The organism is Pseudomonas cremoris (genome assembly GCF_014230465.1).
Genome location: NZ_JAAXCY010000016.1, coordinates 1 through 57,542, shown reverse-complemented (window position 1 = coordinate 57,542; position 57,542 = coordinate 1). Strand labels below are relative to the sequence as shown.

At 61.1% G+C, this 57,542-nt stretch carries 50 protein-coding genes and 1 pseudogene; 26 read left to right on the top strand and 25 right to left on the bottom strand.

Annotation, left to right across the window (positions count from 1 at the left end):
- Positions 1-11 precede the first annotated feature (11 nt).
- The 4 genes from HF257_RS30290 (at position 12) to HF257_RS30275 (ending at position 4,817) form a co-directional block, all read left to right on the top strand.
- On the top strand, positions 12-1,250 hold the full coding sequence (locus HF257_RS30290) for an MFS transporter (protein WP_185709895.1): 1,239 nt from the start codon (positions 12-14) through the stop codon (positions 1,248-1,250).
- 43 nt (positions 1,251-1,293) lie between these two features.
- Entirely contained in the window at positions 1,294-1,620 is a 327-nt protein-coding gene (locus HF257_RS30285; protein ID WP_185709896.1) for a DUF2388 domain-containing protein, read from the top strand.
- 198 nt (positions 1,621-1,818) lie between these two features.
- The gene (locus HF257_RS30280; protein WP_010210624.1) at positions 1,819-3,405 is read left to right on the top strand and encodes an ABC-F family ATPase; all 1,587 of its coding nucleotides are present in this window, start codon (positions 1,819-1,821) and stop codon (positions 3,403-3,405) included.
- A 236-nt stretch (positions 3,406-3,641) separates the two neighbouring features.
- On the top strand, positions 3,642-4,817 hold the full coding sequence (locus HF257_RS30275; protein ID WP_185709897.1) for an MFS transporter: 1,176 nt from the start codon (positions 3,642-3,644) through the stop codon (positions 4,815-4,817).
- Here HF257_RS30275 and HF257_RS30270 read toward each other — a convergent pair.
- Positions 4,811-5,848: an alpha/beta hydrolase family protein gene (locus HF257_RS30270; RefSeq protein ID WP_185709898.1), complete on the bottom strand. Its 1,038-nt coding sequence runs from the start codon at positions 5,846-5,848 to the stop codon at positions 4,811-4,813. The two genes, HF257_RS30275 and HF257_RS30270, sit on opposite strands and share 7 nt — an antisense overlap.
- Before the next feature lie 241 nt (positions 5,849-6,089).
- Complete coding sequence (locus HF257_RS30265; protein ID WP_185709899.1) at positions 6,090-6,701, bottom strand: FMN-dependent NADH-azoreductase; 612 nt, start codon at positions 6,699-6,701, stop codon at positions 6,090-6,092.
- 123 nt (positions 6,702-6,824) lie between these two features.
- Here HF257_RS30265 and HF257_RS30260 point away from each other — a divergent pair, with 123 nt between their 5' ends.
- Positions 6,825-7,733, top strand: coding sequence for a LysR substrate-binding domain-containing protein (locus tag HF257_RS30260; protein ID WP_185709944.1), 909 nt, complete (start codon positions 6,825-6,827; stop codon positions 7,731-7,733).
- A complete protein-coding gene (locus tag HF257_RS30255; protein ID WP_185709900.1) occupies positions 7,730-8,086 on the top strand; it encodes an MmcQ/YjbR family DNA-binding protein in 357 nt (118 codons plus the stop codon). Before HF257_RS30260 ends, HF257_RS30255 begins: the two co-directional genes overlap by 4 nt.
- Here the strand turns inward: HF257_RS30255 and HF257_RS30250 are convergent.
- Both HF257_RS30250 and HF257_RS30245 read right to left on the bottom strand, forming a co-directional pair.
- Entirely contained in the window at positions 8,075-8,458 is a 384-nt protein-coding gene (locus tag HF257_RS30250; RefSeq protein WP_185709901.1) for a DUF1294 domain-containing protein, read from the bottom strand. The genes HF257_RS30255 and HF257_RS30250 overlap by 12 nt on opposite strands.
- Complete coding sequence (locus HF257_RS30245) at positions 8,455-9,285, bottom strand: undecaprenyl-diphosphate phosphatase (protein ID WP_185709902.1); 831 nt, start codon at positions 9,283-9,285, stop codon at positions 8,455-8,457. The genes HF257_RS30250 and HF257_RS30245 overlap by 4 nt, the downstream gene beginning before the upstream one ends.
- 219 nt (positions 9,286-9,504) lie before the next feature.
- Here HF257_RS30245 and HF257_RS30240 point away from each other — a divergent pair, with 219 nt between their 5' ends.
- From HF257_RS30240 to HF257_RS30230, 3 genes are all read left to right on the top strand, one after another.
- The gene (locus HF257_RS30240) at positions 9,505-11,139 is read left to right on the top strand and encodes a methyl-accepting chemotaxis protein (RefSeq protein WP_185709903.1); all 1,635 of its coding nucleotides are present in this window, start codon (positions 9,505-9,507) and stop codon (positions 11,137-11,139) included.
- Between the two features lie 88 nt (positions 11,140-11,227).
- The gene (gene pnuC, locus HF257_RS30235) at positions 11,228-11,791 is read left to right on the top strand and encodes a nicotinamide riboside transporter PnuC (RefSeq protein WP_185709904.1); all 564 of its coding nucleotides are present in this window, start codon (positions 11,228-11,230) and stop codon (positions 11,789-11,791) included.
- On the top strand, positions 11,788-12,336 hold the full coding sequence (locus HF257_RS30230; protein ID WP_185709945.1) for an AAA family ATPase: 549 nt from the start codon (positions 11,788-11,790) through the stop codon (positions 12,334-12,336). Before pnuC ends, HF257_RS30230 begins: the two co-directional genes overlap by 4 nt.
- On the opposite strand, the gene HF257_RS30225 is transcribed toward HF257_RS30230, so the two are convergent.
- Entirely contained in the window at positions 12,298-12,738 is a 441-nt protein-coding gene (locus HF257_RS30225) for a MarR family winged helix-turn-helix transcriptional regulator (RefSeq protein ID WP_185709905.1), read from the bottom strand. The genes HF257_RS30230 and HF257_RS30225 overlap by 39 nt on opposite strands.
- A gap of 73 nt (positions 12,739-12,811) precedes the next feature.
- Between HF257_RS30225 and HF257_RS30220 the strand changes: the two genes are divergently transcribed.
- Positions 12,812-13,942, top strand: a complete 1,131-nt coding sequence (locus HF257_RS30220) for an FAD-dependent oxidoreductase (RefSeq protein WP_185709906.1) — start codon at positions 12,812-12,814, stop codon at positions 13,940-13,942.
- On the opposite strand, the gene ggt is transcribed toward HF257_RS30220, so the two are convergent.
- On the bottom strand, positions 13,936-15,660 hold the full coding sequence (ggt, locus tag HF257_RS30215; RefSeq protein ID WP_185709907.1) for a gamma-glutamyltransferase: 1,725 nt from the start codon (positions 15,658-15,660) through the stop codon (positions 13,936-13,938). The two genes, HF257_RS30220 and ggt, sit on opposite strands and share 7 nt — an antisense overlap.
- Positions 15,661-15,994: 334 nt before the next feature.
- On the opposite strand from ggt, the gene HF257_RS30210 reads away from it, so the two are divergent.
- On the top strand, positions 15,995-19,759 hold the full coding sequence (locus tag HF257_RS30210) for a hypothetical protein (RefSeq protein WP_185709908.1): 3,765 nt from the start codon (positions 15,995-15,997) through the stop codon (positions 19,757-19,759).
- Between the two features lie 62 nt (positions 19,760-19,821).
- Here the strand turns inward: HF257_RS30210 and metC are convergent, their stop codons facing one another.
- The 6 genes from metC to HF257_RS30180 are packed head-to-tail and all read right to left on the bottom strand — an operon-like array spanning position 19,822 to position 26,217.
- The gene (gene metC, locus HF257_RS30205) at positions 19,822-22,521 is read right to left on the bottom strand and encodes a cystathionine beta-lyase (RefSeq protein ID WP_185709909.1); all 2,700 of its coding nucleotides are present in this window, start codon (positions 22,519-22,521) and stop codon (positions 19,822-19,824) included.
- 37 nt (positions 22,522-22,558) lie between these two features.
- A complete protein-coding gene (locus HF257_RS30200) occupies positions 22,559-23,155 on the bottom strand; it encodes a cysteine dioxygenase family protein (RefSeq protein ID WP_185709910.1) in 597 nt (198 codons plus the stop codon).
- A gap of 16 nt (positions 23,156-23,171) precedes the next feature.
- Positions 23,172-23,996, bottom strand: a complete 825-nt coding sequence (locus HF257_RS30195) for an amino acid ABC transporter ATP-binding protein (RefSeq protein ID WP_185709911.1) — start codon at positions 23,994-23,996, stop codon at positions 23,172-23,174.
- Complete coding sequence (locus HF257_RS30190) at positions 23,983-24,666, bottom strand: amino acid ABC transporter permease (protein ID WP_185709912.1); 684 nt, start codon at positions 24,664-24,666, stop codon at positions 23,983-23,985. Before HF257_RS30190 ends, HF257_RS30195 begins: the two co-directional genes overlap by 14 nt.
- A complete protein-coding gene (locus HF257_RS30185) occupies positions 24,656-25,390 on the bottom strand; it encodes an amino acid ABC transporter permease (protein WP_185709913.1) in 735 nt (244 codons plus the stop codon). The genes HF257_RS30190 and HF257_RS30185 overlap by 11 nt, the downstream gene beginning before the upstream one ends.
- A 5-nt stretch (positions 25,391-25,395) precedes the next feature.
- Positions 25,396-26,217: a transporter substrate-binding domain-containing protein gene (locus HF257_RS30180; RefSeq protein ID WP_185709914.1), complete on the bottom strand. Its 822-nt coding sequence runs from the start codon at positions 26,215-26,217 to the stop codon at positions 25,396-25,398.
- A 219-nt stretch (positions 26,218-26,436) separates the two neighbouring features.
- On the opposite strand from HF257_RS30180, the gene HF257_RS30175 reads away from it, so the two are divergent.
- Complete coding sequence (locus tag HF257_RS30175; RefSeq protein ID WP_185709946.1) at positions 26,437-27,288, top strand: LysR substrate-binding domain-containing protein; 852 nt, start codon at positions 26,437-26,439, stop codon at positions 27,286-27,288.
- A gap of 76 nt (positions 27,289-27,364) precedes the next feature.
- On the top strand, positions 27,365-28,510 hold the full coding sequence (locus tag HF257_RS30170) for a MalY/PatB family protein (protein WP_185709915.1): 1,146 nt from the start codon (positions 27,365-27,367) through the stop codon (positions 28,508-28,510).
- A 35-nt stretch (positions 28,511-28,545) separates the two neighbouring features.
- Here HF257_RS30170 and HF257_RS30165 read toward each other — a convergent pair whose 3' ends face one another.
- Positions 28,546-28,761 (bottom strand): TOBE domain-containing protein, encoded by a 216-nt coding sequence (locus tag HF257_RS30165; protein ID WP_003173733.1) that lies wholly within the window; start codon positions 28,759-28,761, stop codon positions 28,546-28,548.
- Between the two features lie 315 nt (positions 28,762-29,076).
- On the opposite strand from HF257_RS30165, the gene HF257_RS30160 reads away from it, so the two are divergent.
- The 3 genes from HF257_RS30160 to HF257_RS30150 are packed head-to-tail and all read left to right on the top strand — an operon-like array spanning position 29,077 to position 31,584.
- Complete coding sequence (locus HF257_RS30160; protein ID WP_185709916.1) at positions 29,077-30,033, top strand: aliphatic sulfonate ABC transporter substrate-binding protein; 957 nt, start codon at positions 29,077-29,079, stop codon at positions 30,031-30,033.
- A gap of 10 nt (positions 30,034-30,043) precedes the next feature.
- On the top strand, positions 30,044-30,871 hold the full coding sequence (locus HF257_RS30155; RefSeq protein WP_185709917.1) for an ABC transporter permease: 828 nt from the start codon (positions 30,044-30,046) through the stop codon (positions 30,869-30,871).
- Positions 30,868-31,584 (top strand): ABC transporter ATP-binding protein, encoded by a 717-nt coding sequence (locus HF257_RS30150; protein ID WP_185709918.1) that lies wholly within the window; start codon positions 30,868-30,870, stop codon positions 31,582-31,584. The genes HF257_RS30155 and HF257_RS30150 overlap by 4 nt, the downstream gene beginning before the upstream one ends.
- Positions 31,585-31,661: 77 nt before the next feature.
- Here HF257_RS30150 and HF257_RS30145 read toward each other — a convergent pair whose 3' ends face one another.
- From HF257_RS30145 to HF257_RS30115, 7 genes are all read right to left on the bottom strand, one after another.
- A complete protein-coding gene (locus HF257_RS30145; protein WP_185709919.1) occupies positions 31,662-32,564 on the bottom strand; it encodes a FecR domain-containing protein in 903 nt (300 codons plus the stop codon).
- A complete protein-coding gene (locus HF257_RS30140; RefSeq protein WP_185709920.1) occupies positions 32,561-33,079 on the bottom strand; it encodes a sigma-70 family RNA polymerase sigma factor in 519 nt (172 codons plus the stop codon). Before HF257_RS30140 ends, HF257_RS30145 begins: the two co-directional genes overlap by 4 nt.
- Before the next feature lie 105 nt (positions 33,080-33,184).
- On the bottom strand, positions 33,185-34,795 hold the full coding sequence (locus HF257_RS30135; RefSeq protein ID WP_185709921.1) for a GMC family oxidoreductase: 1,611 nt from the start codon (positions 34,793-34,795) through the stop codon (positions 33,185-33,187).
- 25 nt (positions 34,796-34,820) lie between these two features.
- Positions 34,821-36,038: a mandelate racemase/muconate lactonizing enzyme family protein gene (locus HF257_RS30130; RefSeq protein ID WP_185709922.1), complete on the bottom strand. Its 1,218-nt coding sequence runs from the start codon at positions 36,036-36,038 to the stop codon at positions 34,821-34,823.
- 1 nt (position 36,039) lies between these two features.
- Complete coding sequence (locus HF257_RS30125; RefSeq protein ID WP_185709923.1) at positions 36,040-37,350, bottom strand: MFS transporter; 1,311 nt, start codon at positions 37,348-37,350, stop codon at positions 36,040-36,042.
- A gap of 76 nt (positions 37,351-37,426) precedes the next feature.
- Entirely contained in the window at positions 37,427-38,851 is a 1,425-nt protein-coding gene (aldA, locus tag HF257_RS30120) for an aldehyde dehydrogenase (RefSeq protein WP_185709947.1), read from the bottom strand.
- 252 nt (positions 38,852-39,103) lie between these two features.
- The gene (locus HF257_RS30115) at positions 39,104-40,039 is read right to left on the bottom strand and encodes a LysR substrate-binding domain-containing protein (RefSeq protein ID WP_185709924.1); all 936 of its coding nucleotides are present in this window, start codon (positions 40,037-40,039) and stop codon (positions 39,104-39,106) included.
- Between the two features lie 286 nt (positions 40,040-40,325).
- On the opposite strand from HF257_RS30115, the gene HF257_RS30110 reads away from it, so the two are divergent.
- Positions 40,326-41,552: an MFS transporter gene (locus HF257_RS30110; protein WP_185709925.1), complete on the top strand. Its 1,227-nt coding sequence runs from the start codon at positions 40,326-40,328 to the stop codon at positions 41,550-41,552.
- Here HF257_RS30110 and HF257_RS30105 read toward each other — a convergent pair.
- Positions 41,490-42,404, bottom strand: a complete 915-nt coding sequence (locus HF257_RS30105) for a LysR family transcriptional regulator (protein ID WP_185709926.1) — start codon at positions 42,402-42,404, stop codon at positions 41,490-41,492. The genes HF257_RS30110 and HF257_RS30105 overlap by 63 nt on opposite strands.
- A 105-nt stretch (positions 42,405-42,509) precedes the next feature.
- Between HF257_RS30105 and HF257_RS30100 the strand changes: the two genes are divergently transcribed.
- The 8 genes from HF257_RS30100 to HF257_RS30065 all read left to right on the top strand — a co-directional run bounded on the left by HF257_RS30100 (position 42,510) and on the right by HF257_RS30065 (position 52,382).
- Positions 42,510-43,391 carry a HalD/BesD family halogenase gene (locus HF257_RS30100; RefSeq protein WP_185709927.1) on the top strand — a complete coding sequence of 294 codons (882 nt, stop codon included), beginning with the start codon at positions 42,510-42,512 and terminating at the stop codon, positions 43,389-43,391.
- A 57-nt stretch (positions 43,392-43,448) separates the two neighbouring features.
- Entirely contained in the window at positions 43,449-44,675 is a 1,227-nt protein-coding gene (locus tag HF257_RS30095; protein WP_185709928.1) for a M24 family metallopeptidase, read from the top strand.
- A 293-nt stretch (positions 44,676-44,968) separates the two neighbouring features.
- Entirely contained in the window at positions 44,969-46,603 is a 1,635-nt protein-coding gene (locus tag HF257_RS30090) for an ABC transporter substrate-binding protein (protein ID WP_185709929.1), read from the top strand.
- Between the two features lie 58 nt (positions 46,604-46,661).
- A complete protein-coding gene (locus HF257_RS30085; protein ID WP_185709930.1) occupies positions 46,662-47,615 on the top strand; it encodes an ABC transporter permease in 954 nt (317 codons plus the stop codon).
- Positions 47,612-48,448, top strand: coding sequence for an ABC transporter permease (locus HF257_RS30080; RefSeq protein WP_185709931.1), 837 nt, complete (start codon positions 47,612-47,614; stop codon positions 48,446-48,448). The genes HF257_RS30085 and HF257_RS30080 overlap by 4 nt, the downstream gene beginning before the upstream one ends.
- 2 nt (positions 48,449-48,450) lie before the next feature.
- Complete coding sequence (locus HF257_RS30075; protein WP_185712138.1) at positions 48,451-50,091, top strand: dipeptide ABC transporter ATP-binding protein; 1,641 nt, start codon at positions 48,451-48,453, stop codon at positions 50,089-50,091.
- An 85-nt stretch (positions 50,092-50,176) separates the two neighbouring features.
- Positions 50,177-51,346 (top strand): hypothetical protein, encoded by a 1,170-nt coding sequence (locus HF257_RS30070; protein ID WP_185709933.1) that lies wholly within the window; start codon positions 50,177-50,179, stop codon positions 51,344-51,346.
- Positions 51,347-51,506: 160 nt separating this feature from the next.
- Positions 51,507-52,382 carry a LysR substrate-binding domain-containing protein gene (locus tag HF257_RS30065; RefSeq protein WP_185709934.1) on the top strand — a complete coding sequence of 292 codons (876 nt, stop codon included), beginning with the start codon at positions 51,507-51,509 and terminating at the stop codon, positions 52,380-52,382.
- On the opposite strand, the gene HF257_RS30060 is transcribed toward HF257_RS30065, so the two are convergent.
- The 4 genes from HF257_RS30060 to fae all read right to left on the bottom strand — a co-directional run bounded on the left by HF257_RS30060 (position 52,329) and on the right by fae (position 56,872).
- Positions 52,329-53,705 carry an MFS transporter gene (locus tag HF257_RS30060; RefSeq protein ID WP_185709935.1) on the bottom strand — a complete coding sequence of 459 codons (1,377 nt, stop codon included), beginning with the start codon at positions 53,703-53,705 and terminating at the stop codon, positions 52,329-52,331. The two genes, HF257_RS30065 and HF257_RS30060, sit on opposite strands and share 54 nt — an antisense overlap.
- A 179-nt stretch (positions 53,706-53,884) precedes the next feature.
- Positions 53,885-55,318 carry an NAD-dependent succinate-semialdehyde dehydrogenase gene (locus HF257_RS30055; protein WP_185709936.1) on the bottom strand — a complete coding sequence of 478 codons (1,434 nt, stop codon included), beginning with the start codon at positions 55,316-55,318 and terminating at the stop codon, positions 53,885-53,887.
- Complete coding sequence (locus HF257_RS30050; protein ID WP_185709937.1) at positions 55,315-56,349, bottom strand: aldo/keto reductase; 1,035 nt, start codon at positions 56,347-56,349, stop codon at positions 55,315-55,317. Before HF257_RS30050 ends, HF257_RS30055 begins: the two co-directional genes overlap by 4 nt.
- A gap of 10 nt (positions 56,350-56,359) precedes the next feature.
- Positions 56,360-56,872, bottom strand: a complete 513-nt coding sequence (gene fae / locus HF257_RS30045) for a formaldehyde-activating enzyme (protein WP_016974617.1) — start codon at positions 56,870-56,872, stop codon at positions 56,360-56,362.
- 324 nt (positions 56,873-57,196) lie between these two features.
- On the opposite strand from fae, the pseudogene HF257_RS30040 reads away from it, so the two are divergent.
- Positions 57,197-57,542 (top strand): annotated as a pseudogene (locus tag HF257_RS30040) (ribonucleotide-diphosphate reductase subunit beta); the annotation flags it as partial.

The window sequence follows — 57,542 nt, the reverse complement described above, 5'->3', positions numbered from 1 at the left end:
TAGTCCTCGCTATGGCTAAACACACTGACCTGCGCAATACCCTGTCCCTGGACAGCTTGAATTTCTTCCTGGCGGATGTACGCGACGGTCTCGGCCCATACCTGGCGATCTACCTATTGGCCGTGCACAAATGGGACCCGGCCAGTATCGGCGTGGTCATGACCCTGGCGGGCATTGCTGCGCTGATCACCCAAGGCCCGGCGGGCGCCCTGATCGATCGCACCCGCAGCAAGCGCGCGGTCATCGCGATTGCCGCCCTCCTCGTGACCGGCAGCTGCCTGATGCTGCCCTTTGTCAGGTCCTTCACGCTGGTTGCATTGACCCAGGCAGCCAGTGCAGTGGCTGCCTCGGTGTTCGCCCCAGCGATTTCCGCGATCTCCCTGGGGATCACCGGCCCGCGTGCGTTCACCCGGCGTACCGGGCGCAACGAAACCTTCAATCACGCGGGCAATGCCGTGGCCGCCCTCCTAGCCGGCGGCCTGGCGTACCTGTTCGGCCCCGTCGTGGTGTTCTACCTCATGGCGTTCATGGCACTGGCCAGCGTGGTGGCGGTCGGTTGCGTGTCGGCACAAGCGATCGACCATGAAGTGGCCCGCGGCTTCGACCCTGCCCATGCCACCGATCATGCGCAGCCCTCGGGCATCAGTGTGCTGCTGGCAAACCGCCCGCTCCTGTTGTTCGCCATTTGCTGCGCGCTGTTCCACCTGGCCAATGCCGCGATGCTGCCGCTGGTCAGCCAGAAGCTGTCGCAGATCAACCTGCAGATGGCCACGCCACTGACCTCGGCGTGTATCGTCGCCGCGCAATTGGTGATGGTGCCGATGGCCTGGCTGGTCGGAATCAAGGCTGACCTCTGGGGGCGCAAGCCGTTGCTGCTCGCGGGATTCATGATCCTGCCGCTGCGGGGCGTGCTCTATACCTTGTCCGATGACCCTTACTGGCTGGTGGCCGTGCAGATGCTCGACGGCATCGGCGCGGGCATCTTCGGTGCGTTGTTCCCAGTGATCGTCAAGGACCTGACCCAAGGCACCGGCCGCTTCAATGTCAGCCTGGGCGCCCTGTCCACCGTGTTTGGCCTAGGCGCGGCGTTGAGCACAAGCCTCGCCGGTTTTGTGGTGCAACAGGCCGGTTACAACGCGGCGTTCCTGACCCTGGCGGCCGTCGCGGCTGCTGCGCTGGCGCTGTTGTGGCTGGCGATGCCGGAGACATTGGCCAAACCAACGCACGCACAGCATGCAGCCGTGGCTTGAAATAGACGACAATGCGCGCCACTCGAAAGCAAGGACGCATTAAATGAAGTCATGGAAGATACTGACGGCCGCCCTCATGGTGTCGTCTGGCAACCCGGCCGTCGCGGCAGAAAACAACAACCCCTTCCAGGCCGCGCTGATGATCACCTCGATCATCCCCACCGTGATCATTGGCGGCACAACGGCGGCAACGTCCTACATTCCAGAGCTGTTCAAATCCTCCAAGAGCGACGCGCTGGCATTTATCGGCTCGGAGGGCGAGATCCGTGGTGCGCAGTTCGAGCAAGCCGCACGGTATTACCGCGCGACCTACCGCCCGCCCCTGATGTCCGACCAACAGCTTGCCCAGGCGATAGTGACGGCTTTTTGAACCCAGGCGACGCTAAGCAGCGGCCTCGTCGGTTTCGCCATACAACTGTCGCCTGACATATGCGACAATGCGCGCCAAATTCCAACACACATCCCCAATTTTCTGCTCAGCGACCGGGTTTCGCGCCTTGATGTCGCTGTTGATGCATGCCTGAAGGCTCCTGCCGCCACGCTCGCAACCCATTGATAGGTAAAGTAATTGATCTCCACAGCTAACATCACCATGCAGTTCGGCGCCAAGCCGCTCTTCGAGAACGTCTCGGTCAAGTTCGGCGCTGGCAACCGTTATGGTTTGATCGGTGCCAACGGTTGCGGCAAGTCGACCTTCATGAAAATCCTCGGTGGCGACCTCGATCCGTCCGGCGGACAGGTCATGCTGGAGCCGAATGTGCGCCTGGGTAAACTGCGCCAGGACCAGTTCGCCTACGAAGAATTCACCGTGCTCGACACCGTGATCATGGGTCACGAAGAGCTGTGGAAGGTCAAGGCCGAGCGCGACCGCATCTACTCGCTGCCGGAAATGAGCGAAGAAGACGGCATGGCCGTGGCCGAGCTGGAAACCGAGTTCGCCGAAATGGACGGCTACACCGCCGAATCCCGTGCCGGTGAACTGCTGCTGGGCCTTGGTATTCCCCTGGAACAACACTTCGGCCCGATGAGCGAAGTGTCCCCCGGCTGGAAGCTGCGTGTATTGCTGGCGCAGGCATTGTTCTCCGATCCTGAAGTGCTGTTGCTCGACGAACCGACCAACCACTTGGACATCAACACCATCCGCTGGCTGGAAAACATCCTGACTCAGCGCTCCAGCCTGATGATCATCATCTCTCACGACCGTCACTTCCTGAACAGCGTGTGCACCCACATGGCTGACCTGGACTACGGCGAGCTGCGCCTGTTCCCGGGCAACTACGACGAGTACATGACCGTGGCGACCCAGTCCCGCGAGCAACTGCTGTCGGACAACGCCAAGAAGAAGGCGCAGATCTCCGAGCTGCAATCCTTCGTCAGCCGCTTCTCGGCCAACGCCTCGAAAGCCAAGCAGGCCACTTCCCGTGCCAAGGCGATCGACAAGATCCAGTTGGCCGAGGTCAAGCCTTCGAGCCGTGTGAGCCCGTTCATCCGTTTCGAGCAAAACAAGAAGCTGCACCGTCAGGCGGTCATCGTCGAGCGCATGGCCAAGGGCTTTGACGGCAAGCCGTTGTTCAAAGACTTCAGCTTCCAGGTTGAAGCCGGCGAGCGCGTAGCGATCATCGGCCCGAACGGTATCGGCAAAACCACCCTGCTGCGCACCCTGGTCAACGAACTGACCCCGGACGCCGGTAGCATCAAGTGGACCGACGCCGCCGAACTGGGCTACTACGCCCAGGACCACGCGCATGACTTCGAAGACGACGTCACGCTGTTCGACTGGATGGGCCAATGGACCCAAGGCGAGCAAATGATCCGTGGCACGCTGGGCCGCATGCTGTTCTCCAACGACGAGATCCAGAAATCGGTGAAGGTGATTTCCGGTGGTGAGCAAGGCCGCATGCTGTTCGGCAAGCTGATCCTGCAAAAGCCGAACGTGCTGATCATGGACGAACCGACCAACCACTTGGACATGGAATCCATCGAAGCGCTGAACCTGGCGCTGGAGAACTACCCGGGCACGCTGATCTTCGTCAGCCACGACCGTGAGTTCGTATCGTCCCTGGCCACCCGCATCATCGAGTTGAGCGCCACCGGCGTGATCGACTTCAGCGGCACCTATGACGATTACCTGCGTAGCCAAGGCGTGGTGTTTTAACCCTGCTTACCCTGCTGACAGGGCTTGTTGTAGTGAGCGGGCTTGCCCCGCGCTGGGCTGCGACGCAGCCCTAAAACCAAACACCGCGTTCTGCCAGGCAGACTGCGGTGTTTTTTTTGGGGCCGCTTCGCAGCCCAGCGCGGGACAAGCCCGCTCACTACAAGTCGTTAGCCAGCTTTCTTTTCCTCCAGACCCTTGCCATGATGCCGTCACCGCCCGCCCGCGAACGAGTGACCATGCCTGCCGCCGCCCCCAGTTCCCTGTCGATCACCCTTCAGATCGTCTCCATCGTCTTTTATACCTTCATCGCGTTCATCTGCATCGGGCTGCCGATCGCAGTGATCCCTGGCTATGTGCACGAGCAACTGGGGTTCAGCGCTGTCGTCGCCGGGATTACCATTGGCTCGCAGTACCTCGCCACCCTGCTTAGCCGGCCGATGGCCGGGAGGATGTCGGACAACGTCGGTACCAAGCGTGCGATTGTGCTGGGGTTGGCGGGGATTCTGGTAAGCGGTGTGCTGACGTTTTTCGCGACGCTGGTGGAGAGCATGCCCACACTCAGCCTGGGCATTCTGATCGCCGCTCGACTGTTGCTGGGTGTGGCGCAAGGCCTGATCGGCGTGGGCACCATTAGTTGGTGCATGGGCCAGGTGGGTGCCGAGCATACCGCGCGCTCGATTTCCTGGAACGGCATTGCCTCCTATGGGGCCATCGCCGTTGGCGCGCCGCTGGGCGTGGTGATGGTCGCGCAATACGGCTACACCAGCCTGGGCATCGCGCTCTCGGTGTTGTCGGCGCTGGGGTTGGTGTTGATCCGCAACAAACCGTCGGTGCCGGTGGTACGCGGTGAGCGCCTGCCGTTCTGGGCCGTGTTCGGGCGCATCGCGCCGTTTGGTGCCAGCTTGTGCCTGGCGTCGATTGGCTACGGCACCCTCACTACTTTTATTACCCTGTATTACCTCAACCGTGGCTGGGCCGGTGCGGCGTACTGCCTGACGGTGTTCGGCGTGTGTTTTATCGTGTCACGCCTGGTGTTCATCTCGGCCATCAGCCGCTTCGGTGGGTTCCGCGCCGCGATTGCCTGCATGATCATCGAAACCCTCGGCCTGACCCTGCTATGGATGGCACCCTCAACTGGCGTTGCATTGATTGGTGCTGGGCTGACCGGTTTCGGCTTGTCGTTGGTATACCCGGCGCTGGGTGTAGAGGCCATCAAGCAGGTGCCCAACAGCAGCCGTGGTGCCGGGCTGAGTGCGTACGCCGTGTTTTTTGACCTGGCCCTGGCAATTGCCGGGCCGTTGATGGGGGCCGTGGCGCTGAACCTCGGCTACGGCTGGATCTTCTTTTGCGCGGCGCTGCTGTCGGTCACCGCCCTGGCCGTGACCGTCGCGCTCATGCGCCGCGCTTATTGATCAGCGGTCTGCATACCGGCGCGGGTCGATTGTCCGAGGGTGTGGCTGAAAAAACGCCCCGCCTCGGAAATCAAGTCCCGGTGAATGCCTTCGCGGTCAACACCATCGGCATCGGTGCAAATCGCCGGCATGGCGGCCAATTGATCGCTGTCGCACGGAGCCATAAATACAAAGTGCCCTGCCCCGGCCAGTAGCTTGAAGTTCGGCGGTTCCGGCAGTTTGCGCGCCAGCGCGGCGGCGTTCTTGTCCACCGCCACCAACTTGTCGCCGTCGCCGCTGTAGAGCAGCACGGGCACGTGCACGTCGGCCAGGGTATGACGGCCAAACATCAGGCTCAGCGGCGCCATCAACATCAAGGCGTGAATACGGGGATCGGCTTGAGGCTGCAGGTCATCGCGGTCCACCACCAGTTCGCCCTTGGTGGTGCAGGCGTCGCGGTCTTCCGGGCGCTCTTGGCAGTAGCGGCGCAGGCGGTCGAAGTCGGGTTTGGCGCCGGCCAGAATCAATGCGGTTTCGCCGCCGGCGGAATAACCGATCACCCCCACTTGGTCGACGTTAACGAACGGCGACAACATCGAATCGCCCAACGTGGCGGTGATGGCTTCGGAAATCTGGATCGGCCGCCCATACAGGTTGCTCACCGTACCCAGGCGACTGTGGTCTTTGTAGTTGTCACCGGGGTGCAGCACCGCCACCACCACAAAGCCTTTGCGTGCAAGCGAGGTGGCCAGGTCATGCAACGCCAGCGGCGTGCCGGTGTTGCCGTGGGACAGCATCAGCATCGGGAAACGTCCGATGGCGATTTTGGAGTCTTCGGAGGCGGCGACATGATAAGCGCCCAACTGCGTGGTGTGCTCATCGTCGGTAGACGGGTAAAACGCAATGGCTTTCATCGGCTGCAGGTCCAGCGGATCGAGAAACGTCATGCGATGGAAGCCCACACTCCAATGCGGGTGCGGTGCCGGCGCGGCGTGCACTGAAACCAGGCCGCCCAAGAGGGAAAGAACCATAACTGCACAAAGACGCATCATGAGGATGTCCACCTTTGTAGCGTGCCCACGTTCAACATCTGCGGCATGTCTGGTTGAAAAGTCCATGGTTCAAGGTACTCGCACCGGGTGGTAAACCCATGCGTGCATAACCTGGGCCAAAGTAGTGACAGCGGGCAAACGAAAAAACTCCGTAGTCCGGTCGTTTTGAGGCGACCAGAATACAGAGTTTAGACGCCCTGTTTCAGAATGAAACGGGGACAAGCGCTGTTTTACATAAGCTTTACGCGGCCGCGAACAGTTGTTCGTTGATGAGTACGTTGGCGTCGCTCAGGGACTTGGTGCGGAACTCATCGCCGTATGCGAGGCCGTGGGCACGCACAAATTCGATATCGGTGATGCCAAGGAAGCCCAGCAGCACTTTCAAGTAGTCTTCATGGGCCACACCGGTGGCTTGGCCGGCGTGCAGGCCGCCCGACGTCGACACGATGATGACTTTCTTGTTGCCGCACAGGCCTTCCGGGCCAGCTTCGGTGTAGCGGAAGGTTTGGCCGGCAACCGCGATGCGGTCGATCCAGGCTTTCAATTGGGTTGGAATGGTGAAGTTGTACATCGGCGCAGCGATAACCACGGCGTCGGCAGCGAGGAATTCGGCCAGGGTCTTGGCACTCAGCTCGGCTTCTTGCTGCTGCGCAGCGCTGCGCTGTTCAGCCGGAGTCCCCAGGGCGCCCAGGGTCGCGCCGGAAAAGTGGTTGATGCCTTCGGCGGCCACGTCGCGGTAGATCACTTGCACACCCGGCTCAGCTGCTTGCCAAGCCTTCACTACGCCCGCGCTGAGCTGACGGGAAGCCGAGTTGTCGCCGAGGATGCTGGAATCGATATGCAACAGTTTCATTTGAGTTCTCCGAGTAGGATCGTCAGTGGCGATCAGATGAGCCAATCCTACGCATGAAACCAATAGCCGATAAGGCGGCTTAAATGCGATAGTTTGTCCCACTGACAGGACAATAGGTTGACCATGCAAGACCTCAACGACCTCTACTATTTCGCCAAAGTCGTCGAAGCCGGCGGCTTCGCGGCAGCCGGGCGACTGCTGGGGATTCCCAAATCGCGTCTCTCGCGGCGCATTGCCGAGTTGGAAGAACGCCTCGGCGCACGCTTGTTGCAACGCACCACCCGCCAACTCACCCTCACCGCCGTCGGCGAGCGTTACCTGCGCCATTGCCAGGCGATGTTGCTGGAAGCGGAAATGGCCGATGAGGCCGTAGCCAGCATGTCCAGCGAGCCCCGTGGGCGACTGCGGGTCAGCTGTCCGGTGGGCATGGCCCAGCACATCCTGCCGGAGTTGGTGGCGGGGTTTCTCGCCGCCCATCCCCAGGTGCAACTGGAGATGACCTTGGTCAACCGCCGTGTCGACCTGGTAGCCGAAGGCATTGACGTGGCCCTGCGCGTACGCGAGCTGGGGGATGAGGACCCGCTGCTGGTGACCAAGCGCCTGCGCCGTGCCCAAACGGTGCTGGTGGCCAGCCCCATCTTTATGCACGACAAGCAGATCGACACCCTCGATGACCTGCGGCAGTTACCGGTGCTCGGTGCATTGGAGGCCGACCGCATGGTGCACCAACGCATTCTCGACCCGCAGGGCAACCCCCATGAACTGGTGATGGAGGCCCGCCTGGGCATCGACGATTTCATCGTACGCAAGGCCAGCGCGATCATGGGCCTGGGCTTTACCGTACTGCCGATGATGTATTGCGAAGAAGAATTGGCCAGGGGCCAACTGGTGCAACTGCTGCCGGAATGGTCGCTGCCGGGCGGCTGGTTGCAAGCGGTGTACCCGCATCGGCGCGGCGTTCTGCCGGCCATTCGTGCCTGGATCGACTACCTGGAAGAAGGCTTCAAAGGCTGCGGAGACCGTTTGCTATGAAAATGACCGAAGACCAAGTCGCCCGTTTCTGCCTGAGCCTGCCCGGCGCACGCGAAGACTATAAGTGGGGCGGCGTACGTGTGTTCTCGATTGCCGGCAACAAGATGTTCGCCCTGCAGGGCCTGCGCGGCGATTCGCTGGCGTTCAAGGTCGACAAGGAGCTGTTCCTGGGCCACGTGGACCGCCCAGGCATCCACCCGGCGCCCTACTTGGCACGCGCACAGTGGATCATCATGGACACGCCCTACCCGCTGGGCGCCGAGGAGTTGCGTGGCCTACTGCAGCGCTCCCACCAGTTGGTGGTGAGCAAACTGCCCAAGCGCACGCAGATAGGTTTATTGCTAGAGGACTGACAACAGCGTGCCGCCGAGGAATAACTGGTCGAGCCAGAACACCTCATGCAACAGCACAATCACCCAGAACAGCACCTGGTAAGACACCTTGCGCGTCTTGTGCCGGAACACCTGCTGGGCAATCAACGCCCCCGGCCAACCGCCGGCCAACTCCACGGCGTGCAGGATGTTTTCCGGGGTGCGCCAGCGGTCAGTCTGCGCCTTGCGCTTGTCGCTCCAATACAGGAAGAACGCTATCAGGCTGACCACCCCATAGGCCGCCAACGGAATGATGGTCTCACCGCGCAGCCACACCAGTACCGACCCCGTCAGCGGCGCAGCGCACAGCAGCACAAAGATCGCCGCTTTCAAGCGTGGGTACTGGATGCTCATGGCTTGACCGCAGTCCAGTCGATCCAGCCAAACTGCCAGGTGGCGAGGATCACCAAGCCGAACGCGATCCGGTACCAGGCAAACGCCGCATAGCTGTGGCTGGCGATGAACTTGAGCAAGGCCTTGACTGCGATCATCGCGAAGATGAACGAGGTGACAAAACCGATGGCAAACACCGGCAGGTCATCCGGCTGGAACAGGTGGCGGTACTTGTAGCCCGAATACACCGCCGCACCGACCATGGTTGGCATGGCCAGGAAGAACGAGAACTCGGTGGCGGTCTTGCGCGACAGGCCAAACAGCAGGCCGCCGATGATCGTTGCGCCGGAACGCGAAGTGCCCGGAATCATCGCAAGGCACTGGGCAAAGCCGATCTTGATTGCATCTTTCCAGGTGATCTCGTCGACCGTTTCAGCGTGCGTCCGGTGCTGGCGACGCTCGGCCCACAGCATGATGATGCCGCCCACCACCAGCGCCGCAGCCACAGTGATCGGATTGAACAGGTAATGCTTGATCAGGTCGGCGAAAATCACCCCCAGCACCACTGCCGGCAACACCGCGATAATCAGGTTAACCGTGAAGCGCTGGGCATTGCGCTGGGTCGGCAAGCCGATGACCACGTCCAGGATCTTGCGACGAAACTCCCAGACCACCGCGAGAATCGCCCCCAGTTGGATAATGATGTTAAACGCCTCGAAGCGCTCGCCGCCGAACCCGATCAAGTCGGCAACGATGATCTGGTGGCCGGTGCTGGAGATCGGCAGGAACTCGGTGAGCCCCTCCACCACGCCAAGAATCAAAGCCTGTATGGCGGTCCAAAAATCCATGCTTCCCCCAAAGGTCATGCTCAATGGCATGCCTCGATAATCTTTTTTAGTGGTTCACTGACGACAAGACCCGGTGTTGGAACTCAACGCCGGTACGGAAAATTCCGTGAGAAATCAGACAGTACTCAGGTTTCCCGATTTCAGGCCGAAAGCCTATCAGACACGCGGAAAAAGTCGATGCAGCGCCCACAATTATAAAAAGCATGGAGTGACAGGACGATGAACAGTTTGCGCAGTATGTCGATCAGCCGCCGTCTCTGGCTGATCCTGATAGTCGCCGTTCTGATGCTGCTGGCCCTGGGTTTGCTGATGCTCAAGCAGATTCACGGCGACCTTTACCAGGCCAAGCGCCAACAGACCCAACACGTGGTGCAGACCGCCAGCGGGATCCTGACGTTTTATCACGGCCTCGAAACCAGCGGCGTCATGACCCGCGAGGCGGCGCAGAAACAAGCCCTGAGCGCGGTGCGTGGGTTGCGCTACGACCATGACGACTACTTCTGGATCAACGACCTCACCCCCGTGATGATCATGCATCCAGCCAACCCCAAGCTGGACGGCCAGAACCTTTCGGCCATCCGCGACCCGGATGGGTTTGCGGTGTTCAACGAATTCGTGCTGCTGGCCAAGGCCAAGGGCGCGGGCGTCGTCAATTACCGCTGGCCCAAGCCAGGCGCAGACGCCCCGGTAGCCAAGACCTCGTATATCCAATTGTTCGAACCCTGGGGCTGGATCATCGGTTCCGGCGTGTACGTGGATGACGTGCAGGCCGAGTTCAGGGGGCAAGTCTGGAATGCGTCCTTGATGGGCCTGGGTATCGCCGCAATCATGGCGTTGCTGGTGGCGCTGATCGCCCGCAGCATCGTGCGTCCGCTGCAGGCGGCGGTGAGCGCGATGGGCAACATCGCCAGTGGCGAAAGCGACCTGACCCGCAGCCTCGACACCCACGGCCGGGATGAAATCACCCAGCTCTCCCACCACTTCAACAGTTTCACCGCCAAGCTGCGCCAAGTGGTCAGCCAGTTGCAGGCGTGCGCCAACGCACTGGGCCAATCCTCCCTGGAGCTGGGCAACAACGCCACTCAGGCCCATGACCGTAGCCAGCAGCAGTCGCAACAGATGGAACTGGTGGCCACTGCCATCAACGAAGTCACCTACGGCGTGCAGGACGTGGCCAAGAACGCCGAACACGCGGCCAGCGAAATGCGTGATGCCCAGGCCCAGGCGCAACAAGGCCAGGTGAATATCGACGGCAGCTTGCAGCAGATCGACCAGCTCTCCACCACCATCAGCCAGGCCGTGGAGGTGATCCGCACCCTCTCCAGCGAAAGCACGCAGATTGGCGGCGTACTGGAAGTGATCCGCTCTATTGCCGACCAGACCAACCTGCTGGCGCTCAACGCAGCGATTGAAGCTGCCCGCGCCGGTGAGCAAGGCCGGGGGTTTGCGGTGGTGGCCGATGAAGTGCGGTTGCTGGCCCAACGCACGCAAAAATCCACTGCCGAGATCCAGGCGATGATCGAGCGGCTGCAAGGTCACTCGGAAGCGGCGGTCAAGGTGATCAGCGACAGCCACAGCGCCTCGCAACTGACCATCGAACAAGCGGGCCAGGCCGGGGCCAGCCTTACCGCTATCGGCCAGGCACTGCGCAACCTCAATGGCCTGAACGCGTCGATTGCCAGCGCCACGTTGCAACAGGCGCATGTGGTGGAAGACATCAACCAGAACGTCACCCAAGCCGCCGGTTTGTCCCACAGCACCGCGTTGGCGGCCGAGCAGTCCAGTGTGGCCAGCGCCCATCTGCGCGGTTTAAGTGAACAACTCGACGGCCTGCTGCGCCAGTTCAAGGTCTAGCACACTGATCATTCCCACGCGGGGCGTGGGAACGATCAACTTCTTTGGTTACAATCCCCGCCCTCTCCCACGCTCCCAAGGAACCGCCATGTCCGGGCTTGAACTGTTCGCCGCTGCCCTGGGGGTGATCGCTGTCTGGCTGACGGTCAAGCAAAACCCCTGGTGCTGGCCCATCGGCCTGGTGATGGTGTTGCTGTACACCTGGGTGTTTTATGACGTGAAGCTCTATTCGGACATGCTGTTGCAGGTGGTCTACGCCGCGTTGCAAGTGTATGGCTGGTGGCAATGGACCCGCGCGGGCGAGGTCAAACAAGGCCGCCAGGTCACGAGCCTGGGCTGGCCTGCGATCATGACCAGCCTGGCAGTGGGCGCCGTCGGCAGCTTGTTGCTCGGCGCGGCCATGGCGCACTGGACCGACGCAGCCCAACCGTGGCTCGACGCAGCCCTCACCGGCTTCAGCCTGGTGGCACAAATGTGGATGGCGCAAAAACGCGTGCAATGCTGGCCGCTGTGGATTGCCGTGGATGTGATCTTCGTCGGGCTGTTCGTCTACAAAGGCCTCTACCTCACCGCCGCGCTCTACGCGCTGTTCACCGTGATCGCCGTGCAAGGCTGGCGTGAATGGCGCGCCGACCCGGCGTTGCAGCCATGAAGGTGGTGGTGCTGGCAGGCCCTGAGTCCAGTGGCAAAAGCTGGTTGGCGGCTGAGTTGCATCAGCACTTTGGTGGGTTGATGGTGGGCGAATACGTGCGCTACTTCATCGACCACCATCAACGCGACACCTGCCTGGCCGACATCCCGGACATCGCCAGTGGCCAACTCGCCTGGGAAGACGCCGCTCGCGCCGAGCAGCCCAACCTGCTGATCCTCGACACCCACCTGCTGACCAACAAGCTGTGGAGCCAGACCCTGTTCGGCGACTACCCCGCGTGGCTGGACAGCGAACTGCTAGCACGTCACTACGACCTGCACCTGCTGTTGTCACCCGACGATGTGGAATGGACTGCCGATGGCCAGCGCTGCCAGCCAGAACTCACCGATCGCCAAGCGTTTTTCCAGGCCAGCCTGGACTGGATGCAACAGCATCAACAACCTGCCCTGGTCATTCGCGGCAATTGGGCACAACGCCGGGCTGTCGCGTTTGCAGCAGTCGAGCAGCTACTCGCCGACACGCTCCAGATTGGCATTCACCCGTAGCAGCAACGCCAGCAGGGTCGCCTGCTCCTCTTCGCTGAATCCCTCCAACGCCTGCGCCGCCCCCTGCACCATGACCGCGTGAGCCTGGGGCATGCGCTCACGCACCGCATCGGTCAGGGTGATCAAGCGGCTGCGTCTGTCCGCCGGGTCGGCGACGCGCTGGATCATGCCGTCACGCTCCATGCGCCCGAGTAACTGCGCCATGCTCGATTGCTCGACACGGGCAATGCGCACCAACTCAGCCTGAGGCAAACCCTCGCTGTACTTGAGCGCCACCAACACCGGAATCTGCGCAACCGCAAAGCCCAAGGCTTTCAGGCGGCCCTCGTACAGACGGATAAAACCGCGGTTGGCCAGGCCGATTTGCTGCATCGGGTTGGGTGCGGGAGATTGAGTATTCATGGGCGTTGACTTTCCATAGGATCCTATGAACTAAATGTATAGGATCCTATAAACATCGCCAAGGACAATCTGCATGAATACCTCGTTGCGTATCGCCATCGTTGGCGCCGGCCCCGGCGGCTTGACCTTGGCGCGAATCCTTCATCGCCATGGCATGACGGTCAGCGTGTTTGAGCGCGAAAGCGGTCCTTTTGAGCGTCCACAGGGTGGCACGCTGGATTTACACGCCGAATCCGGCCAACTCTCCCTGCGGCGTGCCGGCCTGGAAGACGCGTTCAAACGCATTGCCCGCTACGAAGACCAGGGCTCGCGGCTGATGAATCACCACGGTCACTTGCTATACGAGGCCCCCAACCCCGAGGCCGGTGAGCGCCCCGAAGTCGACCGCACCGCACTGCGCCAGGCCCTGCTCGACTCACTACCGCTGGGCTGTGTGAACTGGGGCGCCGGCATCGACGCCGTAGACCCGGTGGGCGACGGGCGTTGGACACTGCACCAAGGCGCCCTGACTCACGGCCCCTTCGACCTGGTGGTCGGTTCCGACGGCGCCTGGTCCAAGGTGCGCCCGCTGCTGTCGCACTATCAACCGCAATACAGCGGGCTGACCTTCATCGAGTTCGGCATTGATGAGGTCGACAATCTGCACCCACCTATCGCCCGCCTGGTCGGCCGGGGCAAGCTCGATATCGACGGCGAGGCCCGATCAATCATTGTGCAGCGCAATGCCAATGCCCACCTGCGTGGCTATGCGGTCTTCCGTGTGCCGACCGATTGGGCGGCAAGCCACATCGACCTGTCCTGCGCCGCGTCACTGAAAACTCATTTCGAAGGCTGGCACCCGGACATACTGGCGTTGTTTGACGCCGCCAATGCGCAACTGGAGTGCAGGCATATCCACGCCCTACCGGTCGGCCATCGCTGGGCGCACAGGCCAGGGTTGACGTTGATCGGCGATGCCGCTCACCTGATGTCGCCGTTTGGTGGCGAGGGTGTGAATGCCGCGATGCTCGATGCCGCCGAATTGGCGCAACACCTGCTCAAGACGCCTGACTGCTCGCAAGCAGTACAGGCTTATGAAAACCACATGTTCGAACGGGTGATGCCGGCAGCCCAGGGCAGCGCCGAGGGCGCCGCCACCCAGTTATCCCATGACAGCCTGGCGCTGTCCCTGGCCCACCTGCATCACCACCTCACGCCTCAGTAACCCAGGGACAAGCCTGTGTTACGACGCGGGTCATTCGCGCCATAGAAGCGGTTGTTACCCACGGGCTTGCCATCCAGGGACGGTGCGCCCACCAGGATTGCCGCCAGGTGGTTGGCGTCCTGCGGGCCGGCAAACTTGTGGCCCCAGCTTTCAAGGATCTTCTGGGTGTCCGGGCTCACCGCGAAGGTTTCAAGGTTGGTGGTGTCCGGCATCCATTGCTGGTGGAAACGCGGCGCGTCCACCGCTTCCTGGATGTTCATCTTGTAGTCGATGACATTGAGGATGGTCAGCAAGGTTGCGGTAATGATGCGGCTGCCCCCTGGCGTACCCACCACCATCACAGCCTTGCCGTCCTTGGTCACGATGGTCGGGCTCATCGACGACAGCGGCGCCTTGCCCGGTGCGATGGCGTTGGCCTCACCCTGGACCAGGCCATACATGTTCGGCACGCCGACCTTGACGGTAAAGTCGTCCATTTCGTCATTGAGGATCACGCCGGTCTTGCTCGCCATCACGCCCGCACCGAACCAGTCGTTGAGGGTGTAGGTCACCGACACCGCGTTGCCCCACTTGTCGACGATGGAATAGTGCGTGGTGTTGTTGCCTTCATGCGGCGACACACCCGGCTTAATCGCCTGCGAATCACCGGCCTTTTGCGGCTCGATGGCGGCGCGCAGCTTGGCGGCGTAGTCCTTGTCCAGCAGGTGGGCAATCGGGTTCTTCACAAAATCCGGGTCGCCCAGGTAGCTGTTGCGGTCCACGTAGGCGTGGCGCATGGCTTCGATCTGGTAATGCAGGCCTTGGGCGGAGTGATAGCCCAGGTCAGCCATTGGATAGCCTTCGAGGATGTTCATGATCTGGCAGATCACCACGCCGCCGGAGCTCGGAGGCGGAGCCGAGACCACGTGGTAGCCACGGTAGTCGCACTCGATAGGCGCCAGTTCACGGGTCTTGTACTTGTCCAGGTCGGCCTGGGTGATGATGCCTTTGCCAGCTTGGCTGGAGTCCACCAGCGCCTTGGCAACCCAGCCTTTATAGAAACCGTCGCTGCCTTTGGCCGAGATTTCCTTGAGGGTCTTGGCCAGGTCTTTCTGCACCAGCTTCTGACCTACCTGCATCGGCTGGCCGTTGTGCAGGAAGATGCCGCGCATGTCCTTGTCTTTTTCAAACTCGCCAGTGGCAGTGTGCAGCAGGTCGATATCACCCTGCTCCAGCGCAAAGCCGTTTTCCGCCAGTTTGATCGCCGGGGCAATCACTTGGGCGCGCTTGAGCGTGCCGTATTTGCTCAGGGCCAATTCCATGCCGGACACGGTGCCGGGCACGCCGACGGCCAAGTGACCCTTGGCACTGAGGCCCTCGATGACGTTGCCGTCTTTATCGAGGTACATGTTGGCAGTGGCCGCCAACGGGGCTTTCTCGCGGAAGTCGAGGAAGGTCTTGCGCCCATCGGCCAGTTGCACGGTCATGAAGCCGCCACCGCCCAGGTTACCTGCCGCCGGGTACACCACCGCCAGTGCGTAGCCCACCGCAACAGCGGCATCTACCGCATTGCCGCCAGCCTTGAGCACATCCACGCCGACATGAGTGGCCAAATGCTGGGCGGTCACCACCATGCCATTTTCACCGGCCACCGGGGCTTGGGACGCGGCGTGCACACCGCTGACCGTCAACACCAGCGCAGTGGCAATCAAGGTACGGCTGAAGGGTTGGTATTTCATCCATGGCTACTCTAGTTATTGAGGTGCACCAAAATAGCCCGTCCTGGATTTAATCCCCAGCGCAATGGCGTTTTTATTACAGAACTTGTCGGTCACGGAACGGCGACCAATTGCTTCATGGGGGTGCTCCCTACAAATACCATCTCACTAGTTGGTAGGCGTTCCCTCCTGATAGCGGTAATTGCGCGACCGCTCGTAGAAGGGTCAAGGGTTACATAAAACCTGCGCGTCCACGGAACAGCTGCCTTTCCCACACCACAGAGTGACTGGCATTGCCTTGTCTTGCGCGGCATGTGGCAAATGCCAACCCTGTGATTACGAAAGGTCGATATCCATGAGTTTGACAGCCACCCAAACAGTCCAAAACCTATCAACGACAACGCCCTTCCCTGCGCCAACGTTTGTGTCGACACCCACGGCAGAAGACACTCAAACAAAATTCTCTTTTAACCAAACACCGGCAGCGGCCAATATCGAAACTCGCAAAGCGCTGCTCGATACATTGAGCGCTGCGGTAAAAGATTCCAGCGAGAGCATGGTGGACTTGAAGCAAACCAAGTTTGCTGTCCGCGCGAACTCCTCCCTGGGACGTGAATTGGCGCAAACCGAAACAACGTGGAGAAGTCTGGATTGGCTGATCACACGCAACGGCTGGATCATGCCTACCGAGGCAAAGGACCTGCAAAACCTGCACGATGCAATTGCCTTTGCTCCACCTCCCGCGCCTGCAGATCGTAACTATTGGGGGCTGCTGTCGCGAGAGATCCCCCTGACGCCAAACCAGCGGGCACAGGTCATACACGGTGTTGCTGGATGGATCGACAAAAGCAAGGGAGGCCTGCTCGACAATCTGGGCGGTTTTACGCTGGATGATGCCAGTGTCCAGGAGGAGCTGAAAAACCCACAGCGCCTGAGCGCGACGTTTAGTGGCAGCAGAACCGTAGATATGCACGGCTTCAAATACTCCTATCAGGACGTCTTCAGGTCAGAAACAAGCGGCGCGTTCACACAAACCTCTACCTGCCTGCAAACAACTCGCACACCTTCCACCTCGGCGGCGGCTCACCACCCAACGTCCACCTCCGAACGCTGTATGCGCGCACTGACCATAGCCCCGCGCCATGCGCTTGAGCACTTGCTGTCCAGCCCCAAAGCGATTGCGCTGGGAAAAAAGCTGGAAACCGAACTCGGCGTACTGGCAACGGACACGAGCGCCCGCGAACTAGCGATGTCTGCATTGGTACTGACCCTGGATCCCCAGGCCGGAAATACGCGCAATACGATTCGCGGTTTTGTCCTGGACCAACCGAATCACTTCGGCCACTCGGCCGAAATCATCATGACAGCCCTCGACAAACATCTGATCAACACTGCTGGCGTCAAGGACACTTACGCCCGGGCAATGAGCTACCTGATGCTGTCTCGGGTCGCGCCACAGTTTCTGGTCAAAAACCTGCCCGACACCCTTATCTATGGCTCTCACACCTGGATGGTATTCAGTGCAACGGTTGCGCGCATCGAACAGATTGCACCGGGCAGCAGCGCAACCATGACCTATCACCAGGTCATGGACTACGCCGGTACGGAGCCCATCACAGAGCAGGAGCGTGAGAACGCCTTGGTAGCCCGGCGTGACGCTTTGATGGATTGGGCGGTTACCAATGGCCGAGTCGACAAAAACACCGATGCCAACTATTCAGTCGATGAACTTAAGCAGGCCCAGCGAGACTTTCAGTCTCAGCCCTCCTCCCTGGTATTGGCCGGTCCGCTATTAGGTCAACAACAACCCACGCGCGAGCAAGTTGCACTGGATGATCTGAAACGCGTCTATGGCGAAAACGTCGACTTCAAGCGCGTAGTGCTCCAAGCCACGGGGGACAATAACGAGTACAGCAGGAATCATTTTTACAGCCTGCTGGATGTGCATATGTCCGGGAAACTCAAAGTCGGCAAGTGGCGCTCGATAAGCTCCAACTTCGCCATGGAGCCGATCGAAAGGCAGTGCCACCGGCTCTACGATGTCAAACGTGAGTTCGAAGAAAAATTCGACAGCTACTACAACGCCCTGCTGACGGGCACTAACTCCATTGTCAGAGATCTACTCTCGCAGCTTCCGCCACAGGACCGGCACGGTCTTCAACACGGCGAACAGACGTTTTATACCTTACGAAAAGCCGTCACATCGGGCGCTTCCCATCTCGTCACCAAGGCTGATACGGAGGCCAGTAAAGGCCGCCAAGGCTTCATCATCCGTTCCGAGCACCTGTCAAAAGTCACCTACTACGAAGTGTTTCCTCAGCAAGGGAAAATCCAGATCCGCACCGATCTGCCTGCGCAGTTGAAAGTGGGGGCCAATATCCAGGCCTACGTAAATACCGAGTCCAATGCCCAGCAACCGTTTGATTGGGCGGCGTACAGCACTGGCGACGCCCCCCGACCCGGCGTGTCATCCGAGTTGGTGATAGAGCAAATCCGGCCACCGTTCAAATGGCAACGTCCTAGCAGTGACAAGACGTCAGACCTGTCCTTCCTCGGTGGCAAAAGTTACGCCCTGGCCGAGTTTGCCGCCTCCAAACACCTGATTCCCGATAAAGAAGCATTGCGCCAAAACGCCAGCGGAGAAAGCGGGCTGGAAATGACCCACCGCTACCAGCGTGCAGGCGCTGCGGCAATTCTAAGCTTGATACCCTTTGCAAATACTTTGAAGCACGCAATCAATGGGGATGCGTTGGAAGCGATCAACAGCTTCATTATCGACGGCACCATGATCCTCATGCCCGGTGCGCCGGGCTTCCGTGCAGTCGCCCACGAGCTTAAGTCCGCCAAGACGCTGTTCAGCATGTTTAAAAATGCCAGTCGTTCAACGGATGACCTGATCAGGTTGGTGGGTGCCGAAAAAGTTGCAAAGCCATTTTATTCCACGATCCCTTCGTTTGGCAGCGCCCGCCCCGTGGCGCGCAACCTGGCTCAGGGAATAGGCGTCAACGCAGCCATAAAGACGGGCGCGGACGGTACAGCCTTTGGTACCACCAAGCTGGCAGGTGAAACGGGAGAAGCAACAGGATTGCTTGCAAAGTTTGACGGCAAGGACGGGTGGTATGCAGTCGACCCGATCAGTGGCCAGCCCTACGGCTCTAAGTTGAACGGTTTTTTACCGCAAGAAAGCCCCCGCAGCATGGGTGGTTTCTTTGATCGCACACCTTCCACTCCACCTGATCCGGATATGCCCGCCAGGTTTCAAGTCAACGTTATCAAGGCGAAATACGGGAAACCGACGGAATATATGAATGGTTATAAAACAACTATCGCGCCGACTTCGGTTCCCGGCTATAGCGCCACGATGGACATCAAAAAAATCGAAACCCTCATTGCCAACAGCACGCTGGAGTCGGAGCAAATCGGCAGCCTAATGCGACGGCGTGACCAGTTGATATTGGACCGGGTCCAACTCGACGCACAGGCATTCGAAAGTCAAATAAAGACAGTAGGTGGCACCACTCAAGGGGTTCCACAAACTTATTACCTGAGCAAGACCGGTTTCGACTTAACGGGAGAGTGTGCGGCACTCTCCAACGCCATGGGCCTTGCATTGCTGGAAGGCAATGAAACCACACTGATCAATAACATGGCAGTCGCCATGGAGAATCCTGAAGCCGAAAACGCGGCAAAATTCATCAGTAACCTGTCGAACCTGCAAACCAGCGTCGGCCAGGAAACTACATTTCACAGCGCGGCTGCCGGAAGCCCCGTTCCCTACAAAACAATCATTGAAAGATTGGGACAATCCGAATCCTCGCAGACCTTACTGATTAGCAGCACCAACCATGGAATGCTTGCAGGGGTAAAGGTCGACCCTGCAAATATCACCCAAAAGAGCTGGTTTTTTTACGATCCAAACTACGGGCTGGCGACGTTCCCCACCCAAGAATCAATGGCCAAGGGATTGGAAAAATCGCTAAGTAGCGGCACCGGACAAGGCCTTGACGCATTTGGAAATTTCCTGACCGGCAAGAAGTACAAAATCAGTACGTTTGATGCCAAGGCGATCGGCGATAAATTCAATATCGAACGCATCAGGGCCTTAAGCACACCCATCTGATTCAAGTCTGCACCTATTAGCACGGCCGGGGACTGCACCATTCGCAAGCCCCGGCCACGCTGTTATTCAGCGGCCCCAGCCGCAAACCCCTTGTGCAAATCTTCAATCAACGCCGCCACATCCTCCAGTCCGATATGCAAGCGCACCACCGGATTCAATCCGCGATCCGTCGTACTGTCACGGTCTTGGGTATCGACCACAGTGACCAGGCTTTCATAGCCGCCCCATGAAGCGCCCAAGCCGAACAGCTGCAAGCCGTCGATCAAGCGTTCCAGGTAGGCCGGGTCAGCACTGTTGAGCTCAAACGACAACAAGCCATTGCTGCCAGAGAAGTCGCGACGCCACAGCGCATGACCTGGGTGATCAGGCAGCGCCGGGTGAAACACACGCTTGACCTGCGGCTGCGCCTGCAACCACTGGGCGACCTCCAGCGCCTGGCGCTCATGCACATCCAGGCGAGCGGCCAATGTACGTGCGCCGCGCAGGATCAGGTAGGCATCGTCAGCACTGACGGCATTGCCGAAGGTGTCGCTCATGCGCCCCAGCGCCGGCCAAGCGGCTTGGGTGGTGGACACGCTGCCCATCATCACGTCGCTGTGGCCACCGAGGTATTTGGTCAGGGCCATGATGGAAATGTCAGCCCCCAGCACCAGCGGTCGGTACAGGTAGCCCGAGCCCCAAGTGTTGTCCACGGCCAGCAGAATATTGCGCGGTTTGCACAGGGCCGCGATGGCGGGCAAATCACACAGTTCGTAGAGCAGCGAACCGGGCACTTCGGCGTAAACCAGCTTGGTATTGGGCCGCAGTTGCGCCTCCAGGCCTTGGCCATCGGGGGCGAAATAGCTGACTTCAATACCGAACGGCTGCAGGAACTCGCTGGCCAGTTTGCGCACCGGCGAATACACCGCGTCGGTGATCAGCACATGATCGCCAGGGCGCAGGTAGGCCAGGAAGACCTGGGCCGCTGCGGCCAGCCCGGTACCGTAGAGACGGCTGCGATAGCCGCCTTCCAGCTCAGTGACCAGATCTTCCAGGGCGTGGGATGTCGGGTTGCCGCGCGCGCCGTACGTGAGCACGCGCTCGCTGTCGCGGCGGGCACGGGCATCGCGCATTTGTGCAAGGTTGTCGAACAGTACGGTGCTGATGCGCGTGATCGGCACGTTGACCGCACGGCCACCCTGGCCCTTTTCGGTCCGTGCCGCGTGGATCAACCGGGTACGCACCCGCGACAGCGGCGCCAGCGGCTTGAGGCTGGCGATTTCCACCTCGCTCATCTGCGCCAGCAAGCCGATCTCCCACGCCAGATACTGGCGTGCGGCATCCTTGTTACCGCTGTGGCGGTCGTGAGTGAAGAACAGGAAGTCGATGCATTCGGCGTCAGGTGGGTTTTGCCCATCCTCTGCCACAGGCAAACCCGCAGCAACCCACGCCTCGAACCCACCGTCGAGCAGTTTTGCGTCCAGCCCCTGGGCAGCAAACGCCGCCAACGCTGGATCATCTGCCACCAGCACCAACGGGCGGTTATCGGCCTTCAACCGCGAACGAATCGACCAGCGAGCGCCAGGAATATGCCCCTTGCGAAACGCCATGCTCGGACGCAGGTCGATCAGGTTGACCTCACTCACCTCAACGGCATGCGGGCTGATCAGCGCCAGCGGTTCATACGCCACTGGCTGCACCACCGGCAGGGCCAGACCGCTGGCAATACCGCCGTTCAACACGTAGGCCTCATGCCCCAATTGGCGCAACCAACTGGCGACGATGGGCGCACGGACCCCATCGCTGTCCACTAGCACAATGCGCGCCTGACGCACACCAATGTACAGGTCGGTGGATTGGATCAACTGCCCGCCCGGTGTGTGCTGCGCACCCGGCAAACTGCCGAGAGCAAACTCTTCAGCCGTGCGCACGTCACACAGGAACAGACTGCGTTGCGCATCATCGGCCCATTGGCGCACCTGGTCCGCCGACACACTCACCACCCCTGCCCGCTCAGCCAGTTGCCGGGCAGCCTGGCGCTGCTGGGCCAGGTCGGTGCTGACCTGTTCGGCATAGCGCCGCGTACTGCCGTGCTCCAGTTTGAAGTCTTCCAGGTACCATCCTTGGGTGCCGTTTTCCAGCGCGTAGATCGGGTTTTTCAACCCCAGGTTAATCAGCGTCTGCGCACCGATAATGCTGCGGGTACGCCCGGCGCAGTTGACCACAATGGGCGTGGTCTCATCCGGCACCAGATCGTGCACCCGGTAGCCCAGTTCACCGTTGGGACAGCAGATGGAACCGGGAATAGTCATCTTGCGGTACTCGTCGAACGGCCGGCCGTCGAGCACTACCAGCGGCTCACCGCTGGCCTGCCAGTCCGCCAGTTGTCGCGCTGTGACGTGCGGTGTGTGACTGGCCTCTTCCACCAACTCACCAAAGGCCTTGGACGGCACATGCACCCCAGCGAACAGTTGCAGGCCCGCCGCTTGCCAGCCATCCGCACCGCCTTGCAGGACATGCACATGGCCGTAACCCAACCCCTGCAAACGCGCCAGCACACGTGCCGCCACCTCACCGCCATCCTGGTCATAGATCACCAGGCGCACCTGCGGGTTCGGCGCCAGGCGGCGTACGTCCAGCTCCAGGCGGCTATAGGGCAGGTTCACCCCATGGAACAGGTGGGCCTCACCGTATTGTCCATGTTCGCGAACGTCGAATACCGCAATTTCCTGCCCGTCAAACAGCCATTGCTGCAGTTGACGTGGGGTGATGGTCTGGCTCATGGAAGTCCCAACAGTGTTCAAGAAAGAGTGGCTGCAATCAGGCATAGGCCTTGATCGATGGCACCATTTGCGAGGCGTTGTAGTTGAGGATGCGACCGTCTGCCTCCACGCCATAACGACCGTTCAGGGATTCCAGTGGCAAGCCATACAGGTGGAAGTGCAGCGTCGCCTGCTCGCCTTCGACCTTGATGCCGTGCAGGTCTTCACCCAGGAACGAGATCGACGTGCCCGGCTGCACAATCACTTCTTTCTCCAGGCTCAACGTGGTGAACCCAGGCTCGCGACCTTCGTCATTGCGGGCGTAGACGTAGTTGATTTCCTGGCCTTCCACAGCGCTGATGATTGCCCAGGTCTCGTGGTTGTGGGGGATGGTGCTTTTGCCCGGTAGCAACGAATTGAGGTACAGCGTTGGGGTATCACCGTCGTCATTCAGGCGATAGCGGAACGCAGTGCTGCCCTGCCCCGGCACTGGCGCGGGGAATGCGTCGAAGTTGAACAGGTCGCGACGTTCCGCCAGGGCTTCCAACAGACCGACAATTTCTTCAAGGGCCGCACGGTCTACGCCGCGCTTGTTGATCACGCGGATCTGCTGCAAGAACGCCTCGATAACGGCGGCACGGTTTTCGGTACTCATCACGGGTTTCCTCTAATCAGACAGACAGGTTGTAACGACCCAAATTGGTCAGCAGGTACGGGTCGTGGGCGATGGGGCCACGGCGCCCCGAATCGCCCAATGCATGGCGCAGGAACGTCTGGGTGCGTTCGCTGTTGGGGTTCTGGAAGATCTGCTGCGCGCTGCCATGCTCGACAATCACGCCGTTTTCGGTGAAATACACCACGTCGCTGATCTCTTCGGCGAAGCGCATTTCATGGGTGACCAGCACACAGGTCATGCCCTCTTCGGTAAGTTCGCGGATCACCGTCAGCACTTCGCCAACGGTTTCCGGGTCCAGGGCCGAGGTCACTTCATCGAACAGGATCAGCTCCGGGCGCATGGCCAAGGCGCGGGCAATGGCCACGCGCTGTTGCTGGCCGCCGGAGAGTTGGCCGGGGTACGCATCGGCCTTGTGCTCCATGCGCACCTTGGCGAGTAGCGCTCGCGCATCTTTCTCGGCATCGGCGCGGTTACGCCCGAGCACTTTGCGCGGGGCAATCACCAGGTTTTCCAACACCGACAAGTGCGGGAACAAGTTGTATTGCTGGAACACAAAACCCACACGCTTGCGCAGCTCAATGCGTTGGGCTTCCTGAACCAGTGTGTCGACCTGAGTTTGCCCCACCCGGATACTGCCGCGCTGGGGCTGCAACAGCCCGGTAATGCAACGCAGAATCGTCGATTTGCCCGAGCCTGAAGGGCCGATGATTGATACCGCCTGGCCGCGCTGCACCTCCAGATCGATGCCCTTGAGCACCGCGTTGGTGCCGAACGACAGCTGCACATCCCGCAAGCTCACCAGAGATTCAGTAGAAGGCATAACGACGCTCCAGGTGTTGGGTGAGACGGGAAATCGGGTAGCAATAGGCAAAGAACAGCACCAGCAAACTCAGGTAGATCGTCACGGTAAACCCGGTGAGGTTCACGGTGTTGCTGGCGATCTGCGCAGTGTCGATCACGTCATGCACGCCCACCAGCGAAGCCAGTGCGGTGCCCATGGTTACCACGGCATAGAGGTTCATCCACGGCGGCAACATGCGTTTGAAGCACTGCGGCAGGATGATCGAGCGAAACAGCTGGCCACGGGTAAATGCCAGCGACCGCGCCGCTTCCCACTGGGTGCTGGGGATCGAACCAATGGCACCGCGGAAGATCTCCGCCACGTTGGCACTGGCCGGTAAGGCCAGGCCGATAGTGACCTTGACCCAATCGGGAAACGGCACGTAATGGCTGCCGATATGAATCTCGAACGGGAACACGTAGGTGGTGAAATAAATCAGCACCAGCCAGGGTGCATTGCGAAACACCTGCACCCACAACCGTGCAACAAAGCCCAATGGCGACAACGCCAATGCGCCGATCACCAACCCCAACGCCGAACCAATGCCAATCGCCAACAGGCTGATCAGAATGTTCTGGCCAAAACCGGCCACCAGCGCGGGTGACCATTGCAGCAACGCCGACAGCACCGGGAATGAATCAATGGCCATAGCCGGGCATCCTCAAGCGCGCTTCCAAAAGGCGCCCCACACAATTGACGGTAAAGCTCAGCAGGCCGAAAAACGCCAGGATCAGAATCATCAGCTCCAGCACGTTGTCGCTCTGGGTCCAGATCATGATGGCGGCGTAGGTGATATCACCCACTGCAATCGCCGAGGCCACAGCGGTCATCTTCACCAGGTCGATCAGGTTGTTGATCAGCGACGGCAGCGCAAAACGCAGGGCCAACGGCAACTGCACATTCCACAGCAACTGCCGACGGCTGAAGGCCAGGGAGCTGGCGGCCTCCAGCGTTACCGCCGGCACCGCCTCAATGCCCGCCCGCAAGGCTTCGGCATGGAACGCGCCCTTGTGCAGGGAGATCACGATGACCACCCAGGCAAACGGCGTGAGCGGGTTGGCCGCGCCCACCGCTTGGGTCAGTAACATGTTCAGCACCAGGAACGCGCAGTACAGCTGCACCAGGGTCGGGGTATTGCGCGTAACCTCGATAAACACCCGCGCTGGCTTGGCCAGCCACGGGTTGCCCGACGTCAGCATGGCCGCCAGGGAAATCCCCGCTAATAGGCTGCCGACGATGGTGAACACGCACAGCAAGCCAGTGGTCAATGCGCCCTGCACCAGGCTGCCACGTTGGTAGGCGTCCAGCAAAAAGCTGTAGTTCAACCCCAAACCCGCCGCCCAATGGACGAACAACTCCAGCAAATGGCTCACAGTCCTCAAGCGCCCTTGAACTGTTTCTGCAATTCCACCAGCGCAGGCGATGCCGGGCTGATGCGGTTGCGGGTCTGGGCGTCGATCAGCCAGCCGCTGCGGTGCAGCTCCTTGACGATGGGGTCGAGTTTGGCCTGGGTGTCGCTCTCGCCACGACGGGTCCAGATCACCGACGGCGCCGGGTTGAGTTCCGGGCTGAGGGCGCGGTAGTCCTTCCACTCGGCGCTGTCATTGATCAACGGATTGATCAGGGTGGCGTCATGCACCGCCGCTACACAGTTGTTGCCACGCAGTGCCAGCAGCGATTCGGAAGAGCTTTTGAAGGCTTTGATCTGCGCGCCGAACTCGGTCAGCGGCTTGACGTAGCTGCTGCCCTGGGACGTGCACACGGGCTGGTCCTTGAGGTCTTCCCAGCGGGTGATGGTGCTGTCCTTGAGCACCGCTGCGGTACCGCCGACGCGGTAGAACGGCGTGGGCACAAACCCGAGGATCTCACCGCGTTCGGCCGTCCATTCCATATTGGCAATCAGCAGGTCGACCTTGCCTTGTTGTAGAAACTGCACGCGGTTGGCCGGCAAAACGGGTACCAGCTGCACTTCAGCCTTGAGTTGACGGCCCAGCTCATTGGCCAGGTCGACGTTCAAGCCCTTGGGCTTTTGCGTGCTCGGATCAATGCTGCCAAACGGTCCGCCAGACAGCAGCACACCGACCACCAGCACGTGGCGTTGCTCGATCTTGTCCAGGGTCGCATCCGCCTGCGCTGCCACACTGCCGCCTAGGGCAATCATCGACCCCAGGGCCACCGGCAACCATTTTTTCAACTTCATTGGACTTCTCCCTGGCTAATGATCGGCGTACCCCGACCTGATGGGGGGCATGCTAGGGAGAGTGGTCAGGCAACGGAAATGCAAAGATCTCATATCGTTATAACTCGACGCATAGGAATACATAAAAACCCCTGATTCATTGGACTTCGCAAAAACGATCTTCACCAATACATAAAAATCTGTAATGTTTAACTTCAAACCCTTGATATAAAAATGCCCATGTCCACCCTCGATCTTGAATTGCTGCGCACCTTCATCGCCGTGGTCGACCACCACAGCTTCGCCGAAGCCGGCACGCACCTGGCTCGCACGCAATCGTCGGTAACCCAGCACATGCAGCGCCTGGAACAGCAGGTGGGCGTCAGCCTGTTCGAAAAGCGCGGCCGGCAAAAACAGCTCACCGAGCCCGGCCTGCAATTACTGCGGCACGCGCGCCAGATGCTTTCGCTGAATGACGACGCATTGAACTCCCTGCGCGAAAGCAGCCTGAGCGGTGTACTGCGCATCGGCTCGCCCCATGACATTGCGGACACCATCCTGCCGCCGATCCTCAGCCATATCGCCCGTTCTGCACCGCGCCTGCGCCTGGAGATCGACGTGGGCCGCAGCCCGTTCCTGATGGATGACCTGCACCGGGGCAAGGTGGACATGGTGATCTCCACCCGCTCCGACCCAAACCTTGAAGGCTTTGCCCTGCGCACCTCACCGGTGTGGTGGATTTGCTCGGCGCAGTACATTCACTCACCCAGCGAGCCGTTGCCGCTGATCCTGGTGGATGAGCCCAGCATCTACCGGCGCTATGCGTTGGAAGCGCTGGAGCGCGCGAACATCCCTTGGCGGCAGGCGTATTTGGCGTCTAACCTGATCGGCATCAAGGCCGCCACCCGTGCGGGGCTGGGCGTGACCCCACGCAGCATGGAGATGCTCGGACCCGACATGCGCGTGCTCGGCGAAACGGATGGGCTGCCGAGGTTGCCGGATGTCACGTATTACCTGTGGATTCGGCCTAATACGGCAAACCCGATTGCACGCAAGGCCTACGACCTGATCAGGGGCAGCCAGGGTTTGTAAGCCCGCTCCCACAGACCGGCTAATGGCGCTAGAATCAGCGCCATTCTTGCGCCCGCCTCCCTGACACGAGCCCACCATGAGCTTTGATTTCGACACGATCCACCCTCGCCTCGGCACCGGCAGCACCAAGTGGAACCGTTACCCGCCCGACGTGTTGCCGATGTGGATCGCCGACATGGACATCGCCGCACCGCCCGCCGTATTGCAGGCCCTGCGCGAGCGCCTCGACCAACAGATTCTCGGCTACAGCGTGGCCGGCCCGGATGTGCGCGACGCCATCGTCGCCGACCTGTGGAACAAATACGCCTGGCGTGTGCAACCGCAAGACCTGCTGTTCCTGCCGGGCGTCGAGCCGGGCTTCAACATGGCGCTGCATGCCTTTGTACAACCGGACCAGCCTGTGGTGTTGCAAACCCCCAACTACCGGCCGATCCGCCTGGCACCCGGGCACTGGAACCTGCCGAAGATCGAAGTGCCGTTCGAGTTGCTCGACGGTGAATACCTGACCCCGCTGCCCGCCCTGCGTGACGCACTGGCCGGCGCTGGCGCGTTCTTGCTGAGCAACCCGCACAACCCCATGGGCAAAGTCTTCCCCCGTGAAGAACTGTTGGCCGTGGCCAACGCTTGCCTGGAACAAGGCACGCTGATCATCAGCGACGAGATCCACGCCGAGCTGTGCTTCGATGGCCGTCGCCACATTCCCACCGCCAGCCTCAGCGATGAGATCGCCCAGCGCACCATCACGCTGATGTCGGCCAGCAAGGCCTACAACGTCGCCGGCTTGAAGACCTGCTTTGCCGTGATCCAGAACGCCGAGATTCGCGAGCGTTTCAACAACGCGCGCTGCGGCATGGTCGACAGCGTCAGCCCCCTGGGCCTGGAGGCCACCCGCGCCGCCTACAGCCAATGCGGTGAGTGGCTGGACGCGTTGAAGCACTACCTGCAAGCCAACCGCGACTACCTGCTCGAAGCCGTGCAAACCCGCCTGCCTGGCGTGGTGATGCACGCGCCCCAAGGCACCTTTCTGGCATGGCTGGATTGCAGCGCCCTGGGCCTGGATGACCCGCAGCAGTTTTTCCTGGAGCAGGCCAAGGTCGGCTTGAGCGCGGGCATTGAGTTCGGCGATGACAGCCAGCAGTTCGTGCGTTTGAACTTCGGCTGCCCACGGGCGTTGCTGGAGGAAGGATTGCAGCGCATGGAGCGCGCGCTGCACACGCGCTGAGGGAACGTTCCCCCCGCGCAATGCGGGGGGAGCAGTTACAGCTTGGCGATGGACACTTCGGTGGACTTCACAAAGGCAATCACTTCACTGCCCACTTTCAATTCCAGGTCACGCACCGAACGAGTGGTGATCACCGAGGTGACGATGCCAGACGCGGTTTGCACGTCGATTTCGGACACCACTTCGCCCAGCAGGATTTCCTTGATAACGCCCTTGAACTGGTTGCGCACGTTGATCGCTTTAATGGTCATGTCGGCTTTCCTTTTGGCTGTTGGGTCAATCCGCACGAATGCGCAGGCCCTCAAGATGCAACAGCGCAGAAAAACTTAAAAGGAATATATAACTCTTTATTTATTCGATATAGATATATACGGACTGTTGCCCTGCCAACAGTGTTTCAACAATCTGCCCCTCCCATTACAGCGCTACACCCGCCAAACACCGTAAATACGCCTCCGAACCTGCTGGCACAGAGACTGCATATTCCTGAAAAGCATGATGGAACATGCCGACTAATTTTCTGAATATAAGAAAAGCCTTCTCTCAACGCCTTCCGGAGCAGTTCCATGAAACCCATCACCCAACGCTTATTGGGCGCCTTCGCCCTCGCCCTGTGCCTGCAACCGCAGGCCTTTGCCGCCGAGACCGATCCCGCGCAGGTCAACCTCGACTACGCCTACTATTCGCCGGTAAGCCTGGTGCTCAAGCACTTCGGCTGGCTGGAGCAAGCCTTGCCAAACTCCAAGGTGGGCTGGGTACTGAGCCAGGGCAGCAACCGGTCCCTGGAGTACCTCAATAGCGGCGGCGTGGACTTCGCGTCTTCCGCCAGCCTGTCCGCCGTGTTGAGCCGCGCCAACGGCAGCCCGATCAAATCGGTGTATGTGTACAGCCGTGCCGAATGGACTGCCCTGGTGGTGCGCAAGGACTCGCCGTTCAAAAGCGTCACCGACCTCAAGGGTAAGAAAATCGCCGCCACCAAAGGCACCGACCCGTACCTGTTCACCCTGCGCAGCCTGCAAAAAGCCGGGCTGAAAAAGGACGATGTAGAGCTGGTGCACCTGCAACACCCAGATGGCCGCACCGCCCTGGAAAAAGGCGATGTAGACGCCTGGGCCGGTCTCGACCCGCACATGGCCGCCAGTGAAATCCAGGCCGGTTCGCGCTTGCTGTACCGCAACAAGGACTTCAACAGCTATGGCGTGGTCAGCGTTACCGAAAAGTTCGCCAAGGAGCACCCACAGACCATCACCAAAGTGCTCGGCGCCTACGAAAAAGCCCGCGACTGGGCGGTGAAGCACCCGGATGAATTCGCCAAGCTGCTGGCCGATGAGTCGGGCCTGCCGTTGGAAGTGGCCAAGCTGCAGCTGTCGCGCACCGACTTGAGCACACCGTTCCTGAGCAGCAAGGACGTGGTGTCGTCCAAGGCCGCTGCGCCAATTTTGGTGTCGGAGGAGCTGGTACGTCGCGGGGTGAATGTGGACCAGGTGATCGACCAGCTGATCGACACCTCGTTCGGTCAATAAGGGGCGCGTGATGACCAGCAAAACCCAAGCATTGCCCTTGGCAGCGCCGCCGGTGATCAACCGCAGTGCCTGGCCTCGCCGACTCAAGGGCCTGGTGTTGCCGGTGCTGATCCTGCTGCTCCTCGAAGGGGTGGTGCGGGTCGGCTGGTTGCCGTCGTACCAGATGCCGGCGCCCAGCGAAATCGCCGTGACCCTGACGCAACTGGCCGAGGGCGCGCTGTGGAAACACATCAGCGCCAGCCTCGGCCGGGTGCTGCTCGGCTTTGCCATCGGCGCCAGCCTGGCCCTGGTATTTGCCGCCTGGGTGGGCTTGAGCCGTGAGGCCGAGGCTTACCTGGAACCGACATTCGCCGGGTTGCGCTCGATCCCGAGCCTGGCCTGGGTGCCGCTGTTGCTGTTATGGCTGGGGATCGATGAAACCTCCAAGATCGTGCTGATCGCGATCGGCGCGTTCTTCCCGGTGTACCTCAATGGCGTCGCGGCCATCCGCGACATCGACCGCAAGCTGGTGGAAGTCGGGCAAATGTATGGCTTTAGTCGACGCCGATTGGTACGCCGCATCCTCCTGCCCGCCGCCCTGCCCGGTTTGTTTACCGGCTTGCGCAGCGGCTTGAGCCTGGCGTGGATGTTCTTGGTGGCCGCCGAACTGATCGCAGCCACCAAGGGGTTGGGCTACCTGCTCAGCGATGGGCGCGAAACCTCGCGCCCGGACATCGTGCTGGCGGCGATCATCGTATTGGCGTTGTTGGGCAAGGTCAGCGATGGCCTGCTCGCGGCGCTGGAAAAACGCTGCCTGGCCTGGCGCGATACCTTCAACGGTCAAGGGGCGCAGCAGTGACTACATCATCGTTATTGGATATTCGCGTAGCCCGAAAAAGCTTCGCCGACAGCGTCGTGTTGAAAGACGTGCGACTGGCCCTGCAGCCTCGCGAAGCCGTAAGCCTACTGGGGCCAAGCGGCTGCGGCAAAAGTACGCTGTTGCGCATCGTCGCCGGGTTGGAAAAGGACTTCGAAGGTGAACTGCGCAGCCCGGATGGCGAAGTCGCCTTTGTGTTCCAGGAACCCCGTCTGATGCCTTGGCTCACGGTGGAGCAGAACATCGGATTCAGCGACGACAACCGCTACGACAAGGCCTGGGTCACGCAATTGATCGAGGAAGTCGGCCTCAAGGGCTTTGCCCAGGCGCTGCCCAAGGCACTGTCCGGCGGCATGGCGCAACGGGTGGCCATCGCCCGTGGCCTGTATTCCCGCCCGCAGGTCTTGCTGTTGGATGAGCCATTCAGCGCGGTGGATGCGTTTACCCGCATGAAGCTGCAAGACTTGCTGCTGCAACTGGCCGAGCACCACGCGATTGCGTTGCTGCTGGTGACTCACGATGTCGACGAGGCGCTGTACTTGAGTGATCGAGTGCTGGTGATGGACAACCGGCCGAGCAGCATTCGCCAGGAATTGACAGTGGACTTGCCGCACCCAAGGGACCGGCGTGATCCGCTGCTGGCGCAGTTGAAAGCCCTCTCGCTGACAGAGCTGCAGCGGGCGCATGTGATCTGAAACTGGAACCTGCCCTTCAACACAACACCATTCCAATGTGGGAGCAAGCCCGCTCCCACCGGGAATTGGTGTTGACCTTAAGTGAGGGTGACCCAATAGCGGGTTCGCGCCTGCACCTCGAACCCCAATGTCGAGGCCAGCAGGTTGAGGATCCGATCCGTATCATCCAGCCGAAAACTACCGGTAACCCGCAAACCTTCCAGCCGTGGATTCCAGCGCAACACGCCGGGACGGTAGCGTTCCAGCTCACGCAAAAAATCCCCCAGCGGCTGGTTTTGCGCCGTCAGCACGCCGTCGCGCCAACCCAGCTGCGACACGTCAAACGGTGCCGAGGCCCCCAGGCCGCTGGCGTTCAGGGGCGCTTGCTGGCCGCCTTGCAAGGTCGTGAGCTGACCGCTCAGGTCACGCACCTGCACCGTCCCCTTGAGCACCGACACCAGGCAGCCGGAAGCCAGTTGCCGCACGCACACTTGCGCCTGACTGACGCTGAGTTCGCCGTAGCGCGTGTGCACCGTCATTGCCGCCACACCCGGAACATTCAGCGCCAGCTCGCCGTCCACCAGGCTGATACGCCGTTGCGCCACGTCGACGGCGGTAGCCGTATTGAGCTGCAAGCTGGCACCGTCAGCCAACGCTAGGCGCTTACGCTCGCCGGTCGCCGTATGCAGGTCGGCACGCCAGGTCTCGATAGGCAATTGGCGGCTGATCAACCAAGCCGTTGGCACCAAGGCTGCAAACCCTAACGCACGCTTGAGCACGGCGCGCCGTCCCGGTTGCGGGCGGTCGAGGCTGGCCATGGCCAAGGCCTGGGGCAAGTCGCTGAACCGTTGACGCAGGGTTTGGGCTTTCTGCCAGGTTTGTTCGTGCTGGGGGTGGCTGTCACGCCAGTGCTGCAACGCCACGTGATCGCGCTCGGTGGCTGCGCCAGACTCCAGCAACGCCAGCCACTGCGCCGCCGCGCGCGCAACGTCGCGGCTCACAGGTCCACCAGCAAGCAATGCTCGTAAGCCTGGGCCATGTAGCGCTTCACGGTGCGCTCAGAGACATCAAGGCGCTCGGCAATCTCGCGATAGCCCAGGCCTTCCAGTTGGCTCCACAGAAATGCGCGACGCACCAACACAGGCAAGCCATCGAGCAACTCATCCAGGGCTTGCAGGGTTTCCAGCAACAGCCAGCGCTGTTCGGGCGACGGCACACAGGTTTCAGGCAGTGTGGCCAAGGCGCTCAGATAGGCTTGCTCCAGGCTGCGCCGCTGATGAAAGTTGATCAGCAGGCGCTTGCCAACCGTTACCAGATACGCACGCGGTTCCTGCATCTGCGCAATCGGCTGGGCGCTGGCGAGTACCCGCAAGAACGTATCCTGACTCAGGTCCGCCGCATCCCAGGCATTGCCCAGGCGTCGACGCAGCCAGCTTTCCAGCCAACTGCGGTGGTCACGGTAGAGACTCGACAAAGTCAGTTCGGGGGCGTGGGTCGGGGCTACAGCATCATTCATGGCAAGCGACCTGCGCGGCGCGAGTGAGTCTCAAATGAGATTCATTCTATTTAATATCGCGCCGCTGCACCATGATCTTTTCAACGTTGTGTTTATTGGGAGGCCTCAAGCATCCTGCAAAATCAGGTCCGCGCCCTTCTCCGCCACCATCAACACCGCCGCATGGGTGTTGCCCGAGGTCACGTTCGGGAAGATCGACGCATCGACAATGCGCAACCCGTCCAGCCCATGCACCTTCAAGCGCTTGTCCACCACCGACACCTGCGGGTCCGAGCCCATGGCGCAGGAGCCGCACAGGTGGTAGATGGAGCCGCTGTTTTCGCGGAAATACTGCAGCATCTGCTCGTCGGTCTGTACCGCGTTGCCGGGCAACACTTCGGCCACGGTGATGCCCTTGAGCGCCGGTGCCTGCATGATCTTGCGCATCAACCGGCTGCCCTGGATCACCTCGTCGATGTCCTTCTGGGTGCTCAGGTAATTGGGGTCGATCAACGCCGCGTCCCGAGGGTTTTTCGAGGCGATGCGGATGGTGCCGCGGCTGGTGGGACGGCACGGGTTGAAGCACAGCAGGAAGCCGGAATACGGCTCGGGCTTGAGCCTGGCCTTGTTGTTTTTCGGGATCTGGTACGACAGTGGGTTGAAGTACAGCTGCAGGTTCGGGTCCTTCTGCTCATCGTTGCCGCGAAAGAAACCACCGGCCTGGTTCACGCTCATGGCCAGCGCGCCCTTTCGGGTCAGCAGGTACTTGAGGCCCAGTTTCAATTGGCCAAACAGCGAGCTGAGTTCGTCGTTCAGCGTCGGGATATTGGCCTTGTAGTAGTAGCTGGCACACAGGTGGTCTTGCAGGTTCTGCCCCACCGCCGGCAAGTGCTTTACCAGCGGGATACTGTGCTCGGCCAACAATTGCTGGTCGGCCACGCCGGACAGTTGCAGGATCTTCGGCGTGTCCACCGCGCCGGCACACAGGATCACTTCCTTGCGCGCAGTGAAGGTGCGGACCACACCGTGCTGGGTCACCGCAATCCCGGTGGCGCGTTGGTGCTCGTCGAACAACACGCGGTCCACCAGGGCATGCAGCTCCACGGTGAGGTTCTTGCGACTCAGCGCCGGGTGCAGGTGCGCAAAGCTGCTGGAGCTGCGCTCGCCATTGCGGGTGTTGACGTCATACAGGCCCGCACCTTCGAAGTTCGGGCCATTGAAATCGTCGCTGTGGGCATAGCCCAGTTGCTCGCACCCCTTGAGGAACACATCGCAGATCGGGTGGGTCTGCCCCTTCATTGGCGTGATGCTGATGGGGCCGCTGCTACCGTGATACTCGGTATCACCCAGCGGGTGATTTTCCAGCTTACGGAAGTACGGCAAGACGTCCGCAAAACCCCAGCCGTCGTTGCCATTCGCCGCCCAGTCGTTGAAGTCATGGGCTTGGCCGCGCACGTAGATCATTGCGTTGATCGAGCCCGAGCCGCCCTGCACTTTGCCCCGTGGGGCATAGATGGCACGGTCGGCCAGCTGCTTTTGCGGCTGGCTGTAGTACATCCAGTTGAAGGTCGGGTTGTAATACATCTTGGCGAAACCGACCGGGATCTTGAACCACCAGGAGCTGTCCTTGCCGCCGGCTTCCAGCAGCAACACGGAGTATTCGCCCGAGGCGGACAGCCGGTTGGCCAGGACGCAGCCGGCAGCGCCAGCGCCGGCGATGATGTAGTCATATGTCATTCACGGTTACCGCTTAAGTCGTTTTTTAGCCCTTGGCGGGCGAAGTGTCTTTCACGTCAGCTGGAGCAGGCGCCATTTGCAGGTGCAAGCGTTCGCCGGTGTACGGCGTGTGCTTGCGCACCACGTCCATGTTCAGCTCCACCCCCAGGCCCGGCTCGGTGGACGGAATGATGTAGCCGTCCTCCCATTGCAGCGGCTTGGTCAGCACTTCAGCGTGGAAACCACCCCAGGTCATGATGCTTTCCTGGATCAGGAAGTTCGGCGTGCAGGTCGCCAGTTGGAAACTTGCCGCCGCGCCAATCGGCCCGTTGTACAAGTGCGGCGCGATCTGCGCGTAGTAGGCCTCGGCCATGCTCGCGATCTTCTTGGCTTCCAGCAGCCCGCCGCAGCGCGCCACGTTCATTTGCAGGATCGACGCACCGCCGGCTTGCAGCAGCTTGAAAAACTCATACTTGGTGGTCAGCCGTTCGCCGGTAGCGATGGGGATGCTGGTCTTGGCTGCAACCTGGGCCATGGCGTCTTCCTGGCCCGGTGGTACGGGCTCTTCGAACCACAGCGGGTCGTATTTTTCCAGGCGCTTGGCCAGGCGGATTGCCGACGACGGCACCATCTGCCCGTGGGTGCCGAACAGCAGGTCGCACTTGTCGCCCACCGCTTCGCGGATCTTGCGGCAGAAGGTCTCGCAGCGTTCCAGCACTTCCAGGGAAATCTGGTGGCCGGAATACGCGGTGTACGGACCTGCCGGGTCGAACTTCACGGCAGTGAAGCCCTTGTTCATGTTCTCGATGGCGCACTCGGCGGCCAGGTCCGGGTCGTCGTAGTCGTACTCGCCTTTGCTGTTGACCGGGTACAGGTAGGTGTAGGAACGCAGGCGCTCGTTGACCTTGCCGCCGAGCAGCTCGTAGACCGGCTTGTTAGCGGCCTTGCCGATAATGTCCCAGCACGCCATTTCCAGGCCGCTGACCACGCCCATCATGGTGAGGTCCGGGCGCTGGGTGAAACCGCTGGAATACGCCTGGCGGAAGAATCGCTCGATATGGTGCGGGTCGTGGTTGAGCAGGTAGCGCTCGAACACGTCCTCAATGATCGGCAGCATGGCCTTGGGGCCGAAGGTGGCGGCGTAGATCTCGCCGACGCCTTCGATGCCGCAGTCGGTCTTGAGTTTGACGAACAGCCAGTACATGCCACCGATATGCGGCGGTGGAACGGCAACGATATGGGTTTCAAGGGCGACGATTTTCATCTCAGGCACCGGTCTGGTTGAATTTTTTACGGTTGATTCGGGCGCGCAGGGTCAGGGCCGCAAGGGTGCCGAGCACGCCGATGAAGGCGATGTAGCCGAAATACAGGTTGTAACCGGCCTTGCCTGGGTAGGTGTCGGTCAGGTAGCCATTGATCAGCGGGATAAAGGTGTCCGGCAGGTAACCCACCACCGAGACAATGCCGATGGCCAGGCCGGTGATGCGCAGCGGGATGTCACAGCTGTCGAGGATCGCCCAGTACAGGCCGCGAATCGCGTAGGTCATCAGGCCGATAAAGATCACCGTGCCGATCAGCAGGCCCAGGCTGTTGAACGCCGGGAACACGATCAGCCCCACCATCGCCGAGGTCACCAGCACCAGCGCGACGATCAGCACCGAGATATTCGAAAACTTGTCTCCCAACCAGCCACCGCCGATGCCGCCGATGGGGCGCATCCACAGTTTGATAGTGGTGATGGTGCCGGCCATCACGGCGGTCATGCCGCTGCCTTGCAGGTAGTCGGAGAAGCTGTAGGTGGCCCAGAACATGTGGTAGCCGCAAAACACGATGGCGGTCACCAACCACAGCTCGGGGATCTTAACCAGGGTGGCCAGGTCGGCGAGCAGGTTGAACTTGCCCTTCTCCACCGCAGCGGTGTCGGCCATGGACTTAGGGTCTTTGAGCAGCACCAGCACACAGCCGATGGCAATACACACGAAGGAATACAGGTACACGACGTGCTTGAAACCCTGCGCCGCTGTCTGGCTACGGGTTTCCGTGGCGTAGGCGAACAAACCCAGCGCCACGGTGGCGAGCAAGGCTTCCACCAACCCACGACCGCCGTCGAGGATGCCGAAGAAACGGCCCTGTTCAGTGTGATGGGCAATCATCTTCACGCGCTTGAGCACCGAGGCCCAGAACGTCAGGCCGGTGGTCAGGCCCCAGCATCCGAAGATGATCATCAGGCCGGTCATCGACGGCACGCTGGCGTACCACAAGCCCAGTGCGCCGGTGGCAACCAGCGAGAAGAAGATCAGGAAGCGTGGCGGCAAACGGTCCGCCAGCCAACCGCTGGGCAAGTAACTGAGCAAGAAGATCGTGCCGAGCATGGAGTACAGGTAGCCCAGCTCACTGTGGTTGATCTGGAACACCTCCAGCATGGTGGTCTGGTAGACCTGGCGCAGGTAGAGGATCGGGTAGATCGCCCCGGCGGCCAGCACCAGCAACAGCAATTGGAAGTAGCGACTGGCTTTGTCGCTGTTTGCCGCGGGCACGGCAACGGAAACCTGGGCAACGGGTGCAGGCTTGGACATCGTGTAGACCTCAGGCACCCGATGCGCGGGTGCCCTGATAATTGTTTTTATTGAAGGTGCAGCAAGTGTTCGTGGATCAGTACTTCATGACCACCAAGCGGGTCTGGGTGAACTCAAGCATCCCGTGCTTACCGTCATCGCCGCCCAGCCCTGAGCGTTTCCAACCGGCGTGAAACCCTTGATAAGGGTCCGCCGGGGTGCGATTGACGTACAACTCGCCGGCCTCGATGGCGTTCGCCACTTTCATCGCCGTGCGGTAGTTCTCGGTGTAAAGCACCGACGAGAGGCCGAACTGATGGTCGTTGGCCATGGCCAGGGCTTCGTCGATATCGCGGTACTTGAGCACCGGCAGTACCGGGCCAAAGATTTCTTCCTGAATGATCTCCATGTCCTGGCGGCAGCCGCTGAGCAAGGTCGGCGGGTAGAAATGCCCAGGGCCTTCGGGCAGCACGCCGCCCACTTCCAGTACAGCACCGGCGGCGACGGCGCGCTCGACCATGGCGTGGATATTGCGTTGTGAGCTGGCGTTGACCAGTGGACCCATCAGGCTGGCGTCCTGGGCACGATCGCCAAACTTGACCGCGCTGATCTTTGTTTTCAGCAGCGCCAGGAAGCGGTCGTAGACGCTTTCGTGCACGTACACACGCTCCACCGCCGTGCACAGCTGGCCGCAGTGAGTAGTCTTGGAGGCAACGATGGCGCTGGCCGCCTGTTCCAGGTCCGCATCGGCCTCGATGATCGCCGGGGTTTTGCCGCCCAGTTCCAGGGACGGCTTGGCGATGTTGGCCTTGCAGTAATCCAACACGATACGCCCGGCATTGACGCTGCCGGTGAGGGTAATCAAACCAACGGCCTTGTGGGTGCAGACGCTGGCAGCGGTGGCGTGGTCCATGGTGAGGATGTTGATCACCCCGGCCGGGATGCCAGCCGTGACCACCGCCTTGGCGATTTCAAACGCCGACAGCGGCGTGTTGTTGCTCGGGCGCACCACCACGGTATTGCCTGCGATCAATGCCGGGGCAATCTTGCGCAGCAAGGTGTAGACCGGGTAGTTGAACGGGATCAGGCAGGCCACGACGCCAATCGGCTCGCGTTGCAGGAACAGGTTTTCGTCCGGAGTATCGCTGGGGATGATCTCGCCTTCGATACGGCGCGCCCACTCAGCGTGGTAGCGGGTGATCTGCGCGGCATAACGCGCTTCGTTGCTGGCGTCGCTGACACTCTTGCCGGACTCGCTGGCAAGGGCCTTGCCGATGCTTTCAGCGTGGGTGTCCAGGGCATCGGCAAACGCACGCAGGTGTTCGGCGCGCTCGATACTGGTGAGCTTGCCCCAGGTTTTCTGGGCGATGGCGGCGGCGTCGACGGCGGCGATAGCCTCATCGGCGGTGGCCGCGCTGACGTGGCCAACCAGGGTTTCGGTGGCGGGGTTGTAGACGGCGATCAAGGCATCGCTGGCGGGTTCGGCGAAGTGGCCGTTGTAGAAATTGCGCTCGGGTTGCATGTGGTTTGCCCAACGTTGTTGTTTTGCGAGTGACATGCAGTTTTGTCGTTGTTAGGGGGCTGGGCAAACGACTTATTGGGTGGGGTAACGTGAGAAAAAAGCAGGTTATGGAGGCTTACGAACCTGCCTGGCATATGCAAAACCAAATGTGGGAGCGGGCTTGCTCGCGAATACGGTGGGCCAGTTAACGCACCTGTGACTGACACTCCGTATTCGCGAGCAAGCCCGCTCCCACATTTTGGACCGAGTTCCTTAGGAAGAAACCGCGGCGGTCGAAGGTTCCAATTGTCGTTGCGCCAACCAGATTTCATCCTGCAACCACTGCCCAAACACCTGCAACTGCGGCATGTCCGTCTGCTCCGGCCGAGTCACCAGCCAGTACGACTGATGCCCTTCCACGTGCACATTCAACACTTGGGTCAACTGCCCGCAGGCCAGTTCCGCCGCGACCATGTGCCAGTCGGCAATGGTGATACCCAACCCATCGGTTGCCGCGCGGATCGCCAGGTCCAGCAGGTCGAACTCGTACCCGCCTTGGGTATCCACCCCATGGATGCGCGCCGCGTCCAGCCAATGCTTCCATGTCAGGTAACGCTGGTCCTCACTGGCCAGCACATGCAGCAGGGTCATGCGGTTGAGGTCCACGCCATCGCTGCATTCACGGGCATATAACGACGGCGCGCACACCGCGATATGCCGCTCCTGGATCAGCAGCGAGCTGTCCAACCCATCCCACTCACCATTGCCAAAACGAATGGCGCAGTCCAGCGTGCTGGTTTGCGCCAGGCTGTCCTGCAGGCACGTGGTAATGCTCAACTCCAATTCAGGGTGGGCCTCGCGCAAGCGACCCAGGCGCGGCATCAGCCAGCGGCTGGTAAAGGTCGGCGGTGCATTGATGTGCAAGCGATTGGAGTGGGTTTTCTGCTGGATGCTGCGCACCGTCAGCTCGATCTTGTCGAAGGACTGGTGCAGGGCCCGCAACAGCACACGCCCGGCACTGGTCAGCTCGAGGTGGTGATGACGCCGCTCCAGCAGGTTCTCGCCCAGTTGCTCTTCCAACTGACGCACCTGGCGGCTGACGGCGCTCTGGGTCACGTTCAGCAGCTCGGCAGCCCGGGTAAAACTGCCGGTACTGCCGGCGACTTCGAAGGCTTTGAGGGCGTTGAGACCGGGCATTTTGCGTTTCATAACAGGCACTCGAAAACGACTGACAAGAAGTAGAGCTTCCCACGATGCGTAGGAAAATTCCTGAGCAACATACCGCAGCGTGTCGTTTCTCGCTCACTGTTGTCGTTGACAACTAAGGAGCACGACTATTACGCACAGCGAACATGAGAATTAAGCATTGGTCGTTTTATTTATATAAACGCTAGTCTTTTACATCATCAAAGCGCCAATTAAACCGCGCACTTTCCCAGTGCAAACTTTGATACTTCGCCCCCTCTTGTTGCACATTAGCCATCGAGGCAAGTTTATGCCGATAGTTCCGCGCCCTGTTCATATTGGTGTATTGGCGTTGGTCTTTACTGCCTGTAATGCCACAACGCATGGTTTCAGTATCTTTCTGTATTCGGCGTTATTGCCGCAGATACGCCAGGCCTATGAACTCAGTTACAGTCAGGCCGCCTTTATCGCGGCGCTATTGCAACTGTTTTACATGGGCGCTTCGGTGGCCAGCGGGGTCGCCGCCGCCTGGGTACGCCCGCAGAGCATGGTGCGCCTGACCATGCTTCTCAGCCCGTTGCTGCTGGCCCTGGCGCTGGCCACGCCCTGGGTGCTGCCGTTCGCACTGTGCCTGGCGTTGGTGTCGGCCTGCGCCGTGGCGAATTGGAATGCAATTGCGGCGCTGGCGCGGGAGGTGATCCCCGCCAGCCACCGCAGCCGTGTATTGGGGCTGGCATCTTCGGGGGCGGCGTTTGCGATCTGCTTGAACGGGGTGTTGATCGCCTTATTGCAAGGCTTGTCATTGCGCCAGTTCTGGCTGATCTGTGCGGGCTTGACGCTGCTGGTCACGCTGCTGACCCTGTGGGCCGTGCCCGCGCCCGCCCCGCAGGCGCCCCGCTCAACCCGCCCGCCGGGTTTGAAGCATGTTTTGCGGCAATGGCTGCGCCTGTGCCTGGAGCAGCCCGTGGCGCTGCAGATTGTGTTGCTCAGCGGCTTTATCGGCGCAATCAGCGGGCCGTTCCTTAATTTTCTCTCGGCGTTTGTCAGCGAGCGCTTGCACGCCAGCGCGGCGCTAACCGGTTCGATGTGGACGCTGATCGGCATCGGCGGAATTGTCGGCGGGCTGTTGCTGGGCACACTGGCAGATCGTTGGGGCGCGCTGCGCGTGCTGGCACTGAGCATCAGCGCGTTCGGCCTGGCCATGCTCGGCCTGCTGTGGCAACCGAGCTTGTTGCTGAGTTGGCTGGCAGCCGGGCTGTTCGCGCTGTTTTACTTCCCGTCCTGGGGCTTGATGGCAGCCTACCTCAGCGCCCGCCTCGAGCCGCTGCAAAGCCTGCAAGTGGTGAGCCTGAGCATGGTCAGCTACGGCCTGGCCAGCGCCACGGCCAATGGCGTATGTGGCGGGTTGCTGCAAGCCAGCGGTGAGTTTGCCGTGGTGCATGCCTGGATCGTCGCCTGGGCACTCGCTAGCCTGCTAATGCTCAAGCGCATGGCTCATGGACATGCCCGCATGGCGCGGCCTGTCCGCATACCCTGAGCGCCCTAGCTGGCGCTGCAGAATCTCCACCAGCGCCTCCACCTCTGGCACCTGGCAACCCGCCGGGCGCCAAAACATCAGGCGCGCCGGGGCAATCGGCGGAAAGCCCTGGTGCTCATCCAGGATCTGCCAGCCTTCCGGCACCAGGCGCCGCGCCATCACCCCCACCGACAAACCTTGTTCGATGGCAATCGCGATACCTCGTGGGCTCTGGCTGGTGTAGACCACCTGCCACGAGCGCCCAGCCTGGGCCAGCGCCTGCACGGCATTGGCGCGAAATGCGCAGCCCTCGGCGTACACCGCCAACGGCACCGACTGGCGCCCCACGCAGCTCCAACTCGGCGCTGCCACCCACACCAAAGGCTCATCGCACAGGTATTCACCGGGTTGCAGCCCGGCGTGCTCCACGCCCAGCACCAGGTCCAGCTCGCCACGATTCAAACGGCTGACCAACGCGGTAGACATCTCGCAACAGATATCCGGGCGCACTTGCGCAAACTGTGCCTGGAAGTCCTTGAGCATGCCGCCCAGGCAGTATTCGGCGTAGTCCTCTGGCATCCCGAGGTGAATGCACACTTGCTCATTAGGCAATTGCGCGGCGGCCACCGCCTCATGGTGCAGCTTGAGGATTTGCCGCGCATAGATCAGGAAAGTCTCTCCACCTGGCGTCAGGCCGATGGAGCGGCTGGTGCGACGGATCAGCGGGGTGCCGACGATCTCTTCCAGGCGCTGCAAACTCTGGCTCACCGTGGACTGGGTTTTATGCAGGCGCTCGGCCGCTGCCGAAAAACCCTGGCACTCGATAATTGCCACAAATACTTTAAGTAAGCTGCCATCCAGTTCGCCTGACATAACTATCGCCCCTGCCGATGGATTCGATCACAACTTGTAATTTCCACTTCCCGCTGCTTTACGCAACTATCGACTCAACACAACACCCTTGTTCAGGAGCCTTGTATGAGTCTTAAACTTGCCGATGCCGAAACCGGCGATATCAGCGACATCATTAATACCGAACTTTATCCCATACATGATTCGGGCCATGTTCAATTGCAGGCCTTGATCGAACATGCCCGCGCCGAACTGGCCGAAGACGGCTGCTGCCTGCTAAAGAACTTCCTGCGCCCCGAAGCGCTGGAACAGGCGCGACTGGAAGGCCTGGCGCTGTCGGACAAGACGTTTTTCTCGGTGCGCAAGGTCAACGCCTACTTCACCGAAGACGACACCAGCCTGCCCCAGGATGACCCACGCCGCACGTTCATGGAGCGCACCAGCGGCTTTGTGACCCGCGACATGATCGCCCCCGACGCGATCATCCATCGCCTGTACGTGTCGCCGATGATGAAACGCTTTATCGGCGCCTGCCTGGATGAACCGGAGATTTTCGAATACGCCGACCCCTTCGCCGGCCTGGTGATCAACGTGATGCCCGAAGGCACCGAGCAGCCTTGGCACTTCGACACCAACGAATTCATCGTCAGCATGATGACCCAGAAACCCGAAGCCGGCGGCCTGTTCGAATACGCGCCGATGATCCGCTCCCGCAGCCAGGAAAACCTCGGCGCCGTGGGCAAGGTGGTGCGCGGTGAAGACCGCTCGCGGGTGCAGGAGCTGGCGCTCAACCCCGGTGACCTGCAGATCTTCAAGGGTCGCTTCTCGGTGCACCGGGTCACCCGTGTCGAGGGCGCCACCGAGCGCAACACGGCGATTTTCGCCTACTCGGAAAAACCCGGGATCATCGGCCGCGCCCAACGCACCAAGCAGCTTTACGGACGCCTGTCCGAAGCCCATCTGCAAGCCGAACGCAACCTGGTCCGCAGTGACAAGTTGCTCGACTGATCCACCGCCGCCCCCCAAAAAACTAAAAAACCGTATTTGCCCTGCGAGGAACACCCCATGAGTCTGTCCGGCCCGAACCGCAACCCCGCCGACTGTGAACCCACCCATGACGAGATTCAGCAGATCCAGCTGGACCGCCTACAACGGGTACGCAACGAACTGAAAAAACGCGACTACGCTGCGTGCGTGCTCTTCGACCCTACCCACATGCGCTACGCCACGGGCTCGCGCAACATGCAGGTGTACTCGGCGCGCAACCCGGCACGCTATGCCTTTATCCCGGCGGAAGGCCCGGTGGTGATCTTCGAATTCGGCGGTTGCCTGCACCTGGCCGAAACCCTCAACACCGTGGACGAGGTGCGCCCGGCCAAGGCGATCTCGTATTACTTCTGCGAAAGCTTCCTGGGCAACGTCACCGCCGACTGGGCCGCCGAGATCGACGAGCTGGTACGCAAGTGCGGCGGCGGCAAACGCATCGCCATCGAAAGCGCCACCTCGGCCGCCGCCTTCGAACTGCAACGCCTCGGCTACCAGGTGTTCGACGCACAGGAACCGTTGGAACGCGCACGCTGCATCAAGGTGCCCAACGAGCTGAAAATGATCCGCGCCAGCCTGCGTGCCACCGAAGCCGGGGTGCGCCTGATGGAAAGCAAGCTCACCCCCGGCATCACCGAGAACCAGCTGTGGTCGCACCTGCACCAGCACGTGATCGCCACCGACGGCGACTACGTGGAAACCCGCTTGCTGTCCTCTGGCCCGCGCACCAACCCGTGGTTCCAGGAATGCAGCACCCGGCCCATCGAGGCCGGCGACCTGGTGGCGCTGGATACCGACGTGGTCGGACGCTTCGGCTACTACGCGGACTTTTCACGCACCTTCCTGTGTGGCGATCAGGCTGCAACCGCCAAGCAGCAAGAGCTGTACAAGCTCGCCTACGAGCAAGTGCAGACCAACGTCGAAATGCTCAAGGCCGGACGCAGCTTCAAGGAGTACGCGGAGATGGCCTGGAAGATTCCCGACCATTACAAAAACAACCGCTATTTCGCCCTGGTGCACGGCGTGGGCATGACCGGTGAATACCCCTACGTGGTGCACCGCGAAGACATCGACGCGCTGGGTTACGACGGCGTGTTCGAAGCCGGCATGACCATCTGCGTGGAAAGCTACATCGGCCACGACGACGGCGGCGAAGGCGTCAAGCTCGAAGAGCAGATCTATATCCACGAGCACGGCATCGAATTGCTCTCCGATTACCCGTTCGACCCGCGCCTGCTACCGCGCTGAACCCGTCTAGCACTACAGGCGGCCCTGGGAAGGACCTGTAACATGCATTTATAGAAGGTTACTGCGCAGAATTTGTCGTTTGTCGATCTTTGCGCAAATGACAAAACTGCGGGCATCTCTAATAAAAACAACATGAGAGCTGCCCTATGTCCTATCCCATTGCCCGCCTCCTGACTTCGTTTTGCCTTGTTCTTCTGCCGGTTTCACAGCGGTCTGGGCGGCGCGCGCATCGCGCCTGCCACTGACCCTTGCGGTTCAACAAAAACGCATATTCGCAAGTACCGGAGAGGCTTATGAAAGACTTGACGACCCTGGACGGCAGCCTGCCGCATCCAGCCGTGAATGACCTGTGTGCCCAAGTGCAGCGCGGTGAAATCAACCGCCGCCAATTCCTGCGTACCGCCGCCCTGCTGGGCATTACCGTGGCCAGCGCCTCGACCTTTATCGGTTCGGCCCTGTTGGGCAGCGACGCCCAGGCCGCCGATGCCACACCGGCCCGCCAAGGTGGCAGCCTGCGCTTTGCCTGTGCGATCCAGGAAATCCAGGACCCGATGCTGATCACCTGGATCGAAGCCTCGAATCTGTTGCGCAACTCCCTCGAATACCTGACCTGGGTCGACGCCGACAACATCACCCACCCCTACCTGGCCGAGAGCTGGAGCCCGTCCGAAGACCTCACCACCTGGACCTTCAACCTGCGCCAGGACGTGAAGTGGAGCAACGGCGACAGCTTCAACGTCGACGACGTGCAACACAACATCCAGCGCTGGATCGCTGCCGACTCCAAGTCGGTCAACCGTACCGCGTTCCAGGACATCAAGGCCTTCGAAAAAGTCAGCGACTACCAGTTCCGCCTGCAACTCAAGCGGCCGATCCTGGCGATTCCGGAGATGCTCAACGCCTTCACCTGCGCCCTGGTGCACCGCAGCTTCAAGGCAGGCGATGACTGGGCAAAAAACCCGCTGGCCACCGGGCCGTTCAAGCTGGTGTCGTTCGCGGTGAACAAGCAGGCGACCTTTGCCAAGCGCGCCGACTACTGGGGCAAACCCGCCAACCTCGACGAGCTGCGCTACATCGACATGGGCACCGACGTGTCCACCCACCTCGCCGCCCTGCAAGCCGGGCAAGTCGACGTGCTGTACCGCGTCACAGTGGCCGAGCTGGACCTGGCCAAGCGCCTGCCCGGTGCGCAGTTGCTCAGCTGCAAATCCGCGCAAACCGTGGTGATGCGCATGGCCTGCGACCAAAAGCCGTTCACCGACCTGCGCGTGCGCAAAGCGGTGGTGTTGTGCGCCGACAACGCGCAGATGCTCAAGGTCGCCTATCGCGGCATGGGCACACTGGGCGAAGACCACCACGTGGCACCGTCCCACCCGGAGTATTTCCCGTTGCCCAAGCGCGAGCGCGATGTGGCCGCGGCGAAAAAGCTGTTGGTCGAGGCGGGTTTCGCCAATGGCCTGGACATCGACCTGATCGTCGGCAACACCCAGGGCCGCTACGAGCAGGACTGCGCGCAGATCCTGCAACAGAACTGCCTGGAAGCCGGCATCCGCATCAACCTCAAAGTGGTACCGGCGGCGCAGTACTGGCCGATCTGGGACAAGGCCGCGTTCAGCCTGACCTACTGGGCTCATCGCCCGCTGGGCGTGATGTCACTGGAGCTGGCCTATCGCGGCGGTGGCGCCTGGAACGAAAGCCACTACAGCGACCCGGCCTTCGATGCCGCCCTGGACAAGGCCATGGGCATTATCGACCCGAAACAGCGGGCCGTGGCCATGCAGAGCGTGGAGCAAATCCTGCAGGACGCGTGCGTGATCGTGCAGCCGTTCTGGGGTGACAAGTTCACCGCCGTGAGCAAAAAAGTGCAGGGGTTCCAAGTGCACCCTTCCGACTTCTACCCCATGGGCAATGTCTGGCTGAGCGTTTGAGTCGACTCTGCCCGCACGTGCGGGCAGGCATCCCATCACCCGTCGGAGCATGCACCTGATGGCTCACTTTCTATTGCGCAAATTGCTGATGCTGCTGGCGACTCTGCTGTCGGTGTCGCTGATTGTGTTCCTGGCCCTGGAACTCAATATCGAGGACGTGGCAATCAACGTCCTCGGCCCCTACTCCGCCGCCGACCAGCGCGCCGCGTGGTTGCTGGAACACGGTTACAACCAGCCGTTCGCCTGGCGTTACCTGGTGTGGCTCAAGGACTTCGTCACCGGCGACTGGGGCACCTCGGTGTACTTTCGCGAGCCGGTGCTCAAGCTGTTGCTGCCCAACCTGTGGCAAACCCTGACCCTGGCCGGGCTGGCCTTGCTGGTAATGGTGCCGGTAGCGTTGACCCTGGGCATCCTGGCCGGGATTCGCCAGGGCTCGTTGATCGACCGGTTGGTGTCGTTCCTGTCGATCGTCACCACCTCGATTCCGGACTTCGCCAGCGCGGTGTTTGTCTCGGCGATCTTTGTGTTCTGGCTCAACTGGCTGCCGGGCGTGAGCAGCATGAGCGACGGTTTCAGCGCTGTAGAGCTGGTACTGCCGCTGATGGTGCTGTGCCTGTTCGGCATCGGCTACCTGGCGCGGATCACTCGGGCGTCGATGGTAGAAGTGATGCAGGCGCCGTACATCCGCACCGCCCGGCTCAAGGGCGCCTCCACCACGCGCATCGTGTTGCGCCATGCCCTGCGCAACGTGCTGATCGCGCCGGTCACGGTGATCATGCTGTACATCCCGTGGTTGCTCTCCAACGTGATCGTGGTGGAGGTGTTTTTCGCCTACAAAGGCTTCGGTTCGATGCTCTACACCGCGTCGCTCAACCATGACGTCTACCTGATCGAAGCCTGCGCGATGATCAGCGGCGTGGTGGTGGGCATCAGCAAGATCTTCTCGGACCTGGCCTACACCTGGCTCAACCCGCGCATCACCCTGCGCAGTCTCGGCGGAGGCAGCCAATGAACCTGCTCAAATCCTTCAAGCATCCCCTGGCCCTGCTCGGCCTGTTGCTGGTGGGCGGCTGGGTGCTGATTGCACTCTGCGCGCCGTGGCTGGCACCCCATGATCCGCTGGAAAGCTTTACGCCGTTGCTCACACCCATGACGGCAGGCGATGACGGCGCGCGCTTTTTGCTCGGCACCGACATGATCGGCCGCGATATTCTTTCGCGCCTGATCTGGGGCACCCGCACGGTTTTGTTCTGGTCGATCCTGGCCACCCTCACCGCGTTTGCCGTGGGCATCGCGATGGGCCTGTGCGCCGGTTACTTCAACGGTTGGGTGGACGCCGTGCTGTCCTATGTGGCCGACACGGTGCTGTCGTTCCCGGTGCTGGTGTTGTACATCGTGATCATCATCGCCCTCGGTGCTTCAGCGCTGAATATCCTGATTGCGGTGACCTTCACCAGTGCGCCGGCGATCTTTCGCATCATGCGTGCGCTGACCATCGACATCCGCTCGCGTGACTACGTGCTCAGCGCGATCACCCAGGGCGAGGGCTCGCTGCGCATCATGCTGGTGGAGATCCTGCCCAACTGCGGCGGGCCGCTGATCGTCGATTTCTGCCTGCGCATCGGCTACACCGCGATCATGATCGGCGCCCTGGGCTTCCTCGGCCTCGGCCTGCCGCCGCCCACCCCGGACTGGGGCGGCATGATCAACGATGGTCGCGCCATGGCCATTTCCTTCCCGCACCTGGTGATCTTCCCCTGCATCGCCATCTCCACCCTGATGCTCGGCCTGAGCTTGCTCGCCGACGGGCTGGATGAACACGCGCAGCAAGGCGCAAGGAGTTGAGCATGAACAGCCAGCAAACCGTATTGCGGGTCGACAACCTAAGCATCGAGCTGCCCAAGGGCGCCGACCGCAGCCACGCCGTACAAGGCATCAGCCTGGATGTACGCAAAGGTGAAATCCTGTGTGTGATCGGCGAATCGGGTTCGGGCAAGTCCGTGCTGTCGGCAGCGATCATGGGCGATTACGCCAAGGGCCTGCGGCATGCCGGCGGCGTCATCGACTTTCTCGGTGACGATATCTGCACCCTGGACGAACACCGCTTGCGCGCGCTGCGCGGCAACCGCATCGCGATGATTTTCCAGGAGCCGATGGCGGCGCTGAACCCGGCGATTCGCATTGGCAAGCAAGTGGAAGAGATCTTCGATATCCACGCACCACAGATGCCAGCGGCTGAACGCCGTGAACGCATGCTGGCGCTGCTGGAGTCCACTCAATTACCGGACCCGCCGCGCATCGCCAACAGCTTTCCCCATCAACTCTCCGGCGGCCAATGCCAGCGGGTGGTGATCGCCATGGCCTTGGCGATGAACCCGGATTTGCTGATCGCCGACGAGCCCACCACCGCTCTGGATGTGACCACCCAGGCGCAGGTGTTGAAATTGGTACGCGACCTGCGTGGCCGGGGCCAGCACGGCATCTTGTTCATCACCCATGACTTTGGCGTGGTGGCGCAGATTGCTGACCGCATCGCCGTAATGGAAGGCGGCCGGCTGGTGGAAATCGGCGAGCGCGATCAGGTCTTGAATGCTCCCGCTCATCCCTACACCCGCAAGCTGATCGCCGCAGTGCCGGCGTTGCACCCCGAGCTGCATGTGCCGAGCGCGGACGGCGAAATGGCCTTGCGCATTGAGCATCTGACCAAGACCTACAACGTCGGCGGCAGCTCGGTGGCGGCGCTGCGCAACGTGTCGCTGAACCTGCCACGGGGCAAGACGCTGGCGATTGTCGGCGAGTCCGGCTCGGGCAAAAGTACCTTGGTCAAGGCGGCGATTCGTTTGGTGGACAGCGACAGCGGCCATGTGTGGGTGGGCGACACCGACTTCCTGGCGTTGCAGGGTTCGGCCCTGGCGGCGAACCGGCGGCGTATCCAGATGATTTTCCAGGACCCGTACGGCTCGCTGAACCCACGCCATCGAGTCGGCGACATCATCGCGCGCGCCGCGCAATTGCGTGGCTTGTCGACCAAGGACGCGTGGGCCGAGGCCGGTGATTTGCTTGAGCAAGTCGGCCTCAAGCGCGATGCCTTGCAGCGCAAGCCCCGGCAGTTCTCCGGCGGTCAGCGCCAACGCATCGGCATCGCCCGCGCCCTGGCGATGCGCCCGGAGGTGCTGATTGCCGATGAAAGCGTCTCGGCGCTGGATGTGTCGGTGCAAAAGCAGGTGCTGGAGTTGCTGGCCGACCTGCAGAAGCAGTTGAACCTGAGCATCCTGTTTATCACCCACGACCTGCGGGTGGCGGCGCAGATCAGCGACCACATCGCGGTGATGCGCCAAGGTGAAGTGGTGGAGTACGGCACCGCCGAACAGGTGCTGCTGAGACCGCAGAACAGCTACACGCAAACGCTGCTCGCCGCCGCCCCCGGAGCATCCGAATTACCCGCCGCTGGGCCGCCACTGAGGCTGATCCGCCCCGCCGCGCACTGAGTTCGACCCTTTCCCCCGCGCCGCAGCATTCGCTGCGGCAACGGGCTGCTGTTGCCAAAAATAAACCAATAACGAGAGCCAAATCATGCGACCAACCTTAGGCTACTTCGCCCTGATCCCCGTGCTCGGTGCCCTTGCGGCACCGGCCATGGCCATTCAGGTCACCGACAACCTCGACCTCGGCGGCGCGGTACGTGCGCGCTGGGACTACGACCCGGATCGCGGCATCCAGAAATTCGGCCTGGACACCGCGTTCCTCAGCGCCAAGTACAACTCCGACACCTGGATTGGTGAGGCGCAATACCGCTTTTACGGGCGCTCCTACCCCTATCAGTACACCAAGAACTACGGCGATATCCAGTTCGCCAAGTTCGCCTGGGTCGGCTACAAGTTCAACCCCGACCAGCAAGTGCAAGTGGGCCTGAACACCGTGCCGTTCGGTCTGCAGCCGTACTTCGGCAGCACCTTCTACGAAACCCTGGGCAACGTGATCGGCTTGGAAGACGTGCAGCAGATCGGTACCAAATACATCCAGCAAAGCGGTGACTGGAACATCCAGGCCGGCTACTACTTGCGCCCGGCGTGGCAAGGCAAGGGCACCAGCAAGGGGGTGACCTATTCCAGCGTGGTCTCCGAGGCCGACAGCTACGTGGCCGATGGCAGCAACAACCAGGAACGCAACACCGTGGTGGTCCGCGTGGCCAAGGCCATGGACCTGGGCAACTGGAAGTCCGAAGTCGGCCTGTCCGGCCTCACTTCCACCCTGGAAAACAAAGACACCGGCAACGATGGACGGCGCAACGCTGTGGCCATCCACTACCTGGGCAAGAACGGCCCGTGGGGCGTGCAACTGCAGGCAGCCCGCCAACAGATGTCGCCGCGCAACGAAGGCACCGACGGTGTGGTGACCCTGGGCGGCTATGACGGCACCTTCAACGTCGCCAGCCGCGGCAACCTGTACGTGGCGGACCTGAGCTACGACGTGGGCGGCAAGTACCTGTTCGACCAGGTCAGCGGCGTGAAGCTGTATGCCAACTACAGCGCCTTCGATAAATCCGACAACGCGTTCAAGACCTCACAGCGCGTAATCCTCGGTACCTCGTTTTCGGTGAGCAAGCTGTGGGTGGCCACGGAGTGGTTGATCGGCAAGAACGACCCGTACATCGGTGGCAGCAGCTATACCCAGAGCTTGGGCGCTGGCGGTAGCAACCAGTGGGAGAATCAGCTGTACATGAACATCGGGTATTACTTCTAATAATTGTAGTGAGCGGGCTTGCCCCGCGCTGGGCTGCGTAGCAGCCCCAATGAAGTCACCGAGTAACATCTGGTTATACTCAGTGCCAGGTTTTGGGGCTGCTTCGCAGCCCAGCGCGGGGCAAGCCCGCTCACTACAAAAATAATGTGTGGAATACCCCATGCGCCAACTGCCCTCCCTCAACATGCTCCGCGTCTTCGAAGAAGTCGCCCGCCACCGCAGCTTCAGCCAGGCCGCCGTCGGCCTCAACGTCACCCAGGGCGCGGTCAGCCGCCAGATCAAGCAGCTGGAAGACTATCTTGGCGTCGCCCTCTTCATCCGTACGCCCCAGGGGCTGTCGCTGACCGAAGCCGGCTTTGCCCTCTCCCCGCACCTGAGCGATGCCTTCGACCATATCGAACGCGCCCTGCAAGCGGTGCGCGTGCCCAATCTGCGCCAGCGCCTGCGCATCGTTGCGCCGCCGACCTGGGCCACCCGTTGGCTGTCTGCGCACCTGCGGCGGTTTTGCGAGCGCTACCCGGACATCAACCTCAGCGTCACCCACCAGAACAGCCACGCGAGCCTGGCGGAAATCGATTGTCAGATCCGCTTCGGCCTGGAGCCGGCCGCGCATTGCAGCAGTGAACTGTTGGTGATGGAGCGCCACATCGCGGTCGCCAGCCCGGAGCTGTTCACAGACGGTCAACCGCCCGACCTGCGCCGCTTTCCGCTGCTGCATATCCTGCACGATGGCAAGCGCTTGAAGGTGTGGGAGAACTGGCTGGCGGCCATGGGCCGAGACGATATCGATGCAGGCCAGGGCCTGGAATTCAGCACCCTGGATCAGGTGATCCACACCGCCCTGGCAGGCGGTGGCTTGGCGGTGATCGACCGGCAGATGATCGAACGGGAATTGGCCAATGGCAGCCTGCTGCCGATCACCCCCGTGGAAGTGATCGGCCCGTATGGCTATTGGCTGGATGTGGCAAGCGACAAACTCGGCTTATCCAAGGTTCGCCTGTTTACGCAGTGGCTGGGCCAGGTCAGCAACCCCTGACAGCGGCGGCGCCTCGGCCTTGCATGCCTGGTTAAGGGTCAGGGACTTGGTCTCCGGCGCCCAGGCCCACGAGATGATCGCGCCAAACACCAGGATCGCGGCGAGGATACCCATGGTCGGGCTCAGGCCGATCCCGGCCACGCTCACCGGCAGCAGGAACGTGCTGATGGCCGAACCCAGGCGGCTCACCGCCGTGGCCAGGCCGATGCCGCTGGCGCGCACTTCGGTGGGGAAGCTTTCTGCCGGGAACACGCCCACCAGGTTACTCACTGCCGACAGCACCAGGGTGAACACGCCGAAGGTCAGCACCATCAGCCACGCCATGCTTCCCGGCAGCACCGCCAGCAAGAACAACGCCGCTGCAAGGATGATGAACGAGTTGATCAAGAAGCCCCGGCGCGAGAATTTGACCGTGCACCAGATGCCGATCAACGCCCCGACAATCAGCAGCAGGTTGAGCAGCAACTCGGTGCCGAAGCCCTGGGACAAGCCCATCTTTTGCAGGATCGACGGCAGGAACGTGTAGATCGCGAAATACGGCATCACGATGCACACAAAGAACAGGCAGTTGAACGCCGTGCGCTTGCGGTATTCGCGGCTGAACAACACGCCGTAGCCGGAACGGGTTTGCGCCGACGGTTCTTCATCCAGCACCACGTGTTCACCCAGGTGCTTCTTGACGATGGCACGGGCTTCGGCGATGCGCCCACGGTTGACCAGCCAGCGCGGGGATTCCGGAGTGCCGATCCGGGCGATCAGGATCAAGCCTGCCGGGATAGCCGAAGAAGCCAACATCCAGCGCCAGGCGTCGTCGCCCAGGCTGAGCATCGCCGTGCCGACGAACGTTGCCGCAACATAACCGAAGGTCCAGATCACGCTGAACGAACCGAGCAGTACGCCACGGTGTTTCTTTGGCGAAAACTCGGCCAGCATGGCGTGGCCGACGCTGAAATCCCCGCCCAGGCCAATACCGATCAGGATGCGGCACAGCAGCAGGCCCATGGCGGTTTCAGCGTAGAACTGCATGACCGAGGCCACGGTGATCAGCACAAAACTGACCAGGAAGATCTTTTGCCGGCCGAGGGTGTCGGAAATCCAGCCGAAAAACAGGCTACCCAGGAACAGGCCGATCAGGGCCGAAGCACCGATCAATCCTTGCCAGAAGGCATCCAGTTGCATCTGTGGGCTAAGCAGCGTGAAGGCGATGCCGATCAGGCCGAGGATATAGCCATCGGTGAAGTGTGCACCGAAGGTGAGGCCGGCGATTTTCAGGTGAAAACGGCCAATGGGCAGGTCGTCGATTTTGACGGGTTGAGCAGTCATGGGTGTTCTCCATATTGTTTTTCTTGACGGAGTAACAGCGGGCAAGCCCCAACCTATGTGGGAGCGGGCTTGTGTGGGAGCGGGCTTGCTCGCGAAAGCGGTAAATCAGTTGATACATAAGGTGGCTGACCCGCCGCATTCGCGAGCAAGCCAGCTCCCACAGAGGGTCGGCGTTATGTCTATAAACCGCCCATCAACAGGTATTTGATCTCCAGGTAGTCATCCAACCCGTACTTGGAACCTTCGCGGCCCAAACCCGATTCCTTGATGCCGCCAAACGGCGCGACTTCCGTGGAGATGATCCCTTCGTTGATGCCCACCATGCCGGCTTCCAGGCCTTCGGCCATGCGCCACACGCGGCCGATATCACGGCTATAGAAGTAGGCCGACAAGCCAAACGGCGTGTCATTGGCACGTTGCAGTACCTCGGCTTCATCCTTGAAGCGAAAGCACGCAGCCACGGGGCCGAAGGTTTCTTCCTGGGCAATCAACATGTCGCCGTGGGCTTCGGTAAGGATGGTCGGTTCGAAAAAGGTGCCGCCCAGTGCATGTCGACGCCCGCCGCACAGCAGCGTGGCGCCCTTCTCCAAGGCATCGCCGACATGGGCTTCAACCTTGGCCAAGGCAGCGGCATTGATCAGCGGGCCTTGTTCGGTTTCGCCGTCCAGCGCGCTGCCGACGCGCATGGCGCTGACCGCTTCTGCCAGTTTGCGAGTGAACGCGTCGTACACACCGTCCTGGATAAAGAAGCGGTTGACGCACACGCAGGTCTGCCCGGTGTTGCGGAACTTGGAGGCCATGGCGCCTTTGACGGCGGCATCCAGGTCGGCGTCGTCGAACACAATGAAGGGCGCGTTGCCGCCCAGTTCCAGCGAGACTTTTTTAAGGGTGTCCGCCGCCTGGCGCATCAGCAATTTGCCGGTGCGGGTGGAGCCGGTGAACGACAGCTTGCGCACCACGCTGGAAGCTTGCAGTGCACCGCCGATGGCGACGGCATCGCCGGAGACAATGTTGAACACACCGGCGGGAATGCCCGCTTGCTCGGCCAGCACCGCCAGGGCAAAGGCTGACAACGGCGTCTCTTCCGAAGGCTTGAGGATCATGGTGCAGCCTGCCGCCAATGCTGGACCGACCTTGCGGGTGACCATGGCCAGGGGGAAGTTCCACGGGGTGATCGCCGCGACCACGCCGATGGCTTCCTTGACCACGATGATCCGCGCATCAGCCTTGTGGCTCGGGATCACGTCGCCGTAAGCCCGCTTGGCTTCTTCGCCAAACCACTCCAGGAAGCTGGCAGCGTAGACCACTTCGCCCATCGCTTCGGCCAGCGGTTTGCCCTGCTCCAGGCTGAGCAGGTGCGCCAAATCCTTCTGGTTGCTGAGCATCAGCTCGCTCCAGCGCTTGAGGCGCTGGCTGCGTTCCTTGGCAGTGAGCTTGCGCCACGCTGGCAAGGCGCGGTTGGCGGCGTCGATGGCCAAGTCTGTTTCTTCGGCGGCGGCGCGCTGTACCTCGACGATCAGCGCACCACTGGCCGGGTTGACCACCGGGTAAGTCGGCCCACCGCTGGACCATTGGCCATCGATGTAGTTGCCAGTACGGATCAGCGGGTTCATGCCACGGCCTCGATCAGGTTGAAACGGTCCAGGCCCGGGCGGGCCGCACGCAGGATGCGCTTGCCGGCGGTGTAGTCGTTGATCACATCGCACGGGGTGTAGTTGCGTTCCAGTTCGTGGAGTTCTTCGGCGTCCAGTTGGGTGTCGAGGGCCGCCAGCGCGCTGTCGAATTGTGCGGTGGTGTCGGCGCCCACCAGCATCACATCCACGCCTGGGTGATTGGCGACCCAGGCCTGGGCGATCTGTGCGTTGGACACGCCACGGGCACGGGCCACGCGTTGCACCGAATGGGCGATGTCAAACGACGCCTGGTCGCTGTACATCTGCTGGGTGAAGAAGTCGGTCTGGTTGCGGGTGGACTGCACTTCGCCAGTGAGCAAGCCACGGGCCAGCGGGCTGAACACCGAGACGCCCAGGCCCTGGTCGCGACAGAACGGGATCATCTCGCGCTCCTCTTCGCGGTACGCGCAGTTCAGTTGCAACTGCATGTTGATCGGCTTGACCCAACCGTTGCGTTCACACGCCATCAGGATCTTGGCCAACTGGCCGGTGAGCATGGTCGACACGCCGATATAACGGGCCTTGCCGGAACGCACGATGTCGTTCAGCGCGCACATGGTTTCTTCGACCGGGGTGTTCACGTCGAAGTAATGCAGCATGAACACGTCGACGTAATCCATGCCGAGGCGGCTCAGGGACGCGTCGATGCTGTCCATGATGTGCTTGCGCGAATGCCCGCTGGCATTGATGCCGCTACGAGTGCCGTAGCCGACTTTGGTGGTGACTACGATGTCGTCACGTCGCGCCACGCGCTTGAGAATGCGCCCGACGACTTCTTCGCCAACGCCAGCCGAATAGAAGTCGGCCAGGTCGATGAAGTTGACGCCGTTGTCCAGGGCGTGGGCAACGATAGGCTCGCTTTGCTTCTCGTCGAAGATCCACGGTTTCCAGTCCGGGGTGCCCATGTTCATGGTGCCCAGGCACAGGCGCGAGACTTGCAGGCCGGAGTTACCCAAACGGATGTATTGCATGGGATTCTCCTCAGGCCTTAGGCGTGTAGAAAGGGTTGCTGATGTGGTTGACCACATCCGCCAGTTGCGCGGTGTAGGGCGTACCGGTCAGGGCGGCGCGGATCGCGGTGCGGCAGGCGTTGTAGTTGTTCAAGTAGACGGCATCGAGGTCATCGCAGCCTGGGTTGACCCAGTTGGCGGTAACGATGGCCCACTCGTCCTCGGCTTCCGGCGGCAGGGTGCCGTCGAGCAAGGCTTCCAGCACAGCCTTGGCGATACCGGCCTGGGACGCGCCCCAAGTGGCATTGCCGTGCAGGTCGCTGCTGATTTCAGCCTTGTTGACGTAGAGGGTCATGGGTTTGACCGGGATGTTCGGCTGGGCAATCACCATGAACGGGCAGTGACCCTGGCTCGGTGACGCGAGGCTATTGGCAAACGCCTGGCCGGCCGGGCCGTTGCGTGGGCCGATGAGGATGTTGATGTGGGCAGCATTGACGCCTGGGCCTTCGAAGCCTTCGCCGATGTACAAATCAAGTGCTTTCATTTCGCAAACGCTCGTTGTTGTTATGGGGAGCTTGTTGGCGAGATTTTTAGCACCGGGGGTCAAAACGGCCGTAACCATTAAAAGTCATGGGGCTGTGACTTTTTCTCATGCCCCCCTGCGACGATCGATGCCGTCTTGTGCGTTGACCATCTTTGTTACACACCATATAGTGTGCCCACAAACAAAACAGACCACTACATAGTGTGCAGTATCGGTATTTACCGACCACACTATGCGCAGTATTTCAATGCCTTGAAGCCTGCAAATCGCACATTTATGGACGGGTTCACAGACCGTCCGAACAGACCAGGAAGGAGTATTTCGATGCTGAGTTGGGATGAAGTCGACAACGAAGACACCGGTGCAGCGGTGATCAAGGGCGCCAACGCTGGCCACGCCAGTGAAGCCAACATGGACCGCCTCGACGGTGCTGGCGCTGCTGCCGCACTGGAAGCGCGTAACGTGACCGCCAATGACTCCGCCGCGATCATCCGCGCCAAGGCCGCCCTCGACAAACTCGACGTCGCCGAAGGCCTCGCCGAACTGGAAGGCTCCGCCGCTCGCGTCGCCGTTGACGAAAAGCGCATGATCAACTGCCGCGCCGACCTCAACCAACTCGTGCCGTTCAAGTACGACTGGGCCTGGCAGAAATACCTCGACGGCTGCGCCA

What these genes read in the sequence shown, in the direction of transcription:
- HF257_RS30290 (WP_185709895.1), top strand. Translation starts at nt 12, where the DNA reads ATGGCTAAACACACTGACCTGCGCAATACCCTGTCCCTGGACAGCTTG.
- HF257_RS30285 (WP_185709896.1), top strand. Translation starts at nt 1,294, where the DNA reads ATGAAGTCATGGAAGATACTGACGGCCGCCCTCATGGTGTCGTCTGGC.
- HF257_RS30275 (WP_185709897.1), top strand. Translation starts at nt 3,642, where the DNA reads ATGCCTGCCGCCGCCCCCAGTTCCCTGTCGATCACCCTTCAGATCGTC.
- HF257_RS30270 (WP_185709898.1), bottom strand. Translation starts at nt 5,848, where the DNA reads ATGATGCGTCTTTGTGCAGTTATGGTTCTTTCCCTCTTGGGCGGCCTG.
- HF257_RS30265 (WP_185709899.1), bottom strand. Translation starts at nt 6,701, where the DNA reads ATGAAACTGTTGCATATCGATTCCAGCATCCTCGGCGACAACTCGGCT.
- HF257_RS30260 (WP_185709944.1), top strand. Translation starts at nt 6,825, where the DNA reads ATGCAAGACCTCAACGACCTCTACTATTTCGCCAAAGTCGTCGAAGCC.
- HF257_RS30255 (WP_185709900.1), top strand. Translation starts at nt 7,730, where the DNA reads ATGAAAATGACCGAAGACCAAGTCGCCCGTTTCTGCCTGAGCCTGCCC.
- HF257_RS30250 (WP_185709901.1), bottom strand. Translation starts at nt 8,458, where the DNA reads ATGAGCATCCAGTACCCACGCTTGAAAGCGGCGATCTTTGTGCTGCTG.
- HF257_RS30245 (WP_185709902.1), bottom strand. Translation starts at nt 9,285, where the DNA reads ATGGATTTTTGGACCGCCATACAGGCTTTGATTCTTGGCGTGGTGGAG.
- HF257_RS30240 (WP_185709903.1), top strand. Translation starts at nt 9,505, where the DNA reads ATGAACAGTTTGCGCAGTATGTCGATCAGCCGCCGTCTCTGGCTGATC.
- pnuC (WP_185709904.1), top strand. Translation starts at nt 11,228, where the DNA reads ATGTCCGGGCTTGAACTGTTCGCCGCTGCCCTGGGGGTGATCGCTGTC.
- HF257_RS30230 (WP_185709945.1), top strand. Translation starts at nt 11,788, where the DNA reads ATGAAGGTGGTGGTGCTGGCAGGCCCTGAGTCCAGTGGCAAAAGCTGG.
- HF257_RS30225 (WP_185709905.1), bottom strand. Translation starts at nt 12,738, where the DNA reads ATGAATACTCAATCTCCCGCACCCAACCCGATGCAGCAAATCGGCCTG.
- HF257_RS30220 (WP_185709906.1), top strand. Translation starts at nt 12,812, where the DNA reads ATGAATACCTCGTTGCGTATCGCCATCGTTGGCGCCGGCCCCGGCGGC.
- ggt (WP_185709907.1), bottom strand. Translation starts at nt 15,660, where the DNA reads ATGAAATACCAACCCTTCAGCCGTACCTTGATTGCCACTGCGCTGGTG.
- HF257_RS30210 (WP_185709908.1), top strand. Translation starts at nt 15,995, where the DNA reads ATGAGTTTGACAGCCACCCAAACAGTCCAAAACCTATCAACGACAACG.
- metC (WP_185709909.1), bottom strand. Translation starts at nt 22,521, where the DNA reads ATGAGCCAGACCATCACCCCACGTCAACTGCAGCAATGGCTGTTTGAC.
- HF257_RS30200 (WP_185709910.1), bottom strand. Translation starts at nt 23,155, where the DNA reads ATGAGTACCGAAAACCGTGCCGCCGTTATCGAGGCGTTCTTGCAGCAG.
- HF257_RS30195 (WP_185709911.1), bottom strand. Translation starts at nt 23,996, where the DNA reads ATGCCTTCTACTGAATCTCTGGTGAGCTTGCGGGATGTGCAGCTGTCG.
- HF257_RS30190 (WP_185709912.1), bottom strand. Translation starts at nt 24,666, where the DNA reads ATGGCCATTGATTCATTCCCGGTGCTGTCGGCGTTGCTGCAATGGTCA.
- HF257_RS30180 (WP_185709914.1), bottom strand. Translation starts at nt 26,217, where the DNA reads ATGAAGTTGAAAAAATGGTTGCCGGTGGCCCTGGGGTCGATGATTGCC.
- HF257_RS30175 (WP_185709946.1), top strand. Translation starts at nt 26,437, where the DNA reads ATGTCCACCCTCGATCTTGAATTGCTGCGCACCTTCATCGCCGTGGTC.
- HF257_RS30170 (WP_185709915.1), top strand. Translation starts at nt 27,365, where the DNA reads ATGAGCTTTGATTTCGACACGATCCACCCTCGCCTCGGCACCGGCAGC.
- HF257_RS30165 (WP_003173733.1), bottom strand. Translation starts at nt 28,761, where the DNA reads ATGACCATTAAAGCGATCAACGTGCGCAACCAGTTCAAGGGCGTTATC.
- HF257_RS30160 (WP_185709916.1), top strand. Translation starts at nt 29,077, where the DNA reads ATGAAACCCATCACCCAACGCTTATTGGGCGCCTTCGCCCTCGCCCTG.
- HF257_RS30155 (WP_185709917.1), top strand. Translation starts at nt 30,044, where the DNA reads ATGACCAGCAAAACCCAAGCATTGCCCTTGGCAGCGCCGCCGGTGATC.
- HF257_RS30140 (WP_185709920.1), bottom strand. Translation starts at nt 33,079, where the DNA reads ATGAATGATGCTGTAGCCCCGACCCACGCCCCCGAACTGACTTTGTCG.
- HF257_RS30135 (WP_185709921.1), bottom strand. Translation starts at nt 34,795, where the DNA reads ATGACATATGACTACATCATCGCCGGCGCTGGCGCTGCCGGCTGCGTC.
- HF257_RS30130 (WP_185709922.1), bottom strand. Translation starts at nt 36,038, where the DNA reads ATGAAAATCGTCGCCCTTGAAACCCATATCGTTGCCGTTCCACCGCCG.
- HF257_RS30125 (WP_185709923.1), bottom strand. Translation starts at nt 37,350, where the DNA reads ATGTCCAAGCCTGCACCCGTTGCCCAGGTTTCCGTTGCCGTGCCCGCG.
- aldA (WP_185709947.1), bottom strand. Translation starts at nt 38,851, where the DNA reads ATGCAACCCGAGCGCAATTTCTACAACGGCCACTTCGCCGAACCCGCC.
- HF257_RS30115 (WP_185709924.1), bottom strand. Translation starts at nt 40,039, where the DNA reads ATGAAACGCAAAATGCCCGGTCTCAACGCCCTCAAAGCCTTCGAAGTC.
- HF257_RS30110 (WP_185709925.1), top strand. Translation starts at nt 40,326, where the DNA reads ATGCCGATAGTTCCGCGCCCTGTTCATATTGGTGTATTGGCGTTGGTC.
- HF257_RS30105 (WP_185709926.1), bottom strand. Translation starts at nt 42,404, where the DNA reads ATGTCAGGCGAACTGGATGGCAGCTTACTTAAAGTATTTGTGGCAATT.
- HF257_RS30100 (WP_185709927.1), top strand. Translation starts at nt 42,510, where the DNA reads ATGAGTCTTAAACTTGCCGATGCCGAAACCGGCGATATCAGCGACATC.
- HF257_RS30095 (WP_185709928.1), top strand. Translation starts at nt 43,449, where the DNA reads ATGAGTCTGTCCGGCCCGAACCGCAACCCCGCCGACTGTGAACCCACC.
- HF257_RS30090 (WP_185709929.1), top strand. Translation starts at nt 44,969, where the DNA reads ATGAAAGACTTGACGACCCTGGACGGCAGCCTGCCGCATCCAGCCGTG.
- HF257_RS30085 (WP_185709930.1), top strand. Translation starts at nt 46,662, where the DNA reads ATGGCTCACTTTCTATTGCGCAAATTGCTGATGCTGCTGGCGACTCTG.
- HF257_RS30080 (WP_185709931.1), top strand. Translation starts at nt 47,612, where the DNA reads ATGAACCTGCTCAAATCCTTCAAGCATCCCCTGGCCCTGCTCGGCCTG.
- HF257_RS30075 (WP_185712138.1), top strand. Translation starts at nt 48,451, where the DNA reads ATGAACAGCCAGCAAACCGTATTGCGGGTCGACAACCTAAGCATCGAG.
- HF257_RS30070 (WP_185709933.1), top strand. Translation starts at nt 50,177, where the DNA reads ATGCGACCAACCTTAGGCTACTTCGCCCTGATCCCCGTGCTCGGTGCC.
- HF257_RS30065 (WP_185709934.1), top strand. Translation starts at nt 51,507, where the DNA reads ATGCGCCAACTGCCCTCCCTCAACATGCTCCGCGTCTTCGAAGAAGTC.
- HF257_RS30060 (WP_185709935.1), bottom strand. Translation starts at nt 53,705, where the DNA reads ATGACTGCTCAACCCGTCAAAATCGACGACCTGCCCATTGGCCGTTTT.
- HF257_RS30055 (WP_185709936.1), bottom strand. Translation starts at nt 55,318, where the DNA reads ATGAACCCGCTGATCCGTACTGGCAACTACATCGATGGCCAATGGTCC.
- HF257_RS30050 (WP_185709937.1), bottom strand. Translation starts at nt 56,349, where the DNA reads ATGCAATACATCCGTTTGGGTAACTCCGGCCTGCAAGTCTCGCGCCTG.
- fae (WP_016974617.1), bottom strand. Translation starts at nt 56,872, where the DNA reads ATGAAAGCACTTGATTTGTACATCGGCGAAGGCTTCGAAGGCCCAGGC.